Source organism: Pseudonocardia broussonetiae, assembly GCF_013155125.1.
Classification (GTDB): Bacteria; Actinomycetota; Actinomycetes; order Mycobacteriales; family Pseudonocardiaceae; genus Pseudonocardia; species Pseudonocardia broussonetiae.
In genome coordinates this window covers 5543292-5599141 of sequence record NZ_CP053564.1, presented here as the reverse complement: position 1 = coordinate 5599141, position 55850 = coordinate 5543292, and the positions used below count along the sequence as shown (strand labels likewise).

The following is a 55850-nucleotide window of genomic DNA, read 5'->3' as shown; positions in this document are numbered from 1 at the left end:
GGGGACCGGCCACAAGCCTTCCGGATCCTCCGCTCCCACGTCGACGAGCTGCTCCGGACCGGCAACACCGACATCGCCGGAAACGCCGCGGTCGAGTTCATCACCATGATGGCCTCGCTCGACCGCCTCAACGACGCGGCGCGCGTACTCGAATACTTGCGGACGGCGGGGGACTTCGGCGCACTCGCGGCCAGAACACTCCTTGCCGAAGCAGCCGGCAAGATCGCTGTAGCCGACGATCCAGCCGCCGGCCCGGTGCCGCAACCCGGCAACCAGCTCGATGCTCGTCACACCCTCGAACACATGCGCGATGTCCTCGACAAGCTCAGCGCCGCTCCCTACGCGTGAGCGCCCTTCAGGTCCACGCCGAAGCAGCAGTCCGCGATCCCGGGTCACTGCGTCAGGGGCTTGGACATCCCCACCAGCTGTGTGCCGGTTCTGCTCAGGCAGGTTGCTGGGGACCGGCTGGGGACCGGCGGCCTTGCACCCCACGTCGGCACCTGCACGTTCGCGGCCGCTTGGAACGTGCGCGACGTGATTGACGTGGAGAAGACAACATCCCTCCGACCTGGGGGTCAAGGGGTCGCAGGTTCACATCCTGTCGTCCCGACGGTCGACACGGGCGGTTCCTCTTCACGGAGGAGCCGCCCGTTTCGCGTCTGACCTGCGGAAACGTCCGGCGGCATCAGCAGGGTGGTCGGACCAGCTCTCCGCCCGCTTGATCATCGGGTGAGGCCTGATCTCCGGGGTGAGTGACTCACTGGGTGACCAACTCCCGTGGAGCGCCCAGCGCGCTCCGGGAAGATCTCGTCCATCGAAGCCGAGGGCGGCAGTGGTCCGAGGATCACCACGTCAATCACAGCATGTGATGACGCCGGCTCATCACACTGCGTCCTAGTTTCCGGGTCGTCGCCGACACAAGCCGGCGTCGGTCCAGCACGAGGAGCGGATGATGTCCATGCCCGTCACCACCACCAGGCTCACCCGGGCGGCCGGCATGTCCGCCGTCGCGGCGGGCCTGCTGTTCATCGTCGTTGCGGTCGTCCACCCGCCCGACGACGTCGCATCCGTCACCACGACCGCCTGGACGGTCACCCATGTCCTGGGCATGGCGATGGCGGCCCTGGCCCTGGTCGGGATCTCCGGGATGTACCTCCGACAGGTCACCCGGACCGGACGGCTGGGCCTGGTCGGGTTCGTCCTGTTCGGGTCCTGCTTCCTGCTCATCACCGCCTCCCAGTTCGCTGAGGCCTTCGTCCTGCCGTACCTGGCCGACCAGGCGCCCGGGTTCGTCAGCGACTTCCTCGCGATCCCCACCGGTGGTGTGATCGTCGGCAGCGTGTGGGCCCTCGTGACGGTCAACCTGATGACGGGCGCTACCTACGTGCTCGGCGGACTGCTGTTCGGTGTCGCGCTCTTCCGGGCCGGCATCCTCGCGCGCTGGGCCGCCCTGCTGCTCGCCGCCGGGACGGCTCTGGCCCTCGTGCTGCCGCTGCTGCCGCCCGCCGTCGACCGGCTGACCGGTGTCCCGGTCGGGATCGCGCTGGCCGGACTCGGGTTCTCGCTCTGGCGTGAGCAGCGCGCGGCCGCCACCGACCCGACGACCGGCGCCGGCGCGTCCCGGCCCGAACCGGCACGAGCGCGGTGACCGTGGAACGCAGAGCACTCGTGGACCGACAGGGTCACCGACCTCCGGCGGATCCTGCCCGGGGTGTCGGCAACGCCCCACCCAGGAAGCGGAGGCCGACCTGGCTGGTCCCGGCCGGCCTGGTCCTGCTCGGCATCGTCCCGATCGTCTCCGGCTCCGCACGGATGGTGGAGCTGTGGGGCGGGCCGGCGGTTCTCCCGGTCAACCCCGGGTACGTCGCGTCTCCCGTGCCCGTCGCCGTGCACATCGTCAGTGCCAGCCTCTACGCCGTCCTCGGCGCGTTCCAGTTCTCCGCCGGCATCCGGCGGCGTCACCCTGGCTGGCACCGCGCCGCCGGACGGCTCCTGGTGCTGTCGGGCCTGGCCGTGGCCCTCTCGGCCCTGTGGCTCAACCAGTTCCACGCTCGGCCGGGGTCGGGTGAGCTCCTGTACCTGTTCCGGCTGGTCTTCGCCTCGGCGATGCTGGCGAGCATCGTCGTGGGGTTCACCGCGATCCGGCGGCGGGACGTGACGAGGCACCGGACCTGGATGATCCGCGCCTACGCGATCGCGCTCGCTGCCGGCACGCAGGCGTTCACGCTGGGGATCGGCGCGACCGTCTTCGGTACGGGGGAGCTCAGCACGGCCCTGCTCTCCGGAGCGGGCTGGGCGCTCAACCTCACCGTGGCGGAGTGGGCCATCCGGAAGAACAGGGCACCTCGCTCGCACACGCGCAGATATGCGCAGCACTCATGAGCGGGCCGTCCCCGGACGAGCGGGAGCCCGCCCGCTACGAGATGCGCGTGGGTGGACACCTCGACGATCACTGGTCCGCCTGGTTCGGCGGCTCGACCCTCACCCGCGAGAGTGACGGCACGACCACGATGCGGGGTCCCGTCGTCGACCAAGCCGCGCTCCACGGCCTGCTCGACCGGATCCGCGATCTGGGAGTCACGTTGATCTCGGTGCAGGCCGTCAGCGGACCACGGCACGGCCACTGCCCGGACACCGACATCGATGGAGGAAGATCATGAAGGCGATCACCCAGGTCGAGTTCGGTTCGGCAGACGTCCTGGAATTCAGCGACGTTCCCCGACCGGAGCCGGCACCCGGTGAGGTCCTCATCCGGGTCGCCGCGGCCTCCCCGAACCCGTGGGACTGGCACTTCATGCGAGGCCTGCCGTACATCTCCCGTCTGGCCGGGGCCGGGCTGCGGACGCCGAAGAACCTCGTTCTCGGTAGCGACGTCTCCGGCGAGGTTCAGGCCGTCGGCGCCGGCACGACCCGGTTCCGACCAGGGGACGAGGTCTGTGGGTTCGTCGGCGCGGGTGCGTTCGCCGAGTACGTGACCGCACCGGCGGGCTTCCTCGCTCTCAAACCCGCGAACGTGACCCACGAGCAGGCGGCCACCATCCCCTTGGCCGGCATGACGGCCCTCCAGGGCCTCCGCGATGTGGGCGAGGTCCGCGCCGGCCAGCGGGTCCTGATCATCGGGGCCTCGGGTGGTGTGGGGAGCTTCGCCGTCCAGATCGCCAAGTCGTTCGGCGCGGTCGTGACAGGAGTGTGCAGTACGAGGAACGTGGAACTCGTCCGGTCGATAGGGGCTGACCACGTCATCGACTACACCCGCGAGGACCTGACGACGCTGGATCAGGCCTACGACGTCGTCTTCCAGCTTGCCGGGACCACCTCACCCGGCGCGTTCCGGCGCATCCTCACCCCATCGGGCAGGCTCGTACTGAGCAGTGGCGACTCCACCGACCGGTTCCTCGGGCCGCTGAAGCGGATGGTCGGAGCCAGCGTGATGTCGGCGTTCATCGGCCAGACCCTGCGCCCGCTCACCACGAAGCGGAGTTCCGGGGATCTCGATCTCCTGCGAGAGCTCGTCGAGGGCGGGAGTCTCACACCGATCATCGAACGAACGTACGCGCTGAGCGCATCGGCGGAGGCGATCCGGTACCTCGAAACGGGACGCGTCCGGGGAAAGCTGGCCATCTCGGTGCGGCCGGATGAGGGAACCGCCACTGCTCGGTGAACGACGACGGGTCGGGGTCAGCGGTGGCGGGTTCGCACCAACAGTTCGAGTTCCTCGGCCCGGTGGACCGCTGCCCGACGGTTGTTCACGCCGAGTTTGGCGTAGATGTTCCTGGTGTGGGTCCGCACGGTGTTCAGGGACACGATGAGCCGGCGGGCGATGTCCGGGCCGCCGAGGTCGGTGGCGAGCAGTCGGAGCACGTCGAGTTCACGTTCGCTCAGTGGTTCGATCACGACCTGGCCCGGGGTCGTCCTGTCCTGCGTCGCTCCGGAGGCGGTCAGCAGGCGCCGGACGTGGTTGGGCGCGATGCGGCGTTTCGCGGCCGCTCTCAGCAGGACCGCCATGGGCGGGCCCTCGTCGACCAGGATCCGGACGTGGCCTTCCGGCTCGGCCAGCATGAGGGCGCGTTCCAGCGGCGCCAGCGCCGCAGGGACATCGCCCCGCATCCCGAGCGCGAGTGCCTGCAGCACAGTGATCTCGATGACGCTTCCCGTCCTGTCCCCGTCCTCCGCTGCGCGCAGGAGACGGCCCAGGAGCCGGACGGCCTCGTCGTGCGATCGCTCTGCGCCTTCACTCTCGTACCGGGCCAGAAGCGCCCTGGCCAGGGTGATGTGTTCGAACTCGCGCAGGTAGCTGAGGTCGTCCTCGACCGACAGACCCTGCGCACGCGCCCAGTCGAGGGCCTCACCCAGCCTCCCCTGCGCGATCCACAGCCGGGCCCGCAATGCCGGAACCGGTCGGACATCGGGATGGAAGTCGCTCACGTACAGGCGCTCTGCCTCGTCCAGCAGGTCGAGGGCGCTGCCGAGATCCCCTTCGGACTCGCGCACCCCGGCCATGGCGACCCGCCAGCGGTACCGGTTCCGCGGTAGACCGACGTGCTCGCCCAGGTCCCTGCTCGTCGACAGGTGCCGCATCGCGGATTCGAGATCATCGCGTTCGCGCAGCAGCGCGCTCATGCCCACGTGCATGTCCGCCACTCCGCGCAGCACGGGTCCGGCCTGTTCGGTGGAGACCTGCAGTCCCCGCTCGTAGGTGCTCATCGCCTCGCGGAGTCGGCCTTGCGCGATCCGGATGTCGGCCAGGACGACGGCGCAACCGATCACGTCGGACAGGTACCCGGCCTTCCCCAGACTCGCCATGGCATCGGTGTACCAACGGTGCGCCGCAACGAGGTCCCCGCTCGTCCAGCACGCGAGTCCCAGGAGGGCGTCTGCCGCTCCACGAGCGACGTGGTCGTCCTCATCGACCAGGTCGAGCGCCCGCCGGGCATGTGTCCTGGTGGCGGCCGGATCACCGACGAGGAGGGCCTGGCCGGCCCGGTGGACGGCGATCGCACCGGGAAGGCGACGAGCCGCCTGGTCGTCCACGACGACCATCCCTGCCGACGGGGCATCCGATCCCTGACCGGCTGTCGTCGTGTCCAGCCACCGCTCGGCGTCGAGCAGGTGAGCCTCGACGCCCTCGATCTCGCCGGTCGACATGAGCGATCCGGCGAAGCCGTTGCTGAGTACGGGCCTGTGCTGGACCAGGGCCTCGGGGAGCGCCTCGAGCCAGCGACGCAGGGTGGTCTCCCTTCGACCCTGGAGCGTTGCGGGGATCGCGAGCTCCACCAGGTCCGCGGCTCGCTCGAAGTCCTCGCCGGCCATCGCGTGGCGGATCGCCTCCGACCGTTCGCCGTTCTGCTCGTACCAGCTGCTCGCCCGCAGGTGCAGCTCATGAACGCTGTCGGGCTGCTCGCCCTGCAGGTGCGCCCGCAGGACGTCGGCGAACAGGTGGTGGTAGCGGTACCACCGGCGGCGGTGATCGAGCGGGACCAGGAACAGGTTCGCCCGCTCCAGCGCCGCCAGCACACCGTGGCCGCCGTCCTGGCCGGTGACCGCATCACACAGCGGGCCGCTCAGCCGCTCCAGCGCCGAGGTCTGCAGCAGGAAGCGGTGGAGGTGGTCGGGCTGGCGGGCCAGGACCTCCTCGGCCAGGTAGTCGACGATGTACCGGTCGTCCCCGGCGAACCCGGCGATGAAGCCGGCGACGTCGTCGCGGCCCTGCATCGACAGCGCCGCCAGCTGCAGCGCGGCGATCCATCCCTCGGTGCGTCCCTCGAGCGTCGAGACGTCGTGCGCCGTGAGGGCCAGTCCCATCACCCCGGTGAGGTAGGCCGCGGCCTCGTCGGGGGTGAACCGCAGGTCGACGGCGCGGACCTCGACCAACTCACCCCGGACCCGCATGCGTGCCAGCGGCAGGGCCGGGTCGGCGCGTCCGGCGATCACGATGTGCAACTGCGGGGGAAGGTGCTCCAGGAGGAACCCCATGCTCTCGTGCACCTCGTGCGCGTCGATGACGTGGTAGTCGTCGAGCACCAGCACCACGTCGTCCGGGACGGTGGACAGGTCGTTGAGCAGGGTGGCGAGGACGTCCTCGACCGGGGTGCGGGGTGACTCCAGCAGTGCCAGCGCAGCGGCACCGACCTGGGGCGCCACCATCCGCAGCGCGGTGATCACGTAGGTCCAGAACGTGGTCGGGTCGTTGTCGCGCCGGTCGAGCGACAGCCACCCCGCGGGGCGGCCGTCGGCCGCGATCCACTCCGTCAGCAGTGTCGTCTTGCCGAATCCGGCCGGAGCCGATACGAGCGTCAACACCGACCCGGAACCACGGGTCAGACGCTCGATCAGTCGCGGACGGGCGACCAGACCGTGTCGGCCGCGGGGGAGGTGCAGCTTGGTCTGCAGCAGCGGACCCGTCACGATCGGTCGCTCCCTGAACACCGCTCCCGTGCCGGCCTGTCGGGCTGCGAAGGTGGCGGCCGGAGGTCCATGCGTTCGCCGGGCCGTCCGAAGACGCTGAGGATCTCCGCGGGCCCGTCACCTGTGATGCCGAACCCGGGCCGGCGGGTCAGCGGGATCACCGTCCGGTCCTTGACGCGGCCGGGTCCGAGCCGGATGCGCGGGTCACCCATCTCTGGCGCCACGACGGGCTCGTCCCGCGGCACCCGGTAGGCCGGGACCCGACCTGGTCGAGGGCAGCGGCGATGGTCGCCGCCGCTGACATGTCGTCCACGAGGCCCATTGCACGCCCGATCGCCAGGAACAGCAACGTTGGTCGGCGTGCGTGCTGTGCGGCTCCAGGGTGACGGCGTGGTCGACGCCGGCACCCGCGCAACGCCCCGGCCGCCCACATGCACGGTCACCGTCACCGATCTCGGGCCGGACGGCCCACGGCCGCGCCCTCGACGCGCAGCGAGGCCAACAGGCGCTCAGCTCGTGCCGCCCCATCACCGCCCCCTGACGCGGTGTACCAGTGGTCGGTGGCGAGCAGCAGGTCCTGTGCCGCGGCCCGGTCGCCGGTGAACAGGAGGATCTCGGCGAGGGAGACGCGGATCTCGGCGAGCAGCCGCAGGTCGCCCTCCTGCTCGGCAGCGGTGAGCGCCCGCTGCAGTGTGCCCAGGGCGGTGGGGTCGCCGGCGTCGTGCTGGGCCCGGCCGAGGTTGGCCAGGTGCAGCGCGGTCGTGCCGCCGTCTCACCCGGGCGTGGCGACCCGTCCGATCCGGACCCCGCTGCTGTCGGTGACCTGTCCGTCTGGCGACACGGTGCCGATACGAACACCGCTGTGGTCCACCACAGCTCCATGCGGGTCGGCGGTACCGATGCAGACGCCGGAGTGGTCGTAGACGTTCATGTGCGCTCCTCTGGTGGCCGGGCTGATCCCGAACCCATCCTCGGCGTGTCTCCGCCGTCGCGGAACGAGCCCAAGGGCGGCGGTCCCAGGGCCGGACGGCACGGGCACGCACCGGACCTGGCCGTTCGTGCCCCTCCGACGGCCCGGCGGGCCCGGGGCTTTCGCCAGTGCCGCCGGGGCGTCGCGGCCTGGGCGGGTGCCGGGGTGTGCGCGCGCGTCGGCGGGGTCGTGACCCAGCCGGCGTGCTCCGCGACGTCGGCGACGCCACGGGACCGCGCCGGTCGGCCCGGACCTCCCCGGTCGGCTGGGCGCACGAGGCGCGACCGGTGGTCGGGCAGCGGTGGTGCGTGCTGGTGCTGTTCGCGGTGTCCGGGTCCGCGGCGGGCGGTGCCGGCTCAGTTCCCCGTCCCGCCTCAGCCGGTGGGAACCGGGGCCCGGCCGCCGATGCGGACCTCGGCCAGGCCGGGGGTCTGCTCGGGCCGGTGGGTGACGATCAGCGCCGTACGACCCGCGCTGACGGTGAGCAGTTCGGCGGCCAGGGCGTCCGCGGTGGCCGGGTCGAGGTGGGCGGTGGGCTCGTCGAGGACCAGGACGTTGCGCTCGGCGAGCAGCGCGCGGGCGACGCCGATGCGCTGGCGCTCTCCGCCGGACACCGTGCCCCCGTGCTCGCCGACCGCGGTGTCCAGGCCGTCGGGCAGGCCGGCCAGCCAGTCGCCGAGCCGTGCGCGTCCCAGGGCCGCGACCAGATGCTCGTCGGAGGCCCCGGGAGCGGCGAGGGCGAGGTTGGCGCGCAGCGTGCTGTCGAACAGGTGGGTGCGGGCGCCGCACCAGGCGATGCCGCTGCGGACCTCGGTCCCGGTCAGCTCGCGCACGTCGCGCCCGTCGGCGCGCAGTGCTCCGGCGCTCGGGTCGAGCGTGCGCAGGAGGGCGGCGACGACGGTGGACTTCCCGGAGCCGGAGGGCCCGGTCACGGCCAGTCGCGTTCCGGCGCGCAGGTCCAGGTCGACACCACGGACGGCGTCGGTGGTGGCGCCGGGCCAGCGCACGGCGAGCCCGTCGGCCGTGAACCCCGACGGCGACGGGACCGCTGCGCGGTGCCCACTGGTCGGGGCGGGCCGGGCGACCGTCGCCGGCTGCGCCTCGAGCTCGGCGAGCCGCCGGGCGGCGGGCAGCGCGGTGAGCAGCCGGACCGCAGCGTCGGGGAGCCCGGCCACGACGTCGGCCAGCGCGAGCGGGGTCAGTGCGAGGACCGCGAGCGCGGGGCCGGGCAGGGTCCCGGCCCGGACGGCGGCGATGCCGACCGCGGTGGCCGCGACCGAGGTGGCGCCCGTCGCAAGCACGGCGATCCCGGCGCCGACCCCGCGGGCGGTGGCCGCGCGGCGCAGCAGGGCCGCGAGGCGGGCGTCGGCGGCACCGAGCCGGTCGCGGAACCGGGCGGCCGCGCCGAACGCGACCAGGTCGGGGGCCGCCTCGACGAGCTCGACGGTCCGGGCGAGGACCTCGCCGCGGGCGGCGGCGGCCCGCCGCTCCGTGCGGTGCGCGGCCCGGGCGGCCACCGCGGGGGCGAGAACCCCGGCGACGAGCACCCCGGCCGCGACGACGAGCCCCGCGGCGGGGAGCAGCAGCCCGATCCCGACGGCGGCCCCCAGCCCCACCGCGGCGGCGGCCGCGGCCGGCACCAGCACCCGCACCAGCAGGTCCTGCTGGGCGTCGACGTCGGAGACCAGGCGGGACAGCAGCTCCCCGCGGCGCAGGCGCGCGGTGGCCGCCGGTCCGAGGCGCACCAGCGCCTCCCAGATCCGCACGCGCAGCGCACCGGCCGCACGCAGGGCGGCATCGTGGGACACCAGCCGCTCGGCGTAGCGGAGCACGCCCTTGGCGAGGCCGAAGGCGCGGACGGCGACGATCGCGACCATCAGCGCCAGCACCGGCGGGTGGAGTGCCGCGGAGGAGATGAGCCAGGCCGAGGTGGCCGTCAGCGCCACCCCGCTGCCGAGTGCGAGTGTCCCGAGCAGCGCGGCGAGCACCAGCCTGCGGCGCTGGCCCCGGGCCGCAGACAGCGACCAGCGCAGGGCACCGGCCGCCGAGGCGGGGACGGGGCCCGACCGCGGCGCCCCGGGGGCGGAGGGCGCAGCGGTCGGGGTCTGCGGGGGGAGCGGCGCGGGAGCAGAGCCGGCGCGGTCGACGTGTCCGGTGTGGCCGGCGCGGTCCGGGCCGTCGACCGTGACGACGCGGTCGCACGCGGCCAGCACCTCGGCGCGGTGGCTGACCAGCACGACGGTCCGCCCCGCCGCGATGCCCGGCAGCGCCCTGACGATCGCGGCCTCGGTGCCGGCGTCGACGCCCTCGGTGGGTTCGTCGAGCAGCAGGAGCGGACGGTCGGCGAGCACGGCGCGGGCGAGCGCGACGCGGCGCTGCTGCCCGGTGGACAGGCCCACGCCGTCCTCACCGACACTCCGGTCGAGCGGCACGTCGAGCGCGGCGGCGTCCGCGGCGGCCGCCACCCGCTCGTCGGAGGCGTCGGGAGCGGCGAGGCGGATGTTGTCGGTCACGGTGCCGCGCACGAGCACCGGCCGCTGGGGCACCCAGGCGACGCGGCGCGACCAGGCGTCGCGGTCGACGACGGCGAGGTCGACGCCACCGACGGTGACGCGGCCGTCGTCGGGACGGCGCAGCCCGAGCAGCAGGTCGACCAGGGTGGACTTGCCGGACCCGCTCGGACCCCGCACCCCGAGCACGGCGCCGGGCTCCACGACGAGGTCGAACCCGTCGAGGACGCGACCGCCCCGGCCGTCCACGGTGACCGCCTCCAGGTGCACGGGGAGCCGCGACGGGTCCGGAGCCGGGATCCGTCGGCCGGTCCCGGTGACGGGCACCTCCAGGACGGCGAACACCTCCGCGGCAGCGGCGAGACCCTCGGCGGAGTCGTGGAAGCGGGCGCCGACGGCGCGCAGCGGGAGGTAGACCTCCGGCACGAGGATCAGCACGACGAGCGCGGTGACGAGGTCGAGCCGGCCGTCGACGAGCCGCAGCCCGACCGACACCGCGACGAGCGCGACCGAGAGCGTAGCGAGCAGCTCGAGCACGAGGGCGGACAGGAACGCGACCCGCAGGGTGCGCATCGTGGCCTGCCGGTAGGAGTCGGCGAGCGCGTGCAGCCGCCCGGACTGGCGGCGGGCCCGACCGAAGGCCACGAGCACGTCCATCCCGGCGACGAGGTCGAGGAAGTGGTGGCCGAGCACGGCGAGGGTGCGCCACTGCCGGCGGGTGGAGCGCTCGGTGTGCAGCCCGACGAGGATCATGAAGATCGGGATGAGCGGGACCGTCAGCCCCACGATCAGCCCCGACAGCGGGTCGGCGAACAGGATGCGCCCGGCGACGGCGGCCGGCACGGTGGCTGCGACGAGCAGGGTCGGCAGGTAGCGGCTGAAGTAGCCCTCCATCCCGTCCAGCCCGCGGGCGGCCAGGGTGGCCAGCTCGCCGGTGGGCGGCAGGTCGCGGTGCCGCGGCCCGAGCGCCAGCACGTGCGCCACGAGCCGCGACCGCAGCTGCCGGACGACGTCGGTGGAGGCCCGGTGCGCGGCCACCTCGCCCGCCCAGGCGAGCACCGCACGGGCGGTGACGGTGACGAGCAGGCCCACCAGCAGCGGGACCAGCACGTCGAGGCCGGCGCCGCCGAGGAAGGCGGCGTCGACGGCGCGGGCGAGCAGTTCGGCCGCGACGAGCACCAGGCCCGCGGTCGCCACGGCGAGCGCGGCGGCCAGCACGACGTAGCGACGCGCGGCCGAGGCGTGCCGCAGCAGCCGCGGGTCCAGTGGCTTCATCGGACCGGCTCGTCCTTCCGGGTGCGGCGGACGGGCAGCCCGGCCGCGACCGGGATGTCGGCCGCGCCGATGCGGCGGCGGAACACCCAGAACGTCCAGGACTGGTAGGCCAGCACGACGGGGGTGACGACGACCGCCACCCAGGTCATGATCCGCAGGGTGTACGGCGTCGACGCGGCGTTCGTGGTGTTCAGGCTGAAGGCGGGGTCGGTGGTCGAGGGCAGCACGTCGGGGTGGAGCGAGCCGAACAGGGTCACCGTCACCGCGACGATCGCGGTCGCGGTGAGCAGGAAGGCCCAGCCCTCCCGCGCGCGCTGGTTGGCCACGACCGCCGCGATCAGGGCCGCCGCCGCGACCAGCACCGGCACGACCGTCCAGAACGGTCCGTGCGCGAGGAAGGTCCAGACCAGGAACGCACCGCCGAGGACGACCGCTGCCAGTCCGGCGCGGTGCGCCAGGCCGCGGGCCCGCGAGCGGACGTCGTCGTGGGTCTTGAGCGCGAGGAAGATCGCGCCGTGCAGCGCGAAGAGCGACAGCGTCGCGAGCCCGCCGAGCAGCGCGTAGGGGTTGAGCAGGGTCAGCAGCGACCCGGTGAACTCGTGGTCGGCGTCCAGGGGACGCCGGCCACGATGTTGGCGAACGCGACGCCCCACAGCAGGGCGGGCACGGTCGAACCGACGACGATCGCCCGGTCCCAGTTGCGGCGCCACCGGTCGCTGTCGACCTTGCCGCGGAACTCGAACGCCACCCCGCGCACGATGAGCGCGACGAGGACGAGCAGCAGGGCCGGGAAGAAGCCGGAGAACAGGCTCGCGTACCACTCCGGGAACGCGGCGAACGTCGCGCCGCCGGCGACGAGCAGCCAGACCTCGTTGCCGTCCCAGACCGGTCCGATCGTGTTGATCGCCACCCGGCGGTCGGTCTCGGTGCGCCCGACGAACGGCAGCAGCATCCCCACGCCGAAGTCGAAGCCCTCCAGGACGAAGTACCCCGTCCACAGCACGGCGATGAGCAGGAACCAGATGTCGGTGAGTTCCACGGCGGGTCCTTCAGTAGGCCACGGCCAGCGGCCGCGGCTCGTCGGTGTCGGCGGGGGACTCCGGGGCGACGGGCGGGGGCCCCGCCTCGGCGTAGCGGACCATCAGGTAGCCGTCGACGACCGCGAGCGCGCCGTAGAGCAGCGTGAGGACGATCAGGGAGGTGAGCGCCATCGGCGTGCCGACCGAGGGGGAGACGCCGTCGGCGGTGCGCAGCATCCCGTAGACCGCCCAGGGCTGCCGCCCCATCTCGGTGAAGATCCAACCGACGCTGTTGGCCGCGAACGGCAGCACCAGCCCGGCAACCCCGGCGACGTAGAACCAGCGCGGCACCGGACGGCGGGCGCGGCGCCGGGTCAGCCACAGCCCGACGACGGAGATCAGGCCTGCCAGCATCCCGAAACCGATCATGAGCCGGAAGGTCCAGTACGTCACGGGGATGTTCGGCGTGTAGTCGCCGGGACCGTAGGCCCGCTCGGCGGCCGCCTGGAGCTGGTTGATGCCCTCGACCTCGCCGTCGAAAGACCCGGTGGCCATGAACGACAGGATGCGCGGCACACGCACGCTGAACAGCTCCTGCGACCCGTCGAGCGAGCCGACGGTGACCAGCGAGAACGACGCGGGCGCCACGGTGTCGTAGAGCGCCTCGGCCGCGGCCATCTTCATCGGCTGCTGTTCGGTCATCAGGCGCGCCTGCAGGTCGCCGGTGACGACGACGCCCAGGCTCGCGATCAGCACGGTGACCAGTCCGAGGCGCATCGAGGGCCGGAAGACCTCGGGGTGCCGGCCGCGGCCGAGGTGCCAGGCGCTGATCGCGATCACGAACATCCCGCCGGTGACGAAGCACGCGGTGATCGTGTGCAGGAACGCTCCGACTGCCGTGGAGTTGGTGAGCACGGCACCGAAGTCGACCAGCTCGGCGCGTCCCCGCTCGTCGTTGACGACCGAGCCGACCGGGTGCTGCATCCACGAGTTCGCGGCGAGGATGAAGTAGGCCGACAGGACGGTGCCGATCGAGGCGAGCCAGATGCAGGCCAGGTGCAGCCGCTTCGGGAGGCGGTCCCAGCCGAAGATCCACAGTCCGAGGAACGTGGACTCCAGGAAGAACGCGAGCAGGCCCTCGATGGCCAGCGGGGCGCCGAAGACGTCGCCGACATAGCGGCTGTAGTCGCTCCAGCTCATGCCGAACTGGAACTCCTGGACGATGCCGGTCACGACGCCCATGGCGAAGTTGATCAGCAGCAGCTTGCCCCAGAACTTCGTCATGCGCAGGTAGCGCTCGTCGTCGGTGCGGTACCAGGCGGTCTGCATGCCGGCGACGAGCAGGGACAGCCCGATCGTCAACGGGACGAACAGGAAGTGGTACACGGTGGTGATCGCGAACTGCCACCGTGCGAGGTCGAGGGTCATCGCTCCTCCGAGCGTTCGGTGCCGGTGATCCGGCTCGAGATGACCTTCACCCGCACCGCCCACACGCCGGCAGGGCCGAACGGCCCGTCGGCTGCGGTCGCGGGTCCCGAGCCACGCCGGTGCGCAGCGCGTCAGCGCAGCAGGACCTCGTCGAGCGTCCGGCGCGGTGTCGGCTCGATCCGGCCCGGGTCCGGCCCCGGGTGCCCGACCCCGGTCCGGCGCTCCTCGACGTACCGGCCGAGCTCCGCGAGTCCCCTCTCGGGCGGCCCGTCGACGACCCGCACGGTCGCCAGGTGTCCGCGGTCCCTCGGTGTCGGCAGCCGGCGGACGTGCGCGGCGAGGTGCGCGGTGGCGAGGGCGACACGGAGGGGGCGAGGTCCGGGTCCTTGGTCCCGAGGACCGCGGTCCGCCGCCCCTGTGCCGTCCCGCTCGACGTGGTGACGCTGGTCGCACGCAGGACGACCGACGGAGGAGCATCGAGATGGACGCGAGCAGGGACGGGACGATCGTGGTCGGGGTGAACGCCTCGGACTCCGCCCGTGAGGCTGCCGAGTGGGCTGCCGACCTCGCCTCCGGGCAGGGCGAGCCGCTGCACCTGGTGCACGTGGTGCCGGGCTCCTACCAGGACGCGCCGATCGCTGTGCTGCCCGTGTGGCTGGCGGAGCTGCGCGCCACCGCACGGCGACTGGGCGTGCGCGACTGCGTCGCCGAGGTGCGACCCGGCGAGCCCGTCGGCGTCCTCACCGCTTGCGCCGACGGTGCCGCGATGCTCGTGCTCGGCAGCTACGGGGACGGCGCGTGGTCCGGCATGCTCGCGGGCTCGGTCGCGCTCGCGCTCCTGGAGCGCGTCCGGTGCCCGGTCGCGGTGGTGCGGGGCGCTTCGCCGCGCGTGCCGCCGCCCCGCGGCGGCCCCGTCGTGGTGGGCGTCGACGGATCCCCGGCCGGTCGTGCGGCCCTCGACGTCGCAGCCGGGCTGGCCGGGGCGATGGGTGCGCGCCTGATGGCCGTGCGGGTCTGGTCGGACGTCGTCGCCGCGAGCGACGGGGCGGCCCACCGCCGGACCGAGGACTGGCCCGTGCTGGAGGCCGAGGCCCGCGACCTGCTCGAGGCCGAGCTCGCCCGGGTCACCGCCACGCACCCGGGGATCGAGGTGCAGCGCGACGTCGACGAGGACTCGCCGCTGCGGGCGCTGCTCGACCGCGCGGGCACGGCCCGGATGATCGTCGTGGGGCACCGGCGGCTGCCCGCGTCCGCACCCGGCGCCGCCGGGATGCTGCTGGGGTCCACCAGCCGGGGCCTCGTCGAGTTCGCGGAGTGCCCGGTCGTCGTGGTCGGACCTGCGATGGCGGCCGCGCCGCCCGCCGACCTGCTGTCGGGGACCTGACCGCGCCGGGGACCTGAACGCTCCTCACCCCAGGTGCATCCGGTCGGGCCGCCCGATCGCGTCGCGCACCCGCCGCCGCACGGCGGGGTGCATCGGCAACCCGCCGACGTCGGCGACGTCCCACCATTGCGCCTCGCTCGTCTCGCACCCGTCGGGCCGGGGAGCGCCAGGCTGCGCGGTCGCGTGGAAGCAGACGGCGAACGGCTGCCGGACGACCCCGGCCTGCTCCACGACGTGACCGGGGTCGGAGTACAGGCCCGACACGCCCTGCACGTCGACCACCAGGCCGCTCTCCTCGGCCACCTCACGGACGAGCGCCGTCACGGCCGACTCCCCGGGATCGACGCGGCCACCGGGGAGCTCCCAGTCACCGGTGTCGACGCGGCGGACCAGGAGGAGCCGGGCGGCCGCGTCGCGGACCACCGCGTACACGAGCGGCACCACGACGGTGGCCGGTGGTGCGTCGGCATCCCGGTAGTGCTCGGTGCGGGTCGGTACCGTCACGGACACGCCGACTCCCGTCGGTAGGCCTCCACCGCGGTGGGGAGGGTGGGGAAGATCCGGTCCTCGCCGGTGCGCTCCCGCAGCCCGAGGCGCCCGAGGTCCTCGAGCAGCTCGTGCTCGGCGCGGGCCAGTGCGACGGGGACGCCCCGGCTCCGCAGCTCGTCGCACGACCAGGGCGACGCCGAGCGCGGGCAGCAGCAGGGCGGCGAGCTCCGCCGCGCCCACCGCCGGGAGGGCGAACGACGGGAGTCCCGGTGGCGCACCGCACCGACCACCGACACCCCGTGGCCCGGCAGGTCGAGCACGACGCTCGCCGCCGTGGCGAGCAGCACCGCGAGCAGGGGACCCGGCAGCCGCGGGAGGAACGCGCCGACGAGCACGAGGACGGTCAGCACCGCCACCGACAGGGCGAGCGTGGGGAGGTGGACCCGGATCCCGGAGCCGAGCAGAGGGTCGACGTGCACCGCGCCACCTCATCCCGGTTGCAGGAAACCCGTCCATGCGGATCATCGCCGGGACCGGCCACGGACGGCCACGGCCGAGCGGGGTGCGCCCGCAGGGTCGGAGGGCGGTGGCAGCAGGGCCGTTCGCCGCTGACGGCGGCGGCTCCCCGCCCGGACGTGCTCAGGCCAGGAGCACCGTGGGCAGCGGACGGCGTGGCGTGGAGGGGAGCGGGTCGGCGTGGGTGGCCGGCCAGCCGATGCGCAGGACGAGCTGGGGTTGCTCGGGCACCCGCAGCACGCTGCTCCCCAGGGCCTGCCGGACGGCGGGGACCTCCGTCGCCTGGCTGAGCGGTGTGGTCGCGAGGCCGGCGAGGGTCGCCGCCAGCAGCACGGCGCTCGTGGCCTCGCCGGCCCGGAGCCGGTCGAGGACGGTGTCGCCGGTCGTGGCCACGACGAGGTACTCCGCTCCGTCGTCGGGGCCGTCGTGCCCCTTCTGCTGGGCTCCCTGCCGCAGCTGCCCGTCCGGGAACGCGCGCAGCGGAGCCGCCGCTGCGGCGCGGGGCCCGGCCCGGGTGAGCGCGGCGGCGGGCACGCCGTCCCGGGCGCCGGGGAGGCGGTGGGTCCACAGCCGCAGCTCGGCCGGGTAGCCGGGGGCGCAGCGCTGCAGCTGACCCGCGCGCCGGAACGTCTCGACGAGCCGGGCGCGGGCCTCGGGCCCGGTGACCGGGAGCAGGACCGCCCCCGTCGCGGCGGCGCGTGCGGCGAGACCGGCCAGGAGCTCCTGGGGGATCGGGCGGTGGCTCATCCGCCTGCGCTCGGTGCGGCGCTGCGCGATCGCCGGGTACAGCTCGGCGCCGGTGGCCGGTCCCGGGCCCACGGACACGGTCGCGAGGTGCGTGGAGTCCTCGGGGTCGGGGAGGCGGTCGACGACGGCGGCGGCGCCGGCTGCGGCGAGGGCGACGGTCAGGTGGTGCAGGACCGCCCCGCAGCTCAGGAGCAGGTCGCGGCGGTCGGGGTCGGTCACCGGCAGGTGCCGGTCGGGGTCGGCGTGCAGCTCGACGGCGTCCGCCCCGATCCGCCACCGCCAGGGCTGGGTGTTGTGCACCGACGGGGCCCGCAGGGCCTGCTCGACGGCGGCCGTCAGGAACGGTGGCACGGCGACCTCCTCCTCGGTCCGGGTACCGCCCGGCGGCGGCGCCGACAGCGTGTGCCGCCGAACCGGCCGGCCGCCAGGTCCGTCCGGCCCTGGCTGCCAGGGCCTTCGGGGTGGCCCGGTCGTGCACGTCGAGATCGGCGGGGGATCACGGCGGTGCCGCCCGGGGTGACGCCCTGGGTGACCTTCTCCGTCGGTGTGGACGACGTCGAGGAGTCGCTCGTCCGGGCGGAGGAGCTGGGCGGCCGTGACCCCGGCCGAAGGGCCCGCCCGGGTCGGTCGCATCGCCTCTGCCGCGCCGACCGCTGCCGCCCGAGGATCGGAGCTGCGCACCGCCACCGTCCAGGGAGGTCCCGTGGCCATGAAGCGACCGCCCGCCCGGGCGTCCGCACTCCACCGGTCGGTCCGCCACCGGGTGGCGGCGCGGTCCCGGCCCGGCGTGGCCGGGGGGCGCTCCCCGCACCTCGACGTCCTGCGGACCATCCTCGTCGCCTGGGTGATCGGCGGGCACGCGCTGCTCGGCTACTCCGCGGTCGGCGGGTGGGCCTACGACGAGGTCAACGAGGTCACCTTCAACCCCGCCTCGGAGCTGGTGCTGGTGGCGCTGCTCGGCCCGTCGGGCCTGTTCGTGATCGGGGTGTTCTTCTTCGTCGCGGGCCTGGTCACCGAGCGGTCCCTGGCCCGCCGCGGCCCGCGCCGCTACCTGCGCGACCGGGTGCTGCGTCTGGGGCTGCCGTGGCTGGTGTCCGCGCTGCTGGTGTGGCCGGCGTCGGTGTGGCTGGCCCATGCCGCGGCCGGTCGCGACGTCACCTTCTGGGACGTGCTCCGCGGCCGTGACCCGCTGCTGGACTCCGGGTCGCTGTGGTTCGCGCTGGTCCTGCTCCTCTACTCGGTCGGGCTGGTGCTCTGGCGCCTCGTCGTCCGCCGTGCCCCGCACCCCCCGGTCCGACCGCTCGGGCTCGCGCACGTCGCCGTCGCCGCCGCAGCCGTCGCCGTGGCGTCCTTCGCGGTGCGGCTCGCCTTCCCCGCGCGGAGCGGCCAGGTCCTGGACCTGCACCTGTGGCAGTGGCCGCAGTGCCTCGGCATGTTCGCGCTCGGGGTGGTCGTGGCACGGCACGGCTGGGCCGAGCACGTACCGGACGGCGTGCGCCGTGCCTGCAGTGCCGCGACCGCCGTGACCCTGGTGCTGCTGCCCGTCCTGGCGCTGGCCGTCGGCGTGCGCGACCTCGCCCGCGATGTCACGCCCTTCCTCGGAGGGTGGAACGCCGAGGCGCTGGCGACCGCGACCGTCGAGGGGATCCTCGTCGTGGCCGGGTCGGTGTGGCTGGTCGGCGCGGCCGAGCACCGGTTCCCGGTCACCGGACGGCGGACGCGGCGGTGGGTCGCGGCCGCGTTCACGGCCTTCGTGGTGCAGGGGCCGGTGCTGATGGTGCTGGCCACCGCGGCCCGGCCGGTCCCGGCGCCCGCGGAGGTGAAGGGGCCACTGCTGGCGGCCGCCGCGATCGTCGCCTGCTTCTGGATCGGCGGGCACCTGCGGATCGCCCCGCGTCGGGCGCCCGCCGCGCGGGGCGGGACCCCGGCCGGGCGACCGGGTGCGCGATGACCGACGAGCTCCACCACGTCGACTTCGGCGGCGCCGCGGAGCTCGGCACCCTCGTCCTCGTGCACGGTCTGGGCGGCTCGCACCTCAACTGGGACCTCCTGGCGCCCGCCCTCGTCGCGCGCGCCCGCGTGCTGGCCGTCGACCTGCCGGGGTTCGGGCTCAGCGCCCCGTCGCGACGGCCCGCCACGGTCCGGCGCAACGTCGAGGCGCTCACCCGGTTCGTCCGGCGGGTGGCGGACCCGCCGCTGGTGCTCGTCGGCAACTCGATGGGCGGGCTGGTCGGCGCGCTCGTCACCGCCCGGTCACCGGAGCTCGTCCGGGCACTGGTCCTCGTCGCCCCGGCGCTGCCCGCACCCGCCCGGGTGCTGGGTTCGCCGCGGTCGGGCGCTGTGCTGGCGCTGCACGCGCTGCCGGGCGTCGGGGAACGGCTGCGGCGCCGGCGCCGCGAGCGGATCGGGGCGGCGGCCACCCTGCGGGAGACGCTGCTGCTCGGCGGTGTGGACCCGGACCGGCTTCCCGCCGACCTCGTCGAGCGTGCGGTCGGGCTGGTCGCGCGCCAGTCCGACGTCGCCGGGATGGACCGGGCGTTCCTGTCCGCCTCGCGGTCGCTGGCGTGGGCCCTGGTGCACGCGCGCCCCTACCGCGCCGCGCTGGCCGCGGTCCGGGTGCCGGTGCTGCTCGTGCACGGCGACCGCGACCGGCTCGTTCCCGTCGACGCGTCCCGCGGCCTCGCCCGCCGCCACCCGCACTGGTGCTACGTCGAGCTGGCAGGTGCCGGTCACCTGCCCCAGCTCTCGGTACCCGACGAGCTGGCCCGGCACCTGCTCGGATGGCTGGCCGCGCTGCCGTGACGAGCGTGCAGCCGCCCGTGGTGCTGCGGCGTGCCGCCGGTCCCGCGAGCCGGCGGCGTGCCGCTGTTCCCGACCCGGGCGAAGCCGCCGGGAGCGATGCCCGGTCCTCCGGCGAGGAGGACGCCCATCGACACCCCGAACCCCGCCACCGGTCACCACGCCTGCGGGCCGGACCTCGACCTCGCCCGAGCGGCCGTCACGGACGTGGCCGTCACTGTGCCGGCGGTCGGGGTCGGCTGCGCCGGGTGTCGACGACGGCGAGGTCGTGGCGGCCGTCGCCGGCGTCGGCTGCGGGGGAGGGCCGTCGGTCCCGTCCGCGGCACCGTCCGGCCCGTTCGCAAGGGGCCTCCCGGCCGCAGCGGTGCCGGGACGCAGCAGCGACGGTGGAGGCATGGAGAACGAGCACCATGACCGACCGGTGGTGGTCGGGGTCGACGCGTCGGCTCACGCGCTGCACGCCGTGCGGTGGGCCGGGGCAGAGGCCGCGCGCCGGCGGACGGGACTGAGGCTGGTCGCCGCGAGCGGTCTGGTGGGCGACCACCTGCCCGGGCGGGCCGGCCGCCGATGCGCCGTGGAGGAGGTGCTGCACGAGGCACGGGCGGCTGTGCCGGCGGGTGTGGACGCGGTGGAGGTGGTCGTGCCGGGGGAGCCCGGACCGGCGCTGGTCGCGCAGTCGCACCGTGCTGCGGTGGTCGTGATCGGCGACCGCGGAGCGGGACGGTTGGAGGCCGCGCTGGCCGGCTCGGTCGCCGCGCCGCTGGTCCGCGCGGCGACGTGCCCGGTGGTGATCGTGCGGGGATCGGTGACGGACGGGCTGCCGGTCGTCGTCGGGGTCGACGCCACGCCTGTCTCCGGCGTCGCCGCGGCGTTCGCACTGCGGGCCGCGGCCGCACGCGGGGTCCCCCTCGTCGCCGTGCACGCCGAGGCCGAGGGTTCGCCCGTCGGGGCGCGGCTGCAGGTCCTGGGCCGCAGTCACCCGCAGGTGCCCGTGCGGGTCGTCGTCACCGAGGGGGACCCCGGGGAGCGCCTGCTGGCCGAGTCCCGCGGGGCCCAGCTCGTCGTCGTGGGGTCGCGGGGGTTCGGTGAGCTCGGCGGGCTCGTCCACGGCTCGGTGAGTGCGGTGCTCGTGCACGGCGCGGCCTGCCCCGTCGCGGTCGTCGGACCGGGCGTGACGTCCGGCGGGTGGAGCGACGTCGCGGTCGCGGGGGACGGCACCCGAGCACCGGCCACTCCCGGGTCGCGGGCGGACGGCCCACCGCCCGGGTGAGCGGCGCGGCGCGTCGCGGCGGGGGGCTCCCGGTTCACCCGGGCGGGCCGTCGACCACCCGCCGGGCACCCCGACGGTGAGGCGGTGGACCTCACGGGTCAGCTCGGTGTTGCGGCGGATTTCCAGGGTCTCGGCGGCGTCGTCGTGGTCGGCCTCGGCCTGGGCGAACGCGGCCTGCCTGTTCTGCCCGATCATGACGAACGCCGAGAGGAAGATCGCCTCCAGTGAGACGACGACCGTCAGCGGGCGACGACGGGGTGCTCCGGTGGTTGCCCGCCGTGCGTCCACGGGACGCCCAGGTGGGTGTGGCTCATGCCCGTGCGGCGGCAGTGCGGCCGGCGCCGGCCCACGCGATCGCCGCCGACTCCTCGTCGAAGCGGAAGTGCCGCACCCGGGGGTGCAGCAGGGTGCCGGCGAGGGGCGGCGCGAGAGCGGGGAGCAGACCGTCGGCGACGACGGCGACGCGCTCGATGCGGCGGTGGTGGCGCAGGACGAACCCGGCGTGCCGGCGCAGCGCCTGCAGGCTGTCCCACCCGGGGAAGACCGGCGCGACGACCACCAGGCCCGTGAGGTCGGCGTGCGTGGTGAGCCAGCGGTCGATCTCGCGGCTGAGCACCTCCACGTCCCCGGCGCGCAGCGGCCGGTCGAGGTGCACGACGGCGACCCCGTCCTCGGGTCGCACCTCGACCGCGAACCCGCTGACAGGCAGCCCACCCAACCACGCCACCGCCTCGTCGCGCTCCGGGGCGGGGTAGGCGCGCAGGGGGTAGGGCAGCAGGGCGCCGGCGATGTGGCAGGCCGTCCGGAGGCGCTCGTCGTCGGTGACGACGGCGCACCCGGCCATCAGGCGGACCGCCCGCAGGCCGAGGCGCACGTCCTCGCCGATGGCGTCCGGCGCGACCCCGGCGAACCCCTCGTCCAGGACGCACAGGACGCGCAGCCGGTCCCGCGACCTCGCCGCGCCGTCGACGAGCGGCGCGACGACCGTCTCGTAGTCCTCCCGCGAGATCGTCCCGGTGGCGCGCAGCCCGACGATCCCGGCGGGCAGGTCTGGCACGTCCTCGATCATGTGGTCCTCCTGTCGGGCGATCGGGCTCGAGAGTGCGCGCGGCAGGGCGGGCCGGCCAGGTCCCAACGGCACCTCGGACCGGGACGGAGGGCCCTGCGTGGGTGGGCCGCCCGGCCCGTGGTTCCGCGGTGCGTGGGCGCCCGTACGGGCCTTCCGGACGAGTCGTCCGATCCGGCCTGCGGCCACGACCGGTTCGGACGGCAGGCGGGGTAGGAAGTCCCGCGGAACGGAGAGTTGTGGCCCTGGTGGCGGGCGCGACGGACGCTCACGCTCGGGGCGAGCCGTCGATGCCGCGTTCTGTCGGAGGAGGACACCATGACCGGACCCAGCCCGGATCGGAGGCGGGGGGCCGGCCACCGCCGTGGCGGCAGGGGTGCCACTCCCCGCGTGCACGGGGGGCGGTGGGGATGGTGATGCCCTGGATGGCCGGTGGGATGGTGTTCTGGTGGTTCGCGGCCGCGGTCGTCGTGGTGCTGCTGGTCGTGGGCGCGTCGGTCGCGGTCGCCGGTCGGGGGGACGACGAGGCCGGGTCGGCGCACGACGTGCTCGCCGAGCGGTTCGCGCGCGGGGAGATCGACGAGGAGGAGTACCGGCGCCGCACCGCCGTGCTGCGCGGCGATCCCGGATGACGCGAGGGCCGTGCAGGCGCGTGACGTCACGACGACGCCGGTGCTGTCGGCGCGGGCCCACTGGCGCCCGTGCGGTGGAGCTGGTGCTCAGGCGCGGCTTCACCGCGCTGCCGGTCGTGGACGAGCAGGATCGTCTCCTCGGTCTCGTGACGGAAGGGCGCGCCTGCGACCCGGCCCGCCCGCCGTGGTCACGAGTGTTCTCGCCGACGTCCGCGGCAGTGGCCGCGACCAGGTGCTGGGCCAGATCCGCCAACGCCCGGGCCGACCCACCGGTCGCCGTCACGCGTGCGCAGCCGGGCGGTGGCGCGGGTGTGCGCGTCGTGCTCGTCGATGCCGATGCCGATGACGATGCCGACGTTCCAGTGCTTGGCCTCGATCACGTCGTGATCCCCGTCCGGTCCGTCGTGGGTGTGGCCGCGGGTTGGGGGGTGTGCGGCGGCCGGCCCTCGAGGCCGCCGTCGTCGGTGAGGTAGGTGAGTGCGGAGACGACGTCGACGACGCCGTCGAGGCGGTGGACCAGGCGCTCGGCGATCTGGGCCGTGCTGCGCAGGTCCACGGTCCCGGCGAGCGTGACGATGCCGTCGGTCACCGTGACCTCGACCTGAGTGGCGTCGATCCAGAGCACGTGCAGGAGCACGTCGTCGATCACGTCCGCGCGGATCTCGTCGTCGCTGCGCACGAACCTCCGCACCAGGTCGCCCCGGCTGACCATCCCGACGAGCGCCCCGTGCTCGTCGACCACCGGCAGGTGCTTCACCTCGTGCTCGATCATCCGACCGGCCGCCTCGGCCAGCGTCGCCCGCGGGGAGACGGTGACCGGATCCTCGGTCATGACGTGACCGACGGTGCCCCCGGGGCTGCGGCGGATCTCCTGCCTGGTGCGGCGCCGCTGCCACCAGCGCGCACGCCGGGGGCTCGGCTCGGCCTGCTCGGACAGCAGGTCGCGCTCGGAGACGATGCCGACGACGCGGTCGTCGCGGTCGAGCACGGGCAGGGCGCTGATGCCGTGCTCGGTGAGGACCCTGGCGAGCTCCTTGAGCGGCATGGCGGGCCGGGCGGTCAGCGGGCGGCGCGTCATGACGTCCGCCACGGTCGAGTTCCTCATCGCTCCATCGTCGATCGGTGCAGCGGACCGGGACAGGGTCGTCGGTCCGGTCCCGACCGGGTCGGTGGTCCCGCGGGGGCCGAGGACGGGACCTCCGGCCCGGCTCGTCCGTCCGATGGCCCCTGACCACGGAGGTGTGCGTCGACGATGCTGGGAGCGGCCGGGAGGGAGCCGGCGCACGAGGGAGCGGATCCCCGCCGTGACGGACGGCGCAGGAGCCCCACCTCGTGGCGGGGGCCGCGAGCGTGCTGGGGAGCAGTGCTCGCGGCCCCTCCGTCGCCGGCGACCTCCGCCCACGGCTACTCACCCGCCTCCGGGCGCTCGGCCGTCGACCGCCCGCGACGGCCGGCTGCGGACACCTGGTTCGCCGGACCGTCTCCCGCAGCACCTGCACGACGAGCGTCGCCGCCACCACGACGGGAGGTGCGCGAGCTGCATCCCGGGGGACCGTCTGGTGTTCCTCGCCGCGAGCGGGGCCGGGCGAGCGGGACCGGGGACTTCCGGCCCGCGGCAGGGGGACCTGCGCCGCTGCCGCAGCGTCGTGCTGCCGGGGCAGCGTGGACCCCGGAGGTGACCTCATGACCACAGGGACGACATCGCGTGCACCGGCGGGGGACTGGCTGGTGGTGCCCGTTCCGGCGCTGGAGCGGGGCTGGCGCTGGGGGCGCATCGTCGAGCAGCTCGACGGGCCCGGACCGGCCCGGTTCCGGGTGCGCTGGGTGGGCAACGACCGTGACTCGGTGGTCGTCCCGCCGGCCGGGTACCGCATCGAGAGCGCGGGCCGGTGGCCGACGCCGCCGTCGAGCGCGATCGGTCTGTGGCCCCACCCCGAGGAGCACGGGAACGACCGTCCCGACGCACCGGAGCAGATGCCGTGAGGGGTCTGGTGGTGGTCGGGGTGGACGGCTCGCCCGGCGCCGTCGCGGCCCTGGACTTCGCCCTGGGGGACGCGGCCCGTCGCGGAGCGCGGCTGCGGGTCGTGACCGCGGTGGCGCCCCCGGAGGTCTGGCCCACGGTCTACGGGCCGATCCCGGTACCCGCCTCTCCCCGGCTGCTCGACGAGATCACGGCGGCCGCGCGGGCGTGGGTCGACGAGGCGGCGACGCGGCTGGGGCTCTCCGTCCCCGAGGACGTGGCCGTGGAGGTCGTCGCGGCGTCCGGCTCGCCCGTGCACCTCCTGCTCGACGCCGCCGACACGGCGGACCACCTGGTGGTGGGCCACCGCGGCCGGGGAGTCGTCGCGAGCGCGCTGCTCGGTTCGGTCGGGCTGGGGTGCGTGCTGCACGCGCACTGTCCGGTGACGGTGGTGCGCCCCGTCCCGGTGCCCGGACCGGAGCTCGACCCGGTCACCGCGATGGCGGTGCCGGCTACCGCTGGTGGAGGATGAGGAGGACCCGATGAGACGCAGCACCGTGGCCGACGTGATGACGACCGACGTCCGGTGGGTGCCCCCGGACGCCACGTTCGCCGAGGTGGCGGACGTGTTCGCCCGGGCGGCCGTCCGGGCGGTGCCCGTGCTGGACACCGACCGCAGCCTGCTGGGCGTGGTGTCCGAGGCCGACCTGCTCGTCACGCTGGAGCGAGCCGGGACCGAGGCACGCCGCCAGTGGTGGCGCCCCCGCCACGTGCACCGCGGCCCCTCCACCGTCAAGGCCGGGGCGGCGACCGCGGCGGCGCTGATGACTGCCCGGGTGAGGACGGCCGCACCTGGCGACTCCGTCGCCGCGGCCGCCCGCACGATGCGCGAGCACGGCGTGTCGTGGTTGCCCGTCGTGGAGGACGGACGGGTCGTGGGCGTCCTGGGCCGGTCCGACCTGCTCGCCGTGTTCCACCGGGACGACTCCGCGATCCGGGCGGAGGTGGTGGACGAGGTGCTCGGTCGCGCGCTGCTGGTGGAACCGGTGCGGATCACGGTGAGCGTCGCCGACGGGGTCGTGACGCTGACCGGGGAGCTGGACACCCGGGCCGAGACCGAGCTCGCGACGCGCCTCGTCGAGCGCGTCGAGGGAGTGGTGTCGGTCGTGGACCTGCTGCGCTACCGGGTGGACGAGCGGCTCGCCGACGCCACCGTGCTGCCGCGCTTCTGAGGGGCCGCTCCTGAGGTCCCGCGCGGCGGGGGACCGAAGGCCCCTCCGGTCGGGGCGTTCGCCGCTGACGTCGCCCACCGCGCGGAAGCAGGCTGCGGAGGAGGGCCGTCATCGAGATCGAGGAGAGGCCAGTCATGAGCACTCAGCAGGCCAGGACCGTGGTCGTGGGCATCGACGGGTCGGACAGCGCGCTGGAGACGGCGCGGTGGGCGGCGGACGAGGCGGCCCGGCGCCGCTCGCGGATCCGGCTGGTGCACGCGTTCGGCTGGACCACCGAGCTCCTCGTCGGCCATCCCGGCCTCGGTGAGCAGCGTCGCGACGTGCTGCTCGACCACGCCCGCCGCCACCTGGCCGCTGCCGCTGCGGCCGCCGCCGAACGCGCGCCGGAGGTCCTCGTCGAGCAGGAGCTCGTCGTCGGCCACCCGATCGCGGTCCTGGTGGCGGAGTCCCGCCGCGCGGAGCTGCTGGTCATCGGTGACCGAGGGCTCGGGCGGATCGGCGGACTGCTGCTGGGTTCGGTCGCGATCGCGCTGGCGTCGCACGGGGAGTGCCCGGTGGTGGTGGCCCGCGGCGCCGAGAAGGAGCTGCCCGCGTCGGCACCGGTGGTCGTCGGGATCGACGGGTCGCCGGTGAGCGAGCGGGCGCTGGCGTTCGCCTACGACGAGGCGGCGCTGCGCGGCGCCCCGCTGGTGGCGGTGCACACCTGGCTCGACCTGGTGGCCGACCCGGCGGTCGGGCTGCTGATGGACTGGGACGCCATCGAGGCCGAGGAGCAGGCCGTGCTGGGGGAGCGCCTCGCGGGCTGGGCCCGGAAGTACCCGGACGTCCCGGTCCGGCGGGTCGTCACGCGCGACGGGCCGACGCACGCGCTGCTGACCGAGGCGGCGGGGGCCCAGCTCGTGGTCGTGGGTTCGCGCGGTCGCGGTGGCTTCCGGGGGCTGCTGCTCGGATCGGTCGGCCACGCGGTCCTGCACCGCAGCCCCTGCCCGGTCGCCGTGGTCCGCCCCGAGGAGCCTGGAGCGCGAGGATGACCGGCGTGCTTCCCCGTCGTCCCGGGTGCCCGTCGTCCCGCGTCCCGCGATGACCCGGCGGCGGCAGTCCGCCGAGCCGCGGGACGACCGGGGCCGCCGGCGGTCCACGGACGTCGTCGAGGACGTCGCGGCGTGGGTGCTCACCTCGATGGGGCTGCTCGTGCTGCTGGCGGCGATCCTGGCGGGCTCCGCCGCCTTCGGGAGCACCGTCGAGCGGGGCCTGGTCGAGCGGGCCGCGCGCACGCCGGTCCGGGCGGTCCTCCTCGAGGACACGCCGGTGGTCAGCGGGGCCAGGGGGACCGCTCCGAGCCTCGTCCACGCCCGGGCGAGCTGGGCGGACCCCGACGGGACGCCGCGCAGCGGGCTGGTCGAGGCGGCGCCGGCCCTGCGGGCGGGCAGCACGGTGACCATCTGGCTCGACCACGACGGGCGTGCCGTCCCCCGGCCCGCGGGGGAGGCCGAGGCCGTGATCGCCGGCGGCATCGCGGCGACGGGCGTGGTGTTCCTCGGCGGCCTGGTGCTCGGAGGGTGCTGGGCCGGTGTGCGGATCGCGACCGGGCGGGTCGACGCGGCGCTGTGGGAGCAGGAGTGGGAGCAGGTCGAGCCGGGGTGGAGCGGGCGCGGGCGGTGAGCAGCCGTCCGCGTCCGCCAGGTGATCTCCAGGATGAATCGTGACCGCGCGTCTCGACGATGCCGGTCCCGCCCTCCTCCGGGCCGTCGGGCCAGACCTCTACCGGCGATCGGCGGGTGCCGAGCGCAGGCGCTCCCGGGCCAGCCGCTCCACCAGCTCGGGGAGCGCGCCCTCGGGCACGCCGGCGAGGTCGCGACGGGCGCGCTGCACGGTCCGGCGCAGGGTGCGGGGGTGTACCCGGCCGTCGAACTCGTCGGCCAGGCGCCGCACGGCACCGGTGACCGGGCCGGCGCTGTCGGGGAGCTGTGAGGTGTCGCGGTCCTGCATGCCCCCCCACCCTGCCCGCGCGCCGGGCGGGGCGGCAGGGCCGAAGGTCCCGCGGTGGCGCCTCGTGCGACGCGTGTCCGGGATGCGGCGGTCCGGGACCGTCGGACGTCGCAAGAGGGCTTCCGGCCCTGTTCCGTCCCGGCCCGTCGCGTCGAGGCTGGTGGCATGCGTCACGACATGCCTCAGGACGTGCCTCCCGAGGGTTCGGATGCCGCCGGGTACCGGACGCTCGACCGCCACTCCTGTCTGCGCCGGCTGCGCGGGGGCATCGTCGGCCGCGTCGTCTTCACCGACGGCGCGCTACCGGCGGCCCAGCCCGTGAACTACGTCCTCGACGGCGAGGAGGTGCTGTTCCGCACGGCCAGCGCAGGCAAGGTGGCCGCCGCGACACGGGGTGCCGTCGTCGCGTTCCAGGTCGACGACATCGACCCGGCGGCGCGTACCGGCTGGAGCGTCCTCGGTGTCGGCGAGGCCTACGAGGTGGTCGACCCGCAACGGCTCGCCCAGGTGTCCGGTCTGGGCCTGGACACCTGGGCGCCGCTGGCGTCCAACCACGTCGTGTGCGTCCCCCTCCAGGTCCTCACGGGACGCGAGCTGGTGCGCATCCCGGCGGTTCCGCTCCGTCGGCTGGCCGAGGCCGAGGGGTGACCGGGGTGCAGGGGCGCCCCGGTCCGCCCTACACCTCGTCGAACACCCGTCCCATGTCCTGCCAGACCGCCTGCCGGCTGCGGCGCGTCCAGACCGCGACGGCCGCGCCGACGGCGACGATGCCCAGGCACACCCACGGCACCATCGCGTACTGCACGGGGATCTCGGCGCCGGGCGCGGCGGGCACGAACGAGTAGTACAGGCCGCCGAACACGGCCAGCGCCCCGACCAGGGCGGCGAGCGCGCCCACCACCTGGAACGCCGGACGGCCCGTCCGCCTGCCCTGCATCACGCCGGCGACCCCGAGCAGCAGGTAGACGCCCATCACCAGCGGCGTGCCGATCCCGGCGAGGAAGGTGAACAGGAAGATCCCGCCGGTCTGGCCGTTGTCCACCCCGCCGGCGAGTGCGACCTGGCCCTCGCGGCTGGTCAGCAGCAGCGACAGCGCGGCCAGCACCACCCACACGGTGAGCACGAGGCCGATCGCCCGCCACGGGGTGCCCCAGCGGGGGTGCAGGGTGCCCAGGCGGGCGGGCAGCACCCGCTCGCGGCCCATCGCGAACAGCACCCGGGACACCGCGATGTGCACGCCCAGCGCGCAGAAGAGGCTGGCCAGGGCGGCGCTGGCGAGCACCACCGCGGCGAACGCCTCGTTCGGCGCGACGGCGGCCAGCCCGGCGACCGAGGCGGGCCAGTCCGTCGTCGCCTGCTGCACCCCGAAGCCGATGGCCGTCGCGTAGGTGATGACGAGGTAGAACAGGCCGGCCACGACGATCGAGCCGATGACGGCGCGCGGGACGGCGCGGCGCGGGTCGCGGGTCTCCTCCGACAGCACCGCGCTCGCCTCGGCGCCGGTGAACGACAGCATCGCGAAGGACAGGCCGAACAGCACGCCGGTCCAGCTCACCCCGGCCGCGCTCGGCCAGAACGCCGACAGGTCGAAGCTCCGCCCGGCCGACTCCACCGGCGTGGTCCCGTCGATGACGCTCGTCGCCGGCGACCCGATGCCGATCACGACCACGGCCGTCACGACCAGCGCCGCCATCGTCAGCGCGAGGATGACGAGCTGGGTGCGGGTGGAGGCCTGGATGTCGAACATGCTCATCAGCGCGATGACGACGAGCCCGACCAGCGAGAACCAGTACCAGTCCGGGTCCGCGCCGGTGAGCAGCTCGACGAAGCTCGCGGTGAAGAACCCGAAGCCGCACAGGACGGCGCCGCCGAGCACGAGGAACGCCGCCGCGTAGCACCAGCCGCCGAGGAAGCCGAGGCCGTGGTTGGCGCCGCGGGTGATGTAGGTGTACATCGACCCGGCCGAGGACAGCGAGCGCGCGAACATCGCCACGGTGCCGCCGACGGCGAGCATCGCGAGTGTGCCGAGCAGGTACGCCAGCGGCGTCGCGCCGCCCGCCTTCGTGGAGGCCAGGTAGGTGAGGAAGGCCCCCGACATCGCCGGGGCGATGACCGACAGGCCCTGGGCGATGACGTCGGGCAGGCCGAGCGTGCGGTGGAAGCCGCCCGAGCCGGGGGCTGAGCTGCCGCCGCTGCCGGTCGCGGCGGACGAGGCGTCAGTGGCCATCGGTGGTGCCCTCCTTGGCGGGACCGTGCACCTCGACGTGCGACGAGCAGTGCGCGCCGCCGGTCGCGGGCACGTCGAGCGCGGGGTTGCGGTCGAAGAAGCCGACCGGCTTGAGGGTGAACCCGGTGTAGTCGACCGGCATCACCGGGAAGTCCTCGGGCCGCGGGAAGTGCGTGGTCCCGAAGGTGTGCCAGACGACGACGTCCTCGCCGTCGACGGCGCGGTCGGCCTGCACCCAGGCCGGGAGTCCGGCGCCGCCCGCGTTCTGGTTGACGAAGTCGCCCGCCGGGTAGCGCTCGGCGGGGTCGTAGCGGGTCACCCAGAGGTGGTTCGTCGCGAACGTGGCGCGGGCGTGGATCGAGGACGCCTCGTCGGCGAACAGCGTCGCCTTCGACTCCGGGATCAGCGCGTAGCCGACGTTCTGGCCCATCGCGTTGGTCCGCTCCGGGTTCACGATGTGCCAGGTCCGCACGACCGACCCGTCCGCCTTGCGCTGCGCGGACGACTCGGTGGTGAGCCGGGTGGTGCGCTTGCGGAAGGCGTTGCCGTAGGGGTTGCCCTCGCCCATCGGCACCCGCTCGGCCTGGACCTCGTCCACGGCGTTGCGCACGCCGTCGACGGTCATGTCCAGCCGGGCGGAGAACAGGTGCTGGTGGAACGGGGCGCCGAGACCGGGCGCGACCTCCGTGGCGTACTCGTTGCCGCCCTCGGGGTAGGCGGCGGTGAACACCAGGCCGGTGGCCTTGACCTCGAGCTGGATGGTGCCGTCGAGGTAGAGGTACCAGTAGAAGCCGTAGTCGTAGTTGCCGATCGGGGTGAAGAACGAGATGACCAGGCGGCGCTGGCGGCGCACCTCGCGGCTGTTGGTGAACAGGTCGGAGTGCTTCCAGAGGACGCCGTAGTCCTCCTCGTGCATGCAGATGGCGTTGCGGATCGTCTTGGGGCGGCCGAGGTCGTCGGCGATGACGGCGTCGGTGTAGTGGATGTCGCCGAGGCAGTCGCAGCCCAGTTCCAGGGAGTCGGCGTAGCGGGCGAACATGTACTCGCCGCAGTCGAAGTAGTTCTGCCAGAAGCGGACCGGCGACGGGTCGGCGTAGGGCACGACCATCTCGGCGACCGAGGCGCGGTAGACGATCGGGCGGCCGTCGAAGGCGATCTGGTGCAGGGTCAGGCCCTCGCGCTCGTTGAACCCGTAGCGCAGGTCCCACTTGCCCCAGCGGACGCGGTTGCCCTCGACGGTGAAGCTGCGGCCCTCGGGCTGGGTGATCTCGATGGGCTTGAGGTCCATCGGAGGGCCCTGCACGGCGGGGTCGTCGAAGTCGCCCTGCGCCGCGGGGACGGGCATGTCCGCGACGTCGACCAGCCGCGTGACCTTCCGGTCGGTGAGGTCGATGTAGGCGACGATCCCGTCGATGGGGTGCGCCCACGGGTTCTGCTTCTCGTGGGCCTGGTGGAAGCCGAACGCGCGCACGATGCGGCGGCCGACCTCCTCGGGGTGGTCGTAGACGCCCGCCGAGAGCGGTACCGCCCGCACCTCCGCGGGCTCGATTCCGCGGCGGCGCAGCGCCTCGAGCCAGCGCTCGTCGGCGTTGAGGACGTCCTCGATCACCTCGAACTCGGCGTCGATGATCGGGGGCTGGCCGTCACGGGGCGGGTCGAGCTCGCGGGAGGAGTCGACCTCGCCGCGCGTCGCCGACACCACGGTGTCCCACGAGCGGCCGGTGGCCAGGTCGAGCAGGACGGCGCGGAACCGACGGTCGACCTCCTGGCCGTCGCGGTGGGCCAGCACGGCGTCCTTGGGCGGCTCCTCCGGCGCGAAGAACGCGAAGCGGACGGTCTCGCCCAGCAGGCCCGCCGCGGCCAGCGCCTCGCGGACGCGGTCGACCTCGGCGGTGGTGGTCATCTCCAGCGGGTGGGTGGTCCCCGGCCGGGCTTCCAACGTGGTCATGGCCTCTCCTCACGGGGTGAACGCACGGGGGCGGAGCAGCGCCGACCGTCCGCCGGTCGACCCGCAGGGTCAATCGGCTGTTCCGGTGCACGGGAACACCGGTGCGGCGTTTCTCATTCGACGGGAGCGTGCCGCCGCTCCGTTCTCGTTCGACCACCCGGCGGCGCATGCGCCCGCGCCAGCCCCGCGGGCGGACCGCCCGCAGCAGCGCCGCCTCGTCGATCCGCCGACCGGCAGGCGGTGGGACCAGGGCGGGACGACGAGCAGGTCGCCGTGGCGCCCCTCCCCCCGGTGTCGCCGGCGACCAGCCGCCCGTCCGTGCGCCGCTGCGCGAGCCATCACACCGTTCCCGTGCCGCTCGCGGCCCGGTCCCGCGGCGCCGTCGCCCGATCGGTCCCCGTCCGGTGGACGACCGTCACCGGGCAGTCGGCGTGCTGGAGGAGCGTGCGGCTCGTGGACCCGAGCACCGCGGCGGCCGCCGCGCCGCGGCCCCGGGTGCCCACCACCACCGTCCGCGCGCCGACGGAGAGGTGCAGCAGCTCCGCCGCGGCCCCGCCGTCGCCGGTGCGGACCTGCACCGGCACGTCCGGGTACCGCTGCCGCCAGGGGTCCAGAGCGCGGTCCAGGGCGGCCGGGGTGTCACCGCCACCGACGGGGCCGCGCGCGTGCAGCACGACCAGCGGGCACCCGTGGCGCCCTGCGTCGGCGAACGCCTCCTCCAGCACCGGGGCGTCCTCCTCGGCCTGCTGCACACCGGCCACCACGGGCCGGTCCACGGCGTGCACGGGGCCCGGCCCGGTGCGCACGACGGTGACCGGGCAGTGCGCCGCCACCGCGATGGCCGGGGCCAGCGACGGCACGACGGTGTCGCCGGTGTGCCCGGAGAGCCGACCCACGACCAGCAGGTCGGCACCTCGCGAGGCCTCGGCCAGTGCGGTCACGGCGTCCTGGTCGCTGCGTGCGGTGACGGTCCGCACGTGCGGCTCGTGCTGTCGGGCGACGGTGAACGCGCGGCCGAGGATCGCCGCGGCGCGCTGCTGCCCGGGCCGGGTCGAGGCGTAGGGGGCGGCGTGCACGATCCGCAGCCCCGCCCCGCGCACGCGCGCCTCCGCGGCCGCCCACCCCACCGCCTGCCGCGAGGGCGTCGACGTGCTCAAGCCGGTGGTCGGCGCAGATGCGGTCGCCCGCGGTCAGCAGCACGAGGTCGTTGCGGACCAGCTCGGCGGCCGCCACCTCGCAGCGCTCACCGTCGCGCAGCACCGTCACCCGCAGCGGCAGCAGCTCCCGCAGTCGCTGCCCGGCCCGGTCGGCCCCGGTACTCCTGCAGGAAGGCGAACGCCCCGTTCACGACGACGACCACGGCGATGGCGATGCCCAGCCGGGGCATCCCACCGAGCCCGGCCGGCCCGGCGCGGCGACCCACACCAGGAGCGCGAAGAACCGGTCCGTCTGCGGCGAGCCGAGCGCGCGCCTGTTCGGCGGTCAGCCCGTCGGCGGGCCGGGCGGTGGGGGAGGCATCATCGGGATCCGCGTCGGGGGGATGTCGTGTGCGCCCCCCACGGGGCCGCACGTTCACACCCGCAGGTCGGACCGGCCGAGCCGGCGCCGGGGCAGGAGCGTCCGTCCGGTCGGCCCCTCGGTGGTCGTCGCCCGCACGTGAGCACTACCGCCCGGGGTCGGCCCCGTCGTCGAGCAGCAGGTCCGCCACCGGGCGCCGTGGCGTGGCCACCACCGGCCATCCCCGGCCGACCCGCAGGACGGCTTGCGGTGGCACCTGCCCGCCGACGAGGCGGCGCAGCTCGTCGCGGGCCCGGTCCACCTCGATGAGCTGGGAGAGGAACGAGACGGCGAGGCCGTCGGCGGTCGCGGTGAGCAGCACGCGCTGCAGCGCCTCGCCCGCCCGGACGTCGGCGTGCGGCCCGGTCAGGTGTGAGGTGAGGACGGCGATCAGCGGGTCGTTCTCGAACTCCCTGCCGGGTGCCCGCTGCGGGGCGGCGCCGTCGGTGTAGTCGCGCAGCACCCAGCGGTCGTGCAGGACGGGCCGGGGCCCGCCGGCCGTGACCGGCACCCCGTCGGGCCGCCGGGGCGACGTGCCGGTCCACCGACGGAGCTCGGCCCGGAACGCGGGGTCGGCGTCCTGTTCCCGGTGCGCGCGGACGGCCAGGCGCTGCAGGGTGGCCAGCTCGTCGGTGGCGGTCACCAGGTGCAGCCAGGCGCCCTCGTCGGCGGCGGCGCGACGGAGCGCGTGCCGCTCGGGAGGGGTCACGGCGATGTCGGTGAACGGGCTGCGGTTGGTGTGCCGGCGGGGGACGGCCTCGAGCAGGCGGCGCTGCTCGGGGGTCGGGAGGATGCTTCCGCCGCGGCGGATCTCGGCGACGAGGGTGGGGTGGCGGCGGTCCGGGAGGACGGTGACCAGCGGGCGCACCCCGAGGTCGATGAGGGCGAGCCGGAGGGTGAACAGCGCGGCTCCGCAGGCCATGCGCAGCTCGCGGTCGGCCGGGTCGACGACCGGGAGGCGCCGCTGCGGGTCGGCGTGGAGCTCGAGGAGGTCCGGCCGGACCCGGAACGCCCAGGGCTGGGTGTTGTGCAGCGAGGGGGCCCGTCCCGCCGTGGCGAGGACCAGCTCCGTCTGCTCGGCGGTCAGGCCCAGTCCGGCCGTCGTCCGGGTCGTGTTCATCATGGTGTCCCTCCCTGGCGGTCATCGGTGTCGGTCGCGGTCCATCCTGTCTGCGCCGGGTGTGGTGCAGCAGGGTCGGAGGGCCCGCCCCGGGCGCCGTCCGGCCCGCCGTGGAACCCCGCGCCGGGGCACGGCAGGCGTAGGGTCCTGTGCGCCGTCCGGGTCGGGGAGCACGCGGGCGGGGGCCGTGTCGCGGAGGAGTGCTGCATGTCGGAGGACCGTCCGGAGCCGGCTGCGCCCCCGGTGCTCTCGGGGCTGCGGCTGGACGAGCTGCTGCGCGAGGTGCAGGACCGGCTGACCGAGGTGGTGAGCACGCGGGACCGGATGCGGGGTCTGCTGGGCGCGGTGCTGGACATCGCCGAGGGGCTGGAGCTCGACGCGACGCTGCGGCGCATCGTCCGCTCGGCCGCGGACCTCATCGGCGCCCGGTACGCCGCACTGGGCGTCCTCGACGACGAGGGCCGGATCGCGCGGTTCCTGCACGTCGGGCTGGACGAGGAGCTCGCGGCCCGGATGGGCCCGCTACCGACCGGTCACGGCCTGCTCGGGCAGCTGATCACCGATCCGCGCCCGCTGCGGCTGGCCGACCTGGGCGCCCACACCTCCTCGGTCGGGTTCCCGGAGCACCACCCCCCGATGCGGACGTTCCTGGGCGTGCCGGTGCGGGTGCGCGAGGCGGTGTTCGGCAACCTGTACCTCACCGAGAAGGTCGGGGGCGGGGAGTTCACCGCCGACGACGAGACGATCGTGCAGGCACTCGCCGCGGCCGCCGGCATCGCCGTGCAGAACGCCGACCTGTTCGAGCAGACCCAGCTGCGGCAGCGCTGGCTGGAGGCGTCGGCGGACATCCGCAGCGAGCTGCTGTCGGGGGCGTCGGAGGACGACGCGCTGGCGCTCATCGCGCAGCGGACCCTGGAGCTCACCGGGTCGTTCACCACCTACATCGCGCTGCGCGGCGGGGACGACTGCGACCTGGTCGTGCGCGGCCGCAGCGGCCGGGGGTCCGGCCCCGGGCTGGGCCGGGTGCTCCCGGCAGGGACGGGAACGCTGCGGGAGGTCATCGATGGGGGCGCACCGGTCCTGCTGCCCGGCCCCGACGGATTGGCGGACGAGCGGTCCAGCGAGGACCTCGGACCGGCCGTCGCGGTGCCGCTGCGCAGCGACGGCGTGGTGAACGGGGTCCTGGTCGCGTTCCGCGGGCGGGGGGATCCGGCGTTCCGTCCGGCGGAGGTGCCGCTGCTGTCCTCGTTCGCCGAGCAGACGACGCTCGCGCTCGAACTGGGCGAGCGCAACCGGGCCCGTCGCCAGCTCGACGTGTTCGCCGACCGGGACCGGATCGCCCGCGACCTGCACGACCACGTGATCCAGCGGCTGTTCGCCACGGGCATGCAGCTGCAGGGCACGCTGCGCCGGACCGTCGAGCCGGCGGTCCGGGAGCGGCTGGAGCAGGCCGTCGACGCCCTGGACACGACCGTGCGCGAGATCCGCACGTCGATCTTCGACCTGCACACCGCGGGGGAGACCGACGGCGGGCTGCGCCGGCGCCTGCTCGACACCGCCGCGGACGCCACCCGCGGGTCGGGCCTGACCCCGGCCGTGCGGATCGACGGGGCGGTCGACACGCTGGTCCCGCCGGCGGTCGCGGTGCACGCGGTGGCCGTGGTGCGCGAGGCGGTGAGCAACGCGGTGCGCCATGCGGCGGCGCAGTCGCTGGCCGTCGAGGTCCGCGCCGACGCGGGGGAGCTGGTGGTCGAGGTCCTCGACGACGGCGTCGGCCTCGGCTCGGGAGCGGCGCGCAGCGGGCTGGTCAACCTCGAGCAGCGGGCCCGCGAGTGCGGCGGCGCGTGCACCGTCGGTCCGGGCCCGGCCAGGGGCACGCGGCTGACGTGGACCGTGCCCCTGCCCTGATCCCGCGCCGCCGTGAACCCGGGGCCGCCCGCCACTACCGGCCGCGCTCCCGCCGGTGCTCCGCGGCGTACACCGCGGCCTCGGTGCGCCGGGCGAACCCGAGCTTGTGCAGCAGGGAGGAGACGTAGTTCTTGACCGTCTTCTCGGCGAGGAACAGCTCGGCGCCGATCTGGCGGTTGGTCATGCCGTCGGCGATGAGGGCGAGGATGCGCTGCTCCTGCGGGCTCAGCGAGGCGTAGCGCGGGTCCTCGGGCTCCTCGCCCTTGCGCAGCCGGTCGAGCACCACCGAGGTGGCGCGGGGGTCGAGCAGCGACCCGCCCGCGGCGACGGTGCGCACCGCCCCGACCAGGTCGATGCCGGCGACCTGCTTGAGCAGGTAGCCCGACGCCCCGGCCATGATCGCGCCGAAGAGCGCCTCGTCGTCGGAGTAGGAGGTGAGCATCAGGCACGCGGGCGGCGGGTCGACGGCGGCGCGGACGTCGCGGCAGACCGAGACGCCCTCCCCGTCGGGCAGGCGCACGTCGAGGATCGCGACGTCGGGCCGCAGCGCCGGGATCCGGGCCATGGCCTGCGCGGCCGTGCCGGCCTCGCCGACGACGACGATGTCGTCCTCGCCCTCCAGCAGCCCGGCGATGCCGCGACGGACGATCTCGTGGTCGTCGAGCAGGAACACGCTGATGGTCACGGCTCGACGGTAGCGTCGCAACCGCGGTCGGCGCAGCGCCGTGCGGCCCGTCCCGCCGGGACCTTCGGCCCGTCAGCGCTCCTGCCAGGCCGAACTCGCCCGGTCCAGCGCGGCGGCCGGCCCGGACGAGGTCGGCACCACCACCGCGTCGGGCCAGGGGTCGGCGACCGCGGCCATCGCGTCGGCGACCGCGGAGTGGCGTCGGACGGACCACCGGTCCGCTCGAGGATGCGCCGGCGGGCCAGCACCTGCTGCGCGCTGCACAGCAGGGCGATCAGCGGGGCGGCGGCGCGCCGGGCCACGGCGTCGGCCCGGTCGCGGTGGCGCGCCGCGGTCCACGAGGCGTCGAGCACCACCGACTCGCCGCGCGCGAGCAGGGCCTGCGCCCGGCGCAGCAGCTCGGCGTAGACCCGGTCCGTGTGCTCGGCGCGGTAGAGCCCGCCCCCGAACGCCGCCGCCGCCGGACTCTCCGGATCCAGGCCGGCGAGCTCCTTGCGGATGCGGTCGCTGGAGAGCACCACGGCGCCGAACCGGTCGGCGAGCCCGTGCGCCAGGGTGGTCTTCCCGGTGCCCGGCAGCCCGCCCACCAGCACGAGCCGCACCTCGCCCGTGCGGAGACGGTGGAGCGCCAGCGCGGCGTGCGCGACCGCGTCCGTCGCGGCGCCGGGGTCGCCCTGGTCGTGGCGCAGGCAGGCGACCTTGGCCCGCACGACGGCCCGGTAGGCCACGTAGTGGTGGCGCAGCGCAGTGGGCGCCGGGTCACCGGAGAACTCGGCGTAGTCGTCGAGGAAGACCGCGGCGAGGTCCGGGCGGCCGAGGTGCTCCAGGTCCATGGCGAGGAACGCGGCGTCGTCGAGCCCGTCGACGTGCCGCAGCCGGTCGTCGAACTCCAGGCAGTCCAGCACCCGCGGGCCGTCGTCGAGGCAGAACACGTCATCGGCGATGAGGTCGCCGTGCCCGTCGACGATGCGGTGCTGTGCGACCCGGTCGGCGAGCAGCGGCCCGCGGCCGGCGAGGAAGCGGTGCACCCGCTCCCCGATGCCGTCGACGACCTCCGGGGTGAGCACCCGGCCGCGGTAGGGGACCAGCTCGGCCAGGTTGGCCGTCCACCGGGTGGTGAGCGCCGCGGCACCGCCGTCGGCGTCGATGGCGGCGCTGCGCTCGGCGCGGGCGTGGAACGCGGCGAGCAGCCGGGCCACGGCCCGGAGGTCGCCTCCGACGTCGGCGCCGGAGCGCACCCGCTCGGCCAGCCGGCGTTCGTCGGGCATCCGGCGCATCACGAGCACGGGCTCGCCGCCGTCCGCAGTCCGCTCGGCGGGGCCCGGTCCGGTGAGCCGGGCGATGCCCAGGTACACGTCGGGGGCGACGCGCCGGTTGAGGTCGAGCTCGCGCTGCAGCGCGTCGAGCCGGCGGCGGGGGGTGCTGAAGTCGAGGAACGCCGTGCGCAGGGGCTTCTTCGCCTTGTACGCCCGGTCACCGACGAGCACGACGACCCCGACGTGCGTCTCGCGGTCCGCGGCCGGTGGGGTCACCGGGCGCCCGCGGGACCGGCCGCGTCGGCGAGGGAGACCACCAGGTCGGTCGCGGTGAGGATCCCGACCAGCCGCTCGTGCTCCATGACGAGCACGGCGTCGGTGCCCGCCGCCACCATCGTCCGCGCCGCGGTGGACCGGTGGGCGGTCGACGGCAGGGCCGGCACCGGGCGCGCGAGCGTGCCGACCAGTGGTGGTCCGCCCACGGCGACGGCGTGCACGAGGTCGGTCTCACCCACCATCCCGAGGCAGCACTCCCCGTCGACGACGGGAAGGTGGCGCAGCTGCTCGGCGGCCATGAGGCGCAGCGCCGTGTGCAGCGGCGCGTCGGGCGTGATCGCGACGACGCGGGCGGTCATCAGCGCCGCGATCCGCGGGTCGTCGTCGAGGGTCTCGGGCGGGGCGACGCGCCCGTCGTGCAGTCGGGTGGACATGGTGCGCCTCCGGTGTGCGGTGCGTGTGTCGGTGTCAGCGTGTCGCGCGGGCGACACGTGGGGCAGGGTCGGACGACCCTGCTGCTGCGGCCTCCCGGCCCCTCCCGCCCGGACCGTCGCGGGTCGACGCTCGGTGGCGGGAGGAGGCGTGATGGACGCGCAGGGCAGGGATCGGGCCGGGGCGGCGGCGGTGACCGGGCCGGTCGTGGTCGGGGTCGACGACGCACCGCACGCGCTGCGGGCGGTGCGCTGGGCGGCGGCCGAGGCGGCCCGCCTCGATGTGCCGCTGCGGCTGGTGGGGGCGACCGGGCCGCCCGGGGAGCACCTGCCGGGCCGGGCCGGGCGCCACCGGGCGCTGGAGGCGATGCTGGCGCGTGCCCGGGTGGCCGCGGAGGCCATGATGAACGACACGGGAGCGGGCGCCGTGCAGACGCAGGTGCGCCGCGGTGTCCCGTCGACGGTGTTGGTGGATGAGTCCCGTGCGGCGCGGCTGCTCGTGGTCGGCGACCGCGGTACGAGCCGGCTCGAGGGCGTGCTGGCGGGGTCGGTCGCGGTCGCGCTGCTGCGCCGCGCAGCGTGCCCCGTGGTCGTCGTGCGCGGTCCCGAGCGGGACCCGGCGCACGAGGCGGGGCGTCCGGTCGTCGTCGGGTTCGACGCGACGCCGGCCGCGGCGACCGCCCTCGACGTCGCGCTCGACGCCGCCGCGGCGCGCGGTGTCGAGCTGGTCGTCGTGCACACGACCCCGGAACCGGTCGGCGGGCCGGACGCGGACCTCCTCGTGGCGCCGGCCGTCGCGCGTGCCGTGCTCGACGAGGTCGAGCAGCGGGTGGCCACCGAGCAGGTGACGGCGAGGACTGCCGGACACGACGTTGCAGTCCGGATGGTCGCCGGCCGCGGTCGGGCGGCCGAGGTGCTGCTCGCCGAGGCCGCTCGCGCGCAGCTGGTGGTGGTCGGGTCGCGCGGGCGCGGCGAGCTCGCCGGACTGGTGCTCGGCTCGGTGAGCACGCTCCTCGTGCACCACGCCGGCTGCCCGGTGACGGTCGTCGGACCTCTCGCGGCCGCTCGTGCGGGCCGGCAGCCGGCCGCGAGGAGGGTGCAGGTGGCCGCCCCGGGGACGGGGACGTGACCGTGACTCAGGGGCCGGGACCTCGGGTCCGCGTGGCGGGAGCCGGAGGTCCCGCGGAGGAGGGAGCTCCGGCCGTGCCGCGCCGACGGCCCGGCGGCGCAGGATCGAGCGACGCACAGGTCAACTGCAGGAGGACGACATGAAGGCACTCGTGGTGGTCGAATCGGTGTTCGGCAACACCCGCAGGATCGCCGAGGCCGTGGCCGAGGGGCTGGCACCGCGTGCCGACGCCCGCGTCCTCGACGTCGTGGACGCGGCCCGCACGCCCGACCTGCTCGAGGGGGTCGACCTGCTCGTCGTCGCCGGGCCGACGCACGCCTTCGGCATGAGCCGTCCGGCCACCCGCGCCTCGGCGGCCGAGCAGGCCGGAGGGGGCGCCGTCGCCGCCGAGCTCGGCCTGCGGGAGTGGCTCGCCACGCTGACGCCGGCGGCGCCCGGCCTGCACGCCGCCGCGTTCGACACACGGGTCGGCCGGCCGAGGCTGCCGGGGTCGGCGGCGGCGGGCGCGGCCCGGCGGCTGCGGCGTCTCGGGTTCGACGTCGTCGCGCGGCCGGAGACGTTCTGGGTGAGCGGGACGCCGGGGCCGTTGCTGCCCGCCGAGGTGGAGCGGGCCCGGGTCTGGGGCCACAACCTGCTCCCACGGATCACCCTGCGGACGGCGGACCGGACCCGGTGACCCCTCTCGCGCCCGCCGGTCGCGGTCACCGGACCCGCAGCGGCACCTCCGATCGCGCGGAGTTCCGGCGGCGCTGGGTGGCCCGGGTGAGCGCGGGTGAGGTCCTCGGGTTCACCGCGCCCGCCGTCGTCGGGGCTGCGCTCGCGACGGCGCCGGCCGCTGTCGAGGTGCCCGCGCTCGTCGCCGCGGGGCTGGTCGAGGGTGCGGTGCTCGGCGCGGCGCAGGCGTCGGTACTGCACCGGTCGCTGCCTGTGCTGCGCACCGGGTGGTTCGTCGCGGCCACGGCGCTCGCGGCCGCCACGGCCTACGCCGTCGCGATGGTGCCCGTCGTGCTCGGTGGCGACGTGGCGTCGCTCCCGGTGCCGGTGCAGGTCGTCGGCGGCGCGGTGCTGGGCGCGGTGCTGCTCGCAGCCATCGGCACGGCGCAGTGGCTCGTCCTGCGGCGGGCCGTGCCGGGTTCGGTGTTCTGGATACCGGCCACCGCTGCGGCGTGGGCGGTCGGGCTCGGCGCGTTCCTCGCCGTCTCGACACCCCTGTGGCAGCCGGGACGGTCCTTCGCGCTCACCGTTGCGATCGGCGTGCTCGCGGCGCTGGTGATGGCGGTGACGGTCGCCCTCCTGACCCTGCCGGCGGCACTCCGGCTCACCGCGGGTGCGACGGAGGAGTACCGGTGACGGGACGTGGGACGGACTCCGAGCTCAACGCGCGCCGCGTCCCACCTCATGCGATCGGAGAGCTCCTGGTGCGCTCGATCCTGCGCAGGGCGGCCCGCGGGCCACGGTCGGGCGGGTGCCGTCGACAGGTCGCCCGGTGGCTGGGAGCAGGTCCTTCGGCCTCTGACGAGGTGCCGGTGCTGCTGCGAGGGTGTGCCGGTAACAGCCCTACGCACCGAGGTGGACCACCGATGACAACGTCACGCAGCAACACCGCCGTCGCGCACCGGACCGTGCTGGACCGGCTGGTGCAGTCCGGGATCGCCGAGGACCGCGCGGTCGAGCACATCCGGGGCGGCTGGGTCCTGGTCGACGGGAGGAAGGTCACGGACCCCGCCGTCCCGGCCGACGTGCCGGCGAAGGTCGAGCTCCGGGCGATCCCCCGTCGTCCCGACGACGGTGACCGCGCAGCATGACAGCACCGTCCACCTGAGGAAGTGCGGATCACCAGAAGCGGATGCGGCGCCCGGTATCGTCCGGTTCCATGATTCCTGCCGGTGATGAACGCACGCCCGACGGCGGCGGCTCGGCGTCCGTCCGGCCGGTGAGCGAGCAGTTGATGACCGTCGCTGTCCAGGACCACGACGCGACCACCGTGGTGACGGTCGTGGGCGCCGTCGATGCGCTGACCGCGCCGCGGCTGCGTGAGGCACTGCGCCACGCGTTCGACGAGCTGGCCGGTCGCGTGCTGGTCGTCGACCTCACCGAGGTGCGGTTCCTCGGCTCCCCGGGCCTGCGTGCTCTGGCCGACAGCGCCCGCGAGGCGGTCGACCACCACGGGCTGCGGCCCCTGCGGATCATCGTGGACCACAGCCGCCCGGTCATCCGGCCGATCGAGATCGTCGGCCTCGACGGGGTCCTGGACCTCTACCAGGACGTGGAAGCCGCTCTGCGCGACCATGGGTGACCGACCACGGGACCACGTGGGGGTCGGGCTCCGAGGATCGAGGTGATCAGGCTCCATGGTTCCGCCCTCTGACCGGGACGAACAGGCCGCCGGCCGCCGCAGTCCCGACGCCGACGGCTTCGCAGCGCACGGTCCCGCCGAGCTGGATCTGGAGCTGCGTGCGGACATGGTGTCGGCGTCGATCGCGCGGGACGAGCTGAGTGCCTGGCTCGACGCCCACGCCTGGCCGCCGGCGCACACCATCGAGCTGGTCCTGGTGATCAGCGAAGCCGTCTCCAACAGCATCGAGCACGGCTACGGCGTCGGTCCGGAGATCTACGACCATCCGGGCGTCGTGCGGGTCCGAGCGCGGATCGTGGCCGGTGGACCGGGCTTCCGCCACGTCGACCTCGTCGTCTCCGACGACGGCCGGTGGCGCGAACCCGCGGCAAGGATGCAACCCGGACACGGCCTGTACATCATCCGGTCCGTCGCGGCCGACCTGTCGATCGACGGCCGGCCGGCCGGTACCACCCTGAGCATCCGCAGCCAGCCCAGTCCGGTCCGCTGAGCCGACCCCCGCTCACCCGGATGCAGCCCCCGGTGAGTGGGTCGGGACGGGGCCGGCCACGGTGCGACCACACTGCACCACGGATCCGTCCCGCGTGTCGTGGCCGTGGTCGACGTCGCTCGGTCGGTGCAGGTGCGGGCAAGGGCGTGTCCAGGGAGGAGCCGCCCGCGTCGCGTCTGACCTGCGGAACATTCGGCGGCGTCGGGCTGTGCCGCAGCTCCCGCGGAGTCCACCCGCCCGGGTCGCATCGCGGACGTCGTCGTCGTCCGGCGGATGGTGGCACCGGTCGCTCCCCGTCTACCGTCCAGCGGACAGGAGCGGTCGGACGAACCGTGGAGGGTGCGATGACGCACGACGGCGACGGTGGCGACCTCGAGGGCCCCGGGCTGCCGCTGCTGGTCACCGCCGACCTCGACGAGGCCCACCAGTTCATCACCGACGTCTACATCCCCCACGATCTCGAGACGCGCGACGGCCGGGTGCTGGACTTCAAGCTGCGCTACCTCGCCTCGGAGCGGCTCACCGTCGGGCACCTGGTCTACGGGGCGGACGCCGAGCTCCTCGTCCCGCCGATGCTCGACTGCTACCACATGAACCTGACGTTGTCGGGCGAGACGATGGTCAGCCAGAAGGGCCGCAGGGCCGCCACCGACGGCGGCCGCAGCGGCGTGCTGTTCTCCCCGACCGACCCGTTCACCGTGCGGTGGAGCCCGGAGGCGGTGCAGTACGCGGTGAAGCTGCCCCGTCGCTCGATCGAGTCCCACCTCGGCAGGCTCCTCAACCGGCCGATCGAGCAGCCGATCCAGTTCGACCTGGGGTTCGACCTGGACCACCCCACGGGACAGGCCCTGCTGTCCGCGGTGACGTTCCTCCGGGCCGAGCTCAGCCGCCCCGGTGGGATCAGCACGCTGCCGATGGCGCGTGACCAGCTGGAATCGCTGGTCCTGACCCAGCTGCTGCTGACGATCCCGCACTCCTACACCGACCTGCTGCACACTCCGGACCGTCCGGCCCAGCGCACGACCGTGCGCCGCGTCATCGAGATGATCGAGGCGGATCCGAACTCCAGCCTGACCCTGAGCGATCTGGCCGCAGCGTCCGGCGTGACCGCCCGGGCCCTGCAGCGGGGGTTCAGGGAGGTCGTGGGGATGTCGCCGACCGCCTACGTCCGCGCCGTCCGGCTCGACCGGGTCCACGCCGACCTCGTCGCGGGTGCAGGAACCGTTCCGGTCACCGACGTCGCCATGCGGTGGGGCTTCTTCCACCTCGGCCGGTTCGCCCAGCAGTACCGCGACCGCTTCGGGGTCCTGCCGTCGGAGACCGTCCGCCGCGTCCTGCGGCACGGCGCCTGACCCCGCGACACGACGACGCCGGCTCCGCCCTCGTGGGCGGAGCCGGCGGTGTCGCACGGGTGGTGCGGTCAGTGGCGCAGACCGTGCTTGCGCATGAGCGGCATGACCTCGGCGCCGAACTCCTTGAGCTCCCTGGCGTAGTCGTGGAACCCGAAGACGGCGCCCGCCATGCCGGCGTCACTGAGCTCGGAGAACTGCTCGCACACCTGCTCGGGGGTGCCGACCAGGTTGGGGCCGCCCCATCCGGCGATGAACCGCTCCTGGAACTGCGTGATCTGGGTGCCGAAGGACTGGCTCTGGATGCCCAGGACGTCCATGATGATCTGCGCGCCCGGCCAGTCGCCCTTGCCGATGATGGCCTGCTGCGCGGCCCTGGCCTCCTTCTCGGTCTCCCGGCAGATCACCAGGCAGTAGGTCCACACGTCGATGTTGCGCTCGTACTCGTCGTTGGCGAGCTGCTTGATGCCCTTCACGTAGCCGGGCACCTCCTCGGTCGGCAGCGCGATGAGGTTGATGTCGACGTTGCGCGCGGAGAAGTCCTGGCCGGCCGGAGAAGCGCCGGCGTTGAGCAGCGCCGGGCGGTCGTCCTGCACGGGCTTCGGGTAGGCGTGCGCTCCCGTGGACTGGAAGTAGGGCCCGTCGTAGTCGAAGCCCTCCTCCTCGTTCCACAGCTTCATCGCGAACTCGAGCCAGTCCTGGCCGTAGGCGTAGCGCTCGTCGTGCTCGAGCTGCTTGCGGCCGAACATCTCCATCTCGGGGGTGAACCAGCCCATGACCAGGTTCATCCCGAACCGGCCGCCGGAGATGTGGTCGATGGTGGTGGCCATCTTGGCGGCGACGATGGGGTGCACCGTCGGCACGTGCGTCGTGGTGAAGATGCCGATGTTCTCGGTGGCCTGCGCGAGGCCGGCGGCCCAGGTGTAGGTCTCGAAGCAGACGCCGTTGAAGTTGGTCTCCCCGCCGAAGCCGGTCCAGCGCCCGACCGGGACCATCGCCTCCATGCCGAGCTCGTCGGCGGTCCGCGCGATCTCCAGCTGCTGGTCCCAGGTGACCCGGAAGTCGGTGGGCTCGTGGCTCATGATCACGCCGCCGCTGCAGTTGGACGAGAAGATGCCGAGCTTCAGCTTCTGGTCGTTGAAGACCGGGTTGGCCGTCAGCGGCTTGGTGTGGCCGAGCAGTCCGTCCTCGAGGTGCATCGGATAGGTCACGGGGGTCCTCCATCGTTGAGGGGATGCAGCGACAGGAGAGGCGCGGCCGTCGACGGTCCTGCGCGAACGCTGTGATCAGGACGATAGGAACGTCCCTGAGCAGGCACTATCCGCGCGGCGACGGTCGGTGTCCGCGGACGGACGCCTCAGGAGGGCGCGGCGCCGTCGCATCGCGGATAGCTGCCGGAACAGCCGTCGCCTAGCGTCGGACGCACTCGGACCGGTCTCGGGAGGAGCGGGCAGCGATGAGGGAACAGCCGTACGGCAGCACGGTCCTGCGGACCTCCGACGTCGCCGAGGCGGAGCACGTCGTCTCCGCGGTCTACGTCCCGCACCGGTTGCGCGCACGGCGTTCCCTCGACGTCCGCCTGGACCTCGTCGAGTCGGCGCGGCTGACGTTCGGGTACCTGACCTACGGGGGCGAGGCCGTCCTCGACGTGCCGCCCATGGGCAGCTGCTACCACGTGAACATCACCCTGGGCGGCTGCACCGAGGTCCGGCACGGCGGGACGTCCGTGACGACCGCGGCCGGGCGCAGCGGTGCGGTGCTCTCCCCGGGCCTCCCGAGCACCCTGTTCTGGTCCGGCGACGCCGCGCAGTTCGCCGTGAAGATCCCCGTGTCGGCGATGGTCGAGCAGACCTCGGCGCTCCTGCACGACGCCGTCGACGTCGCACCGGTCTTCGACCCGCACGTCGACCTCACCGGGGCCGGTGCCGGGATCCTGCCGGCCGCCCGCTTCCTCGCGCGGCAGCTCGGCGGGGGAGCACCTCTCGACGACCTCGTCCGTCGTGAGACCGAGTCGTACCTGCTCACGCAACTGCTCCTCGGTACCGGACACTCCTACAGCGGGCGCCTGGCGGACCACGTCGGTCCGGCCGGACGGCTCGCCTTCGAGGAGGCCGTCGACTACGTCGAGTCCTACCCCGAGCGGGTCCTCGGCACGGCCGAGCTCGCCGACGTGGTCGGTACCACCGCGACCGCTCTCGCGGCCGCCTTCGAGAACGAGCTCGGGCTCACGGTCGAGGAGTTCGTGCGGGGTGTGCGGCTCACCCGTGTCCACGCGGAGGTGCGGGGTGCACGGGATCGCGCCGTCGAGGTGGCGTCGTTGGCGGCTCGGTGGGGGTTCCGGGGTGCCGCGGACCTGCGGGCCGCCTACCGGGTGCAGTACGGTGCAGACCTCGACGGCGCGCCGGCGGTCAACCCAGGGTGAAGGGATCCCGGGTGTCGCCGCTCAGCTCCACCCAGACCGACTTGTCCTCGGTGTAGGCCCGCACGGCGTCGATCCCGTTCTCCCGTCCGAGACCCGAGGACTTGAACCCGCCGAACGGGACGCTGGGGGACACGACCCGGTAGGCGTTGATCCAGACCGTCCCCGCCCTGATCCTCGCGGCGACCCGGTGCGCGCGATGGACGTCCTTGGTCCACACCGCTCCGGCCAGCCCGAACGGGGTGTCGTTGGCCAGCGTGATCGCCTCGTCCTCGTCGGTGAAGGTGTAGGCCGCGAGGACCGGACCGAACACCTCCTCACGGACGATCGTGCTGTCCGCGGTCACCCCTGTCACCACCGTCGGCCGCACGAACAGGCCACCGCGCTCGGTGTCGGGTCCGCCGCCCGTCGCGAAGACGCCGCCCTCCGCCCGCGCCGACTCCAGGTAGCCCACGACCTTCTCGTACTGCTGCCGGTTCGCGACCGGTCCCATCTCCGTGTCCGGGTCGTTCGGGTCGCCGAGCCGGATCCGCGACGCGCGCTCGGCCACGAGCCGGACGAGCTCGTCGTGCACGTCGGCGTGCACGATCAACCGGGAACCCGCCATGCACGTCTGCCCCGTGGCCGCGAACACCCCGGCGATCACGCCGTTGGCCGCCGCCGCCAGGTCGGCGTCGGGGAACACCACCTGGGGGGACTTGCCGCCCAGCTCCAGCGTCGCCGGGTTCAGGTTCTCGGCCGCGGCGTGCGCGACGGCGCGGCCGGTCGCGGTCGAGCCGGTGAAGGCCACCTTGTCCACGCCGGGGTGCCCGGCCAGGTGCGCGCCGATCTCCCGGGACAGCCCGGTCACGACGTTCACCACCCCGGGCGGGAAACCCGCCCGACCCACCAGCTCGGCGAAGAACAGGGTGGAGGCCGACGAGTGCTCGGACGGCTTGATGACGACGGTGCAGCCGGCCGCGAGCGCCGGCGCGAGCTTCCACGACATCAGCAGCAGCGGCGAGTTCCACGGCGTGATCGCCGCAACCACCCCTACCGGTTCCTGGCGCGTGTAGACCAGGTAGTTCGGGTTCGGGGTGGGGATCTGCCGGCCCTCCAGCTTGTCGGCGAGGCCCGCGTAGTAGTGGTACCACCCGCCCAGACCTGTCGTCTGGCCGATCATCTCCCGGTAGAGCTTCCCCGAGTCGTTGACCTCCAGCGTGGCGAGGCGCTCGGCGTTCTCGCCGATCACATCGCCGAGCCTGCGCAGCAGGGCCGCCCGGGCGAATCCCGTCATCGCGCCCCACTCACCCTCGAGGGCGGCGCGCGCCGCTCCCACCGCCGCGTCGACGTCCTCCACCCCGCCGTCGGGGATCCGGGACCAGGTTTCACCCGTGAACGGGTTCGTCGACTCGAAGGACCGGCCCGACACCGCGTCGACCGGCTTCCCTGCGATGGTCATCCGGAACTGCTCGAGATCAGCCATACCGTCCTCTTCCACGTCAATTCCGGGGGGACCTCGACGGTAGGACCGCACTTCCCGGCCGACTATCCGCGCCGGACCGGTCGGCATCCGGCGTGCGAAGGGAGTCCACGAATGACTACCGGAGTGCCTACGGCCAGGAGGGCACTGTCCCCCTAAGTGCACTGGGTCACACCTGCGCCCGGCTCCTACCGTCCCACCTGCGCATCTGGGCGAGCGGACGGAGCTGTCATGAGTGATCAGAACGAGGTCGGCACCGGCACGAACCTGTTCACGGCGGGGGAGGTGCGCGGCACGGCGCGGTGGTTCAACGACACCTCCGACGTCCTGTCCATCGACGACGACGATCTCGAGGACACCATCGCGTTCGTCAGCAAGGGCGGCATGACGTTCCTGTCGCCGATCCTTCCCGACCTGCGCGGCATCGTCTGCACGGCCGGGAGCCGGGAGTCGCACCTCGCGATCCTGTCCCGCGAGTCGGACGTGCCGTGCGTGCTGGCCGCCGAGCTGACCGGCACTGTCACCGACGGCGACGCCGTCGTGCTCGACCTGTCCGACGCCGAGACGGCCCGGATCTCCGTCGCCGCCGGGGTGTCGGCATGAGCGACCTCAAGGCGCTGCACACCGACGCCTCCTACGAGCCCACGCTCGACGAGTGGAACCACCTCGTCCACGAGGGCGGCGCGGCCTACAAGTCGGAGCTGACGTCGCGGACGGTGTTCGAGTCCGAGCTGTTCGGCATGAACACCTACATCCTCATGTCGATGATGGAGGACTACCTCCGCGTCCCCGACCGGATCCGCACGATCCTGAGCCACGCGACGCCGGCCGAGCTGGTGCGCCGCGCGCTGCCGATCGGGAACAAGCGCAGCTTCATCAACCTCGCCGCGATGCCGCTGCACTACATGACCGGCCGCGAGCTCTACGTCGACCTGGGCGAGAACTCCCTGGCCGACGGGCTCGAGGACCAGCTGACGGTGCTCGAGTTCTGGCGCGAGGCGACGATCGCGATGCGCACCGACGGCGTGCTCTACAACATGGACGCCGACCCGCCCAACAGCTCGCACGTCGTGTCCGACGAGCTGCTGGTCGAGATCCGCGGCCACCTGCTGCCTGCCGACGACGAGCACAAGTCGGCCATCCGGAAGTTCGGCGCCCGGCTCACGGCGTACGCGTTCCTGGAGAACTGCGACGCCCGCACCGCGGTCTGCGACACCGGCCCCTACCAGCTCGAGGACGGCTCGTTCCTCGCGCTGCGCGAGACCTGCGCCGACGGCGACGGCGACTTCCCGTGGCTCGACGGGATCCGCGAGACACTGCCGTTCCACCACTTCGTCATCGCCCACCGCCTCCCGGCGTCGGTGAAGATGGACAACAACGTGTGGGGCACCGCCTGGTTCACGCCCAGCGACTACCAGGCCGACATCATCGAGACCCGCGTGTTCACCACCGACGGCGGCGTGCTGCGCCCGCTCGACCTCGCCGAGCTGGCCGAGGCCACGGCGGCGATCCGCAAGGCGCACCGCGCGCTCTACCAGCGCCTGGCCGAGACCGACCCGCAGGTGCGCAACCTCTACGCCACGTCGATGTACGCCTGGAAGCTCAAGGCGTGGGCGCGGCTGGCAGGGTGTTACGACGAGATCGACTGGACCGTGTCGGACTCCATCCAGCAGTCGTACGAGAAGTTCCAGGACCCGGACCTCGCGCTCTCGCTCATCGGCGGGATCTTCGTGCCACAGGACCGGGACAGCTGCTTCCGGCCGATCGGAGGATGACGTGGCCGTCATCGGCAAGGGCGTCCCCTCGTACACCTTCGGCCGGGTCACGGGTGCCGTCCGGCACTTCCGGTCGCCGCAGGACGTCATCGCGTCCATCGACTCCGACCTCGAGGCGACGATCGCCGTCGTCTCCTCCGGCGGCACGACGTTCCTGTCGCCGATCCTCGGGCGCCTGGGCGGCATCGTCGCCCGTGACGGCACGCTGCGCAGCCATCTCGCTATCGCCTCGCGCGAGTTCGAGGTGCCCTGTCTGGTCGGGGCCGACCTGACCGAGGAGCTTGCCGACGGCACCGAGGTCACCCTGGACATCGTCGACGGTGCCGGTGTCGTCCGCACCGGCGCCGACGCCCCCGCGGCCGCGACGCCCGACGAGGACGTCTCCGCGGCGTGGTGGGCCTACGTCCGCCGCGTCGGCGACGAGATCGCGGTGAAGCCGTTCGACGTCACCGTCGGGCCGGAGGCGCTCGACCGGCTCCTCGCCGAGGAGCTCACGGACGACCGCCTGGACGACCTCGTCCAGCACATGGGCCGCGCCTTCAAGCCGGAGATCACGCGGCGCTCGGGCTTCACCTCCGAGCTGTTCCCGATGCTGCCGTACATGACGCTGTCGGTGATCGACGACTTCCACACCTACGCCGAGCGCGTCGCCGTGATCGACGCGGCGATGCCCGCGCAGGAGATCGGGAAGCGGCTTCGCGGGCAGCCCGGGATGGTGAGCCCGCTGTGGATCTGGATGGTCGGCTACCACTACCTGACCGGGCGCGAGTGCCTCATCCAGATGGGGAAGCTGCGGCGCGACGAGCGGATCGAGGAGGTGCGCACGGTCGTCGACTTCTGGCGACGGCTCACCCTCGCCCACCGCGGCGACGGCACACTCGACTACAAGGACGCCGGGTTCACCAACCGCTACCTGCCCGCCGACGTCGTCGACGACCTGGTCGCGCAGGGGAGCACGGTGGACGCGGCGTCGTCCAAGGCGCTCAAGCGGCTCAACGCCACCGTGTCGGGCTACTCGTTCCTCTACTTCTGCGACTCCCGCGTCGGCATCTGCGACTCCGGGCCCTACCCCCGCCGGGACGGGCGGCACACGATCGTCCGTGACTACCTGTCCCTGGGCCCGAGCGCCTGGGCCTACCCGTGGGCCGAGGCGCTGACGCCGCCCTACGGCGGGCTGACGCTCGCGCTCACGTTCGACCCCGCCGCGTTCACCGAGTTCGAGATCAACGACTGGGGCACGACGTTCACCGAGCCCGACCAGCTGCTGTCGGCCGTCACCGAGGCCACCGTGGTCGGGCGGCGCGCCGACGGCTCGTCGGAGGTGCTCGGGCCGGAGCGCTGGGCCGAGGTGCTCGCCGACACCAGCCGCGCCCACATGGAGCTCTACCAGGGGTTCGCGGACATGGGGCGCGAAGAGCGGATCTTCGCGGCGACCAGGATGTACACCTCGGGGCTGCGCCCGTTCGCCGCGCTCGCCGGGGTGACCGACCAGATCGACTGGGCGTTCTCGCCCGACACGACGGCGCTCTACCCGGACCCGTTCGACGACGACACCGCGGCCGCGACCGTCTTCGGGACCGCCGTCGTGGCCAACGACCTGCCCGGGTCGTTCTCGCCGACCCGATAGGAGACGACTCGTGCGCCAAGCCCAGCAGATCCTCACCCACGCCGACGAGCTGCTCTGCCACCAGACGCCGCAGACCTTCGCCACGATCGGCCACGCCGACATCTCCTGGACCGAGAAGCTGTGGGGGTCGCTGTTCGCGCGCGACGGCTCGCTGCAGGTCGACGTCGGGTTCGGCAAGTACCACAACCGCAACGTCATGGACGGCTTCGGCGGCATCTCCCGCGGCACGGAGCAGCTGACGGTTCGCTCCACGCGCCGCCTCGACGCCGACCCGGAGCGCGTCGGCGTCGGGCCACTGGACTACGAGGTGATCGAGCCGCTGAAGTCGGTGCGGTTCACCCTGCGGGAGAACCATGTCCTGCCGATCCGCTTCGACCTCGTCGTGACCGGCGTCCTCCCGCCCTTCCTGGAGCGCAAGGACGAGCAGCGCGAGCCGCACGGCTTCCGGATCCAGTCCGACCTGCTGCGCTACCACCAGGCCTCGACCGTTCGCGGCACGATCCACATCGACGGGCAGCGGATCGACGTGCACGACGAGGAGTGGTTCGGGTTCCGCGACCACTCGTGGGGCGTGCGGATGGACGTGGGCGACCCCGCTCCGGACGTCTTCAAGCCACAGCGGCTCGACCAGGACTTCCTGCTCACCTGGAGCCCGATGTGGATGCGCCGCCCGGACGGCTCGTCCTACGAGATCCACCACTACCAGCAGCAGGTCGACCACGAGACCACGTACTTCTCCGGCTTCGTCAACGAGGCGGACGGTTCGCAGCGCGACCTGCACGCCGTGCGCGACGAGCTCAAGTTCGACCCCGTCAACCGGCGCCTGCTCGGCGGCAAGATGACCTTCGACGCCGGCTGGGGCGAGACCCGCACCGTCGAGATCGAGGCGGCGAGCGACACGGGCTTCCACCTGGGCACAGCCAAGTACTTCGGCTTCCGCGGCCAGCGCCACGGCCAGTGGCACGGGGAGAAGTTCGTCGACGGCGAGCGGTTCGCCGACGCCTCGTCCCCGGAGACGGTGCGGGAGATCCACCAGCTCCGCGACTGCGTCATCCGGGTGCGGGAGGGGGACGCGGTGGGGTACGGGATCTTCGAGTCGATGGTGATCGGCGAGCACCCGAGGTACGGACTGACGAGGGAGTCGTCGTTCCTGTAGACGCCGTCGTCTGCCCGGCTGCGGGCTGGTTCGGGCGATGGACGGGCAGCTCGAACAAGGAGATCAGGCCGCGCCGGATCGGCTCTTCTCACCGGTCGCAGGATTGCTCAACGGAAGCAGTTCGGAAACATACTCAGCGCCGGTGGGTGTCGTCGTCCTGACCGTTCCGGAGGTGACCTCGGCCCGCCACCCGACTGTTTCCCGGACGTGGTTGTGGAATGCGCACAATCCGCGGCCGTTGTCGAACTCGGTGCGGCCGAGTTCGGACCAGCGGCGGATGTGGTCGATGTGGCGGATCGGTGCGTCGCAGTAGGGCTCGCGGCAGCGGTGGCCGTCCCTCGCACGGATCAGTGCGGCAAGTCGGCCGGTGAAGAAGCGGCTGCGGGAGTCGCCGCCGATGACGGTGCCGTCTCGGGTGATCAACCGTCTCCACGTCTTCCGGCCGGCTCCGCAGGTGAGGAGTTCGACCGGGACGGGACCGTGACCGGGGATCTCCGCGGGCAGCGGGCTGTCGCGGTCGACGAGCGCCTCGACGGGAACCAGGATCTGGATCTCGACGGCGACGTCGCGGGCGGTGGCTTGTCCGGTGAGCCGTTCGACGAGGGTGTCGGCCATGATCTGCCCCCGGCCGCGCGTGACCGGTTCCGGTTGGACCGCGACCTCGTTGACCGCGGCGGCGAGGGCGGCGTAGCAGGCCACGGCCTCCTCGACCGGCAGGTGGGCGGTGAGATCGGCCATCCCGTCGGCCGAGGGACGGACCGACACCCGCCGGCCCGACCGGGCGGCGCGGCACCGGGCCGTGAACTTCTCCGGCGCCACCTGCGCAGCCAGCGTCCGGGCCAGGTCGTGGATCCGTCGGACGCCGAGGGTCTCCACCCGCTGCTCGGCCAGTTCCTGGTCGACCTGCGCCCGCTCGGCGGGGGAGAGGTGCGCGGTGGCGGCGATGACGGTCGCGGTCTTGTACTCGCTCAGCAGCCCGGCGGAGAACAGCTCACGGACCCGGGTGTGTCCGGCGTGCAGGTCCCGGGCGGTCCGAACGCGCCGCCGGCCCTCGGTGGGTGACACCCGGCACGCGAGCGCGACCTGAGCGGCGATGCTGCGTTCGAGCGCTTCCGGGTCGACGGGCCACCGGCCGTCTGCGATTCCGCGTCTGCCCGCGCGAACTCCAGGATCGCGTCCGACTGCTCGGCCGCGATCGCCGCTTTCCGTTCCTCGAGCCGTGCGATCCGTTCGACGAGCAACGCCTCGGAAGGCGTGCCGGAACGGGTCGCTGACATGGACCGACAATACCAGGAATTGTGGCTCGAGTCGAACATGTGTTCGACTTGATCTGGACGCCGTCGCGCACTTTTTCGTGCTCGCACACAGTTCCGGCCCTGTGTGCCGGCCCCGCAACCTGTGTGCGAACCCCGGACCTGTGCGCGAGCGCGAGCTGGCGTCCGAGCGCGGTTCGTCGAAGCCTTCGCACGCCATGGGGAGAGCCGCCGGTGCCGGAACAGCCGCGCCCCGGGTCGGCACAAGGCGACAACTCCCGCTCGCACACCTTCCGGGCTCGCGCACACGTCCCGTCCTGCGTGCGAGCCCGCAACCTGTGCGCGAGCCCGAAACCTGTGTGCGAGCGCGAGCCGGGGCCGGGGTGCCCACCACTCCGCTCGCACACACCTCCGACCGCCCGCACACAAGCCCGGCCCTGTGTGCCGGCCGCGCACCCTGTGTGCGAGCCCCAGGCCCAGCCACCCGGTGAGCCGGCCGAGCCGGTCAACCGGCCGAGCAGGCCAGCCGGTGAGCCGGCTGGCAGACGATGCGAGCTCAGCCCCGCGACCGCGCCAGCAGCGCCAGCTCCATCCGGCTCTGGCAGCCGGTGGCGCTCAGGATGCGGCTCACGTACTTCTTCACGCTGTCTTCCGCCAACGACAGGGTCTCGGCGATCTGGGCGTTCGACAGGCCGTCGGCCACGAGCTGCACCACCTGCCGCTGCCGCTCCGAGAGCCCGGCGAGGGCGGCCTTCGGGCGGGAGACGGGCAGGCCGCGGGCGATGGCGGAGAGCTGGCGCGACAGGGCGCGCAGCGTGGCCAGGTCCTGGGGGGAGAGGCGGTCGGGGGCGGTGTCGAACATGCCGACAAGCGCGGTGTGGCCGCCGGGCAGCTCGAGGCGCATCGCCGCCGCCGACTCCATCCCCCAGGTCGCCTGGAGGAAGTGGCGGACGTAAGCGTTGGCCGAGGCCGGCAGGGCGCCGAGCGCGCGCAACTCGGACAGGGAGGACACGCCGCTGGAGACGAGCTGGCGCATCGCGGCGGGCGTGCCGAACACGTCGTAGCGCGACCACCGCTCCTGGTACTCCGGCAGCATCTTCGCGGTGTTGCCCTCGGTGACGGGGGCGAGGTCGCCGAAGATGTTGTGGAACGTGGCGCCGACGAAGAACGACACGTGCTTGAGCCCGAAGCGGTGGTGCAGGGCCTCGACGAGCTGCTCCCGGAAATCGGGCAGCGAAGGGGACCCGTCGCAATCCTCCAGCACGTCGAAGGCGCGCTCGTAGTCGGCCCTGCGCAGGGCGGTGCGTGGTGAGGAACGAGCCCGGCGGGAGGGCGTGGCAGTCGTCGTCGACGCCGGACTGTCCACCAACGTGGACTGGGTCACATCTCTCAACGTACCTACCTTTCACCCTCGTGAACAGCCGCAGAACGAGGCCTACGGGCCTCCGGACGTGGCACTGGATCCGACGCCGGTGGCCGAACCGCCGACCCGATCACGGAGAGGTGACGATGTCCGATCCCGCCCCCGAGGCCGCCCTGACACCCCCGAAGTGGGGCACGAAGGAGATGCTGCCGCTGCCCGGCCGCTACAACTCCGCCGTCCGGGAACTGGCCGCGCAGCGCTTCGCCGCGACCGGTGTCGCCTGGAAGGACGTGGTGTTCGACCGGCAGTACGACCTGTTCTCCCTCGCCGACGCGCAGGCCGTCGAGCAGGAGGCGCTCGACTCCGGCTACC

General features: G+C 74.1%; 53 protein-coding genes and 3 pseudogenes (2 of these 56 cut by a window edge). 31 read left to right on the top strand and 25 right to left on the bottom strand.

Annotated features, from left to right (window positions below; genetic code table 11):
* From HOP40_RS27135 to HOP40_RS27115, 5 genes are all read left to right on the top strand, one after another.
* Positions 1-348 carry the 3' end of an AfsR/SARP family transcriptional regulator gene (locus tag HOP40_RS27135; protein WP_205346936.1) on the top strand. The gene continues 2961 nt to the left of window position 1, outside the view, so the window shows 348 of its 3309 coding nt (coding positions 2962-3309); the start codon falls outside the window, past its left edge; it ends in the stop codon at positions 346-348.
* A 604-nt stretch (positions 349-952) separates the two neighbouring features.
* Positions 953-1648: a hypothetical protein gene (locus HOP40_RS27130; RefSeq protein WP_205346935.1), complete on the top strand. Its 696-nt coding sequence runs from the start codon at positions 953-955 to the stop codon at positions 1646-1648.
* A 239-nt stretch (positions 1649-1887) separates the two neighbouring features.
* Positions 1888-2382, top strand: a complete 495-nt coding sequence (locus tag HOP40_RS27125) for a DUF2306 domain-containing protein (protein WP_240157298.1) — start codon at positions 1888-1890, stop codon at positions 2380-2382.
* Positions 2379-2660: a hypothetical protein gene (locus HOP40_RS27120; RefSeq protein ID WP_172163804.1), complete on the top strand. Its 282-nt coding sequence runs from the start codon at positions 2379-2381 to the stop codon at positions 2658-2660. Before HOP40_RS27125 ends, HOP40_RS27120 begins: the two co-directional genes overlap by 4 nt.
* The gene (locus HOP40_RS27115) at positions 2657-3661 is read left to right on the top strand and encodes an NAD(P)-dependent alcohol dehydrogenase (RefSeq protein ID WP_172163801.1); all 1005 of its coding nucleotides are present in this window, start codon (positions 2657-2659) and stop codon (positions 3659-3661) included. The genes HOP40_RS27120 and HOP40_RS27115 overlap by 4 nt, the downstream gene beginning before the upstream one ends.
* Positions 3662-3678: 17 nt before the next feature.
* Here the strand turns inward: HOP40_RS27115 and HOP40_RS27110 are convergent, their stop codons facing one another.
* The 6 genes and pseudogenes from HOP40_RS27110 to HOP40_RS27085 all read right to left on the bottom strand — a co-directional run bounded on the left by HOP40_RS27110 (position 3679) and on the right by HOP40_RS27085 (position 13891).
* Positions 3679-6405: a winged helix-turn-helix domain-containing protein gene (locus HOP40_RS27110; protein WP_172163798.1), complete on the bottom strand. Its 2727-nt coding sequence runs from the start codon at positions 6403-6405 to the stop codon at positions 3679-3681.
* 772 nt (positions 6406-7177) lie between these two features.
* Complete coding sequence (locus HOP40_RS27105) at positions 7178-7336, bottom strand: hypothetical protein (RefSeq protein ID WP_172163795.1); 159 nt, start codon at positions 7334-7336, stop codon at positions 7178-7180.
* A 413-nt stretch (positions 7337-7749) separates the two neighbouring features.
* On the bottom strand, positions 7750-11160 hold the full coding sequence (gene cydD / locus HOP40_RS27100) for a thiol reductant ABC exporter subunit CydD (RefSeq protein ID WP_172163792.1): 3411 nt from the start codon (positions 11158-11160) through the stop codon (positions 7750-7752).
* Positions 11157-12199: pseudogene (gene cydB / locus HOP40_RS27095) on the bottom strand (cytochrome d ubiquinol oxidase subunit II). Before cydB ends, cydD begins: the two are co-directional and overlap by 4 nt.
* Before the next feature lie 10 nt (positions 12200-12209).
* Positions 12210-13607 (bottom strand): cytochrome ubiquinol oxidase subunit I, encoded by a 1398-nt coding sequence (locus HOP40_RS27090; RefSeq protein WP_172163789.1) that lies wholly within the window; start codon positions 13605-13607, stop codon positions 12210-12212.
* A gap of 131 nt (positions 13608-13738) precedes the next feature.
* On the bottom strand, positions 13739-13891 hold the full coding sequence (locus HOP40_RS27085) for a hypothetical protein (protein ID WP_172163786.1): 153 nt from the start codon (positions 13889-13891) through the stop codon (positions 13739-13741).
* Between the two features lie 197 nt (positions 13892-14088).
* Here HOP40_RS27085 and HOP40_RS27080 point away from each other — a divergent pair, with 197 nt between their 5' ends.
* Positions 14089-14991, top strand: a complete 903-nt coding sequence (locus HOP40_RS27080) for a universal stress protein (RefSeq protein ID WP_172163783.1) — start codon at positions 14089-14091, stop codon at positions 14989-14991.
* Between the two features lie 24 nt (positions 14992-15015).
* Here the strand turns inward: HOP40_RS27080 and HOP40_RS36125 are convergent, their stop codons facing one another.
* The 3 genes from HOP40_RS36125 to HOP40_RS27065 form a co-directional block, all read right to left on the bottom strand.
* Positions 15016-15495 (bottom strand): NUDIX hydrolase, encoded by a 480-nt coding sequence (locus HOP40_RS36125; RefSeq protein WP_275691314.1) that lies wholly within the window; start codon positions 15493-15495, stop codon positions 15016-15018.
* Positions 15492-15959, bottom strand: a complete 468-nt coding sequence (locus HOP40_RS36120) for a hypothetical protein (RefSeq protein WP_172163780.1) — start codon at positions 15957-15959, stop codon at positions 15492-15494. The genes HOP40_RS36125 and HOP40_RS36120 overlap by 4 nt, the downstream gene beginning before the upstream one ends.
* A gap of 160 nt (positions 15960-16119) precedes the next feature.
* Positions 16120-17094 carry an Acg family FMN-binding oxidoreductase gene (locus tag HOP40_RS27065; RefSeq protein ID WP_172163777.1) on the bottom strand — a complete coding sequence of 325 codons (975 nt, stop codon included), beginning with the start codon at positions 17092-17094 and terminating at the stop codon, positions 16120-16122.
* Positions 17095-17452: 358 nt separating this feature from the next.
* Between HOP40_RS27065 and HOP40_RS27060 the strand changes: the two genes are divergently transcribed.
* From HOP40_RS27060 to HOP40_RS27050, 3 genes are all read left to right on the top strand, one after another.
* Entirely contained in the window at positions 17453-18694 is a 1242-nt protein-coding gene (locus HOP40_RS27060) for an acyltransferase family protein (protein WP_172163774.1), read from the top strand.
* Positions 18691-19545 (top strand): alpha/beta fold hydrolase, encoded by an 855-nt coding sequence (locus HOP40_RS27055; RefSeq protein WP_172163771.1) that lies wholly within the window; start codon positions 18691-18693, stop codon positions 19543-19545. The genes HOP40_RS27060 and HOP40_RS27055 overlap by 4 nt, the downstream gene beginning before the upstream one ends.
* 391 nt (positions 19546-19936) lie before the next feature.
* Positions 19937-20812 carry a universal stress protein gene (locus HOP40_RS27050; protein WP_172163768.1) on the top strand — a complete coding sequence of 292 codons (876 nt, stop codon included), beginning with the start codon at positions 19937-19939 and terminating at the stop codon, positions 20810-20812.
* 135 nt (positions 20813-20947) lie between these two features.
* On the opposite strand, the pseudogene HOP40_RS36115 reads toward HOP40_RS27050, so the two are convergent.
* Together HOP40_RS36115 and HOP40_RS27040 are read right to left on the bottom strand one after the other, a co-directional pair.
* Positions 20948-21007, bottom strand: a pseudogene (locus tag HOP40_RS36115) (DUF1003 domain-containing protein); the annotation flags it as partial.
* A 115-nt stretch (positions 21008-21122) separates the two neighbouring features.
* Positions 21123-21881, bottom strand: a complete 759-nt coding sequence (locus tag HOP40_RS27040) for a SpoIIAA family protein (RefSeq protein ID WP_172163765.1) — start codon at positions 21879-21881, stop codon at positions 21123-21125.
* 407 nt (positions 21882-22288) lie between these two features.
* Here HOP40_RS27040 and HOP40_RS27035 point away from each other — a divergent pair, with 407 nt between their 5' ends.
* On the top strand, positions 22289-22510 hold the full coding sequence (locus HOP40_RS27035; protein ID WP_172163762.1) for an SHOCT domain-containing protein: 222 nt from the start codon (positions 22289-22291) through the stop codon (positions 22508-22510).
* Positions 22507-22653: pseudogene (locus tag HOP40_RS36855) on the top strand (hypothetical protein); the annotation flags it as partial. The gene HOP40_RS27035 and the pseudogene HOP40_RS36855, both read left to right, overlap by 4 nt.
* 45 nt (positions 22654-22698) lie before the next feature.
* On the opposite strand, the gene HOP40_RS27030 reads toward HOP40_RS36855, so the two are convergent.
* Together HOP40_RS27030 and HOP40_RS27025 are read right to left on the bottom strand one after the other, a co-directional pair.
* Positions 22699-22890, bottom strand: coding sequence for a dsRBD fold-containing protein (locus HOP40_RS27030; RefSeq protein ID WP_172163759.1), 192 nt, complete (start codon positions 22888-22890; stop codon positions 22699-22701).
* Positions 22887-23615: a CBS domain-containing protein gene (locus HOP40_RS27025; protein WP_172163756.1), complete on the bottom strand. Its 729-nt coding sequence runs from the start codon at positions 23613-23615 to the stop codon at positions 22887-22889. The genes HOP40_RS27030 and HOP40_RS27025 overlap by 4 nt, the downstream gene beginning before the upstream one ends.
* Positions 23616-24193: 578 nt before the next feature.
* Here HOP40_RS27025 and HOP40_RS27020 point away from each other — a divergent pair.
* The 5 genes from HOP40_RS27020 to HOP40_RS27000 all read left to right on the top strand — a co-directional run bounded on the left by HOP40_RS27020 (position 24194) and on the right by HOP40_RS27000 (position 27364).
* Positions 24194-24493: a DUF1918 domain-containing protein gene (locus HOP40_RS27020; RefSeq protein WP_172163753.1), complete on the top strand. Its 300-nt coding sequence runs from the start codon at positions 24194-24196 to the stop codon at positions 24491-24493.
* Positions 24490-25002, top strand: a complete 513-nt coding sequence (locus HOP40_RS27015; RefSeq protein ID WP_172163750.1) for a universal stress protein — start codon at positions 24490-24492, stop codon at positions 25000-25002. Before HOP40_RS27020 ends, HOP40_RS27015 begins: the two co-directional genes overlap by 4 nt.
* A gap of 10 nt (positions 25003-25012) precedes the next feature.
* Entirely contained in the window at positions 25013-25702 is a 690-nt protein-coding gene (locus HOP40_RS27010) for a CBS domain-containing protein (protein ID WP_172163747.1), read from the top strand.
* 134 nt (positions 25703-25836) lie between these two features.
* The gene (locus HOP40_RS27005) at positions 25837-26733 is read left to right on the top strand and encodes a universal stress protein (RefSeq protein WP_172163723.1); all 897 of its coding nucleotides are present in this window, start codon (positions 25837-25839) and stop codon (positions 26731-26733) included.
* Between the two features lie 49 nt (positions 26734-26782).
* A complete protein-coding gene (locus tag HOP40_RS27000; RefSeq protein WP_172163720.1) occupies positions 26783-27364 on the top strand; it encodes an Rv1733c family protein in 582 nt (193 codons plus the stop codon).
* Between the two features lie 99 nt (positions 27365-27463).
* Here HOP40_RS27000 and HOP40_RS26995 read toward each other — a convergent pair whose 3' ends face one another.
* Positions 27464-27691, bottom strand: a complete 228-nt coding sequence (locus tag HOP40_RS26995; RefSeq protein WP_172163717.1) for a hypothetical protein — start codon at positions 27689-27691, stop codon at positions 27464-27466.
* Between the two features lie 165 nt (positions 27692-27856).
* Here HOP40_RS26995 and HOP40_RS26990 point away from each other — a divergent pair, with 165 nt between their 5' ends.
* Positions 27857-28339 (top strand): pyridoxamine 5'-phosphate oxidase family protein, encoded by a 483-nt coding sequence (locus HOP40_RS26990; protein ID WP_205346933.1) that lies wholly within the window; start codon positions 27857-27859, stop codon positions 28337-28339.
* Between the two features lie 28 nt (positions 28340-28367).
* Here the strand turns inward: HOP40_RS26990 and HOP40_RS26985 are convergent, their stop codons facing one another.
* From HOP40_RS26985 to HOP40_RS26970, 4 genes are all read right to left on the bottom strand, one after another.
* Entirely contained in the window at positions 28368-29918 is a 1551-nt protein-coding gene (locus tag HOP40_RS26985) for an APC family permease (protein WP_172163714.1), read from the bottom strand.
* The gene (locus HOP40_RS26980; RefSeq protein ID WP_172163711.1) at positions 29908-31866 is read right to left on the bottom strand and encodes a primary-amine oxidase; all 1959 of its coding nucleotides are present in this window, start codon (positions 31864-31866) and stop codon (positions 29908-29910) included. Before HOP40_RS26980 ends, HOP40_RS26985 begins: the two co-directional genes overlap by 11 nt.
* A gap of 338 nt (positions 31867-32204) precedes the next feature.
* Positions 32205-33023 (bottom strand): universal stress protein, encoded by an 819-nt coding sequence (locus tag HOP40_RS35610; protein WP_205346932.1) that lies wholly within the window; start codon positions 33021-33023, stop codon positions 32205-32207.
* A 506-nt stretch (positions 33024-33529) separates the two neighbouring features.
* The gene (locus tag HOP40_RS26970; RefSeq protein ID WP_338053037.1) at positions 33530-34546 is read right to left on the bottom strand and encodes an Acg family FMN-binding oxidoreductase; all 1017 of its coding nucleotides are present in this window, start codon (positions 34544-34546) and stop codon (positions 33530-33532) included.
* Between the two features lie 204 nt (positions 34547-34750).
* On the opposite strand from HOP40_RS26970, the gene HOP40_RS26965 reads away from it, so the two are divergent.
* Positions 34751-36451 carry a sensor histidine kinase gene (locus HOP40_RS26965; RefSeq protein ID WP_172163708.1) on the top strand — a complete coding sequence of 567 codons (1701 nt, stop codon included), beginning with the start codon at positions 34751-34753 and terminating at the stop codon, positions 36449-36451.
* A gap of 34 nt (positions 36452-36485) precedes the next feature.
* Here HOP40_RS26965 and HOP40_RS26960 read toward each other — a convergent pair whose 3' ends face one another.
* Genes HOP40_RS26960 through HOP40_RS26950 form a run of 3 tightly spaced genes read right to left on the bottom strand, consistent with a single transcriptional unit; the run spans position 36486 to position 39102 of the window.
* Positions 36486-37136: a response regulator gene (locus tag HOP40_RS26960; protein ID WP_172163705.1), complete on the bottom strand. Its 651-nt coding sequence runs from the start codon at positions 37134-37136 to the stop codon at positions 36486-36488.
* Entirely contained in the window at positions 37133-38668 is a 1536-nt protein-coding gene (locus tag HOP40_RS26955; protein ID WP_240157297.1) for a bifunctional aminoglycoside phosphotransferase/ATP-binding protein, read from the bottom strand. Before HOP40_RS26955 ends, HOP40_RS26960 begins: the two co-directional genes overlap by 4 nt.
* Positions 38665-39102, bottom strand: a complete 438-nt coding sequence (locus HOP40_RS26950; protein ID WP_172163702.1) for a CBS domain-containing protein — start codon at positions 39100-39102, stop codon at positions 38665-38667. The genes HOP40_RS26955 and HOP40_RS26950 overlap by 4 nt, the downstream gene beginning before the upstream one ends.
* A 151-nt stretch (positions 39103-39253) precedes the next feature.
* On the opposite strand from HOP40_RS26950, the gene HOP40_RS26945 reads away from it, so the two are divergent.
* The 7 genes from HOP40_RS26945 (at position 39254) to HOP40_RS26915 (ending at position 44426) form a co-directional block, all read left to right on the top strand.
* On the top strand, positions 39254-40228 hold the full coding sequence (locus HOP40_RS26945) for a universal stress protein (protein ID WP_172163685.1): 975 nt from the start codon (positions 39254-39256) through the stop codon (positions 40226-40228).
* Positions 40229-40367: 139 nt separating this feature from the next.
* Positions 40368-40904 (top strand): flavodoxin family protein, encoded by a 537-nt coding sequence (locus tag HOP40_RS26940; protein WP_172163682.1) that lies wholly within the window; start codon positions 40368-40370, stop codon positions 40902-40904.
* Positions 40905-40990: 86 nt separating this feature from the next.
* The gene (locus HOP40_RS26935) at positions 40991-41578 is read left to right on the top strand and encodes a hypothetical protein (RefSeq protein ID WP_172163680.1); all 588 of its coding nucleotides are present in this window, start codon (positions 40991-40993) and stop codon (positions 41576-41578) included.
* A 230-nt stretch (positions 41579-41808) separates the two neighbouring features.
* Positions 41809-42033, top strand: coding sequence for an Hsp15 family protein (locus tag HOP40_RS26930; protein ID WP_172163677.1), 225 nt, complete (start codon positions 41809-41811; stop codon positions 42031-42033).
* A gap of 143 nt (positions 42034-42176) precedes the next feature.
* Positions 42177-42524 carry an anti-sigma factor antagonist gene (locus HOP40_RS26925; protein ID WP_172163674.1) on the top strand — a complete coding sequence of 116 codons (348 nt, stop codon included), beginning with the start codon at positions 42177-42179 and terminating at the stop codon, positions 42522-42524.
* A 55-nt stretch (positions 42525-42579) separates the two neighbouring features.
* Positions 42580-43074, top strand: a complete 495-nt coding sequence (locus tag HOP40_RS26920; protein WP_172163671.1) for an ATP-binding protein — start codon at positions 42580-42582, stop codon at positions 43072-43074.
* Between the two features lie 344 nt (positions 43075-43418).
* A complete protein-coding gene (locus HOP40_RS26915; protein ID WP_172163668.1) occupies positions 43419-44426 on the top strand; it encodes an AraC family transcriptional regulator in 1008 nt (335 codons plus the stop codon).
* Between the two features lie 68 nt (positions 44427-44494).
* Here HOP40_RS26915 and HOP40_RS26910 read toward each other — a convergent pair whose 3' ends face one another.
* Positions 44495-45634: an LLM class flavin-dependent oxidoreductase gene (locus HOP40_RS26910; RefSeq protein ID WP_240157296.1), complete on the bottom strand. Its 1140-nt coding sequence runs from the start codon at positions 45632-45634 to the stop codon at positions 44495-44497.
* A 245-nt stretch (positions 45635-45879) separates the two neighbouring features.
* Here HOP40_RS26910 and HOP40_RS26905 point away from each other — a divergent pair, with 245 nt between their 5' ends.
* Positions 45880-46845, top strand: a complete 966-nt coding sequence (locus tag HOP40_RS26905; RefSeq protein WP_172163665.1) for an AraC-like ligand-binding domain-containing protein — start codon at positions 45880-45882, stop codon at positions 46843-46845.
* On the opposite strand, the gene HOP40_RS26900 is transcribed toward HOP40_RS26905, so the two are convergent.
* Positions 46832-48307, bottom strand: coding sequence for an aldehyde dehydrogenase (locus HOP40_RS26900; RefSeq protein ID WP_172163662.1), 1476 nt, complete (start codon positions 48305-48307; stop codon positions 46832-46834). The two genes, HOP40_RS26905 and HOP40_RS26900, sit on opposite strands and share 14 nt — an antisense overlap.
* Positions 48308-48535: 228 nt before the next feature.
* Between HOP40_RS26900 and HOP40_RS26895 the strand changes: the two genes are divergently transcribed.
* Genes HOP40_RS26895 through HOP40_RS26880 form a run of 4 tightly spaced genes read left to right on the top strand, consistent with a single transcriptional unit; the run spans position 48536 to position 52862 of the window.
* A complete protein-coding gene (locus HOP40_RS26895) occupies positions 48536-48907 on the top strand; it encodes a PEP-utilizing enzyme (RefSeq protein ID WP_172163659.1) in 372 nt (123 codons plus the stop codon).
* Entirely contained in the window at positions 48904-50079 is a 1176-nt protein-coding gene (locus HOP40_RS26890; protein ID WP_172163656.1) for a hypothetical protein, read from the top strand. The genes HOP40_RS26895 and HOP40_RS26890 overlap by 4 nt, the downstream gene beginning before the upstream one ends.
* Before the next feature lies 1 nt (position 50080).
* Positions 50081-51706 (top strand): PEP-utilizing enzyme, encoded by a 1626-nt coding sequence (locus HOP40_RS26885; RefSeq protein ID WP_172163653.1) that lies wholly within the window; start codon positions 50081-50083, stop codon positions 51704-51706.
* 10 nt (positions 51707-51716) lie between these two features.
* Positions 51717-52862, top strand: a complete 1146-nt coding sequence (locus tag HOP40_RS26880) for an Rv3169 family protein (RefSeq protein WP_172163650.1) — start codon at positions 51717-51719, stop codon at positions 52860-52862.
* Positions 52863-52925: 63 nt separating this feature from the next.
* On the opposite strand, the gene HOP40_RS26875 is transcribed toward HOP40_RS26880, so the two are convergent.
* Together HOP40_RS26875 and HOP40_RS26870 are read right to left on the bottom strand one after the other, a co-directional pair.
* A complete protein-coding gene (locus HOP40_RS26875; RefSeq protein WP_240157295.1) occupies positions 52926-54149 on the bottom strand; it encodes an HNH endonuclease in 1224 nt (407 codons plus the stop codon).
* 522 nt (positions 54150-54671) lie between these two features.
* Positions 54672-55499: a helix-turn-helix transcriptional regulator gene (locus tag HOP40_RS26870; RefSeq protein ID WP_172163647.1), complete on the bottom strand. Its 828-nt coding sequence runs from the start codon at positions 55497-55499 to the stop codon at positions 54672-54674.
* 125 nt (positions 55500-55624) lie between these two features.
* Here HOP40_RS26870 and HOP40_RS26865 point away from each other — a divergent pair, with 125 nt between their 5' ends.
* Positions 55625-55850, top strand: the 5' end (the start) of a protein-coding gene (locus HOP40_RS26865) for a PEP-utilizing enzyme (protein ID WP_205346931.1). The gene runs 497 nt beyond the window's last position; only the first 226 of its 723 coding nucleotides appear in the window; it begins with the start codon at positions 55625-55627; its stop codon lies beyond the right edge, outside the window.

Excerpts from the sequence above, each read along its gene's own strand:
- HOP40_RS26940 (WP_172163682.1), top strand. The coding sequence starts at position 40,368 with ATGAAGGCACTCGTGGTGGTCGAATCGGTGTTCGGCAACACCCGCAGG.
- HOP40_RS27020 (WP_172163753.1), top strand. The coding sequence starts at position 24,194 with ATGACCACAGGGACGACATCGCGTGCACCGGCGGGGGACTGGCTGGTG.
- HOP40_RS26995 (WP_172163717.1), bottom strand. The coding sequence starts at position 27,691 with ATGCAGGACCGCGACACCTCACAGCTCCCCGACAGCGCCGGCCCGGTC.
- HOP40_RS27090 (WP_172163789.1), bottom strand. The coding sequence starts at position 13,607 with ATGACCCTCGACCTCGCACGGTGGCAGTTCGCGATCACCACCGTGTAC.
- HOP40_RS26965 (WP_172163708.1), top strand. The coding sequence starts at position 34,751 with ATGTCGGAGGACCGTCCGGAGCCGGCTGCGCCCCCGGTGCTCTCGGGG.
- HOP40_RS27040 (WP_172163765.1), bottom strand. The coding sequence starts at position 21,881 with ATGATCGAGGACGTGCCAGACCTGCCCGCCGGGATCGTCGGGCTGCGC.
- HOP40_RS26930 (WP_172163677.1), top strand. The coding sequence starts at position 41,809 with ATGACAACGTCACGCAGCAACACCGCCGTCGCGCACCGGACCGTGCTG.
- HOP40_RS26900 (WP_172163662.1), bottom strand. The coding sequence starts at position 48,307 with ATGGCTGATCTCGAGCAGTTCCGGATGACCATCGCAGGGAAGCCGGTC.
- HOP40_RS26915 (WP_172163668.1), top strand. The coding sequence starts at position 43,419 with ATGACGCACGACGGCGACGGTGGCGACCTCGAGGGCCCCGGGCTGCCG.
- cydD (WP_172163792.1), bottom strand. The coding sequence starts at position 11,160 with ATGAAGCCACTGGACCCGCGGCTGCTGCGGCACGCCTCGGCCGCGCGT.
- HOP40_RS27080 (WP_172163783.1), top strand. The coding sequence starts at position 14,089 with ATGGACGCGAGCAGGGACGGGACGATCGTGGTCGGGGTGAACGCCTCG.
- HOP40_RS26980 (WP_172163711.1), bottom strand. The coding sequence starts at position 31,866 with ATGACCACGTTGGAAGCCCGGCCGGGGACCACCCACCCGCTGGAGATG.
- HOP40_RS26945 (WP_172163685.1), top strand. The coding sequence starts at position 39,254 with ATGGACGCGCAGGGCAGGGATCGGGCCGGGGCGGCGGCGGTGACCGGG.
- HOP40_RS27115 (WP_172163801.1), top strand. The coding sequence starts at position 2,657 with ATGAAGGCGATCACCCAGGTCGAGTTCGGTTCGGCAGACGTCCTGGAA.
- HOP40_RS27060 (WP_172163774.1), top strand. The coding sequence starts at position 17,453 with ATGAAGCGACCGCCCGCCCGGGCGTCCGCACTCCACCGGTCGGTCCGC.
- HOP40_RS27010 (WP_172163747.1), top strand. The coding sequence starts at position 25,013 with ATGAGACGCAGCACCGTGGCCGACGTGATGACGACCGACGTCCGGTGG.
- HOP40_RS27130 (WP_205346935.1), top strand. The coding sequence starts at position 953 with ATGTCCATGCCCGTCACCACCACCAGGCTCACCCGGGCGGCCGGCATG.
- HOP40_RS26985 (WP_172163714.1), bottom strand. The coding sequence starts at position 29,918 with ATGGCCACTGACGCCTCGTCCGCCGCGACCGGCAGCGGCGGCAGCTCA.
- HOP40_RS26905 (WP_172163665.1), top strand. The coding sequence starts at position 45,880 with ATGAGGGAACAGCCGTACGGCAGCACGGTCCTGCGGACCTCCGACGTC.
- HOP40_RS27120 (WP_172163804.1), top strand. The coding sequence starts at position 2,379 with ATGAGCGGGCCGTCCCCGGACGAGCGGGAGCCCGCCCGCTACGAGATG.
- HOP40_RS26895 (WP_172163659.1), top strand. The coding sequence starts at position 48,536 with ATGAGTGATCAGAACGAGGTCGGCACCGGCACGAACCTGTTCACGGCG.
- HOP40_RS27035 (WP_172163762.1), top strand. The coding sequence starts at position 22,289 with ATGGTGATGCCCTGGATGGCCGGTGGGATGGTGTTCTGGTGGTTCGCG.
- HOP40_RS27025 (WP_172163756.1), bottom strand. The coding sequence starts at position 23,615 with ATGAGGAACTCGACCGTGGCGGACGTCATGACGCGCCGCCCGCTGACC.
- HOP40_RS26920 (WP_172163671.1), top strand. The coding sequence starts at position 42,580 with ATGGTTCCGCCCTCTGACCGGGACGAACAGGCCGCCGGCCGCCGCAGT.
- HOP40_RS27055 (WP_172163771.1), top strand. The coding sequence starts at position 18,691 with ATGACCGACGAGCTCCACCACGTCGACTTCGGCGGCGCCGCGGAGCTC.
- HOP40_RS26890 (WP_172163656.1), top strand. The coding sequence starts at position 48,904 with ATGAGCGACCTCAAGGCGCTGCACACCGACGCCTCCTACGAGCCCACG.
- HOP40_RS27050 (WP_172163768.1), top strand. The coding sequence starts at position 19,937 with ATGGAGAACGAGCACCATGACCGACCGGTGGTGGTCGGGGTCGACGCG.
- HOP40_RS27105 (WP_172163795.1), bottom strand. The coding sequence starts at position 7,336 with ATGAACGTCTACGACCACTCCGGCGTCTGCATCGGTACCGCCGACCCG.
- HOP40_RS26950 (WP_172163702.1), bottom strand. The coding sequence starts at position 39,102 with ATGTCCACCCGACTGCACGACGGGCGCGTCGCCCCGCCCGAGACCCTC.
- HOP40_RS27000 (WP_172163720.1), top strand. The coding sequence starts at position 26,783 with ATGACCCGGCGGCGGCAGTCCGCCGAGCCGCGGGACGACCGGGGCCGC.
- HOP40_RS26990 (WP_205346933.1), top strand. The coding sequence starts at position 27,857 with ATGCGTCACGACATGCCTCAGGACGTGCCTCCCGAGGGTTCGGATGCC.
- HOP40_RS26970 (WP_338053037.1), bottom strand. The coding sequence starts at position 34,546 with ATGATGAACACGACCCGGACGACGGCCGGACTGGGCCTGACCGCCGAG.
- HOP40_RS27005 (WP_172163723.1), top strand. The coding sequence starts at position 25,837 with ATGAGCACTCAGCAGGCCAGGACCGTGGTCGTGGGCATCGACGGGTCG.
- HOP40_RS26925 (WP_172163674.1), top strand. The coding sequence starts at position 42,177 with ATGACCGTCGCTGTCCAGGACCACGACGCGACCACCGTGGTGACGGTC.